General features: G+C 71.6%; 50 protein-coding genes and 1 tRNA gene (2 of these 51 only partly in view). 27 read left to right on the top strand and 24 right to left on the bottom strand.

Annotation, left to right across the window (positions count from 1 at the left end; genetic code table 11):
* A protein-coding gene (locus ACFWGP_RS02595) for a TOPRIM nucleotidyl transferase/hydrolase domain-containing protein (protein ID WP_376930067.1) crosses the window boundary here: on the bottom strand, nucleotides 1-485 show its 5' portion. 100 nt of this gene lie to the left of the window's left edge; 485 of the gene's 585 nt are visible here — the first part of the coding sequence; its start codon is at nucleotides 483-485; its stop codon lies off the left edge, out of view.
* Nucleotides 486-605: 120 nt separating this feature from the next.
* Here ACFWGP_RS02595 and ACFWGP_RS02590 point away from each other — a divergent pair, with 120 nt between their 5' ends.
* The 6 genes from ACFWGP_RS02590 (at nucleotide 606) to ACFWGP_RS02565 (ending at nucleotide 6,389) form a co-directional block, all read left to right on the top strand.
* Complete coding sequence (locus ACFWGP_RS02590; RefSeq protein ID WP_275507060.1) at nucleotides 606-1,280, top strand: SipW-dependent-type signal peptide-containing protein; 675 nt, start codon at nucleotides 606-608, stop codon at nucleotides 1,278-1,280.
* Between the two features lie 8 nt (nucleotides 1,281-1,288).
* A complete protein-coding gene (locus ACFWGP_RS02585) occupies nucleotides 1,289-1,930 on the top strand; it encodes a SipW-dependent-type signal peptide-containing protein (RefSeq protein WP_376930066.1) in 642 nt (213 codons plus the stop codon).
* 7 nt (nucleotides 1,931-1,937) lie between these two features.
* Complete coding sequence (locus ACFWGP_RS02580; protein WP_231429412.1) at nucleotides 1,938-3,203, top strand: hypothetical protein; 1,266 nt, start codon at nucleotides 1,938-1,940, stop codon at nucleotides 3,201-3,203.
* Nucleotides 3,200-3,649: a hypothetical protein gene (locus ACFWGP_RS02575; RefSeq protein WP_231429409.1), complete on the top strand. Its 450-nt coding sequence runs from the start codon at nucleotides 3,200-3,202 to the stop codon at nucleotides 3,647-3,649. The genes ACFWGP_RS02580 and ACFWGP_RS02575 overlap by 4 nt, the downstream gene beginning before the upstream one ends.
* A gap of 242 nt (nucleotides 3,650-3,891) precedes the next feature.
* Nucleotides 3,892-4,776, top strand: coding sequence for a serine protein kinase RIO (locus ACFWGP_RS02570; RefSeq protein WP_376930065.1), 885 nt, complete (start codon nucleotides 3,892-3,894; stop codon nucleotides 4,774-4,776).
* A gap of 167 nt (nucleotides 4,777-4,943) precedes the next feature.
* Nucleotides 4,944-6,389 carry an MFS transporter gene (locus ACFWGP_RS02565; protein ID WP_374201075.1) on the top strand — a complete coding sequence of 482 codons (1,446 nt, stop codon included), beginning with the start codon at nucleotides 4,944-4,946 and terminating at the stop codon, nucleotides 6,387-6,389.
* A gap of 18 nt (nucleotides 6,390-6,407) precedes the next feature.
* On the opposite strand, the gene ACFWGP_RS02560 is transcribed toward ACFWGP_RS02565, so the two are convergent.
* From ACFWGP_RS02560 to ACFWGP_RS02550, 3 genes are all read right to left on the bottom strand, one after another.
* On the bottom strand, nucleotides 6,408-7,007 hold the full coding sequence (locus ACFWGP_RS02560; RefSeq protein WP_231429406.1) for an RNA polymerase sigma factor: 600 nt from the start codon (nucleotides 7,005-7,007) through the stop codon (nucleotides 6,408-6,410).
* 319 nt (nucleotides 7,008-7,326) lie between these two features.
* Nucleotides 7,327-9,543 (bottom strand): AAA family ATPase, encoded by a 2,217-nt coding sequence (locus tag ACFWGP_RS02555; RefSeq protein ID WP_376930064.1) that lies wholly within the window; start codon nucleotides 9,541-9,543, stop codon nucleotides 7,327-7,329.
* A 72-nt stretch (nucleotides 9,544-9,615) separates the two neighbouring features.
* The gene (locus tag ACFWGP_RS02550; RefSeq protein WP_231429392.1) at nucleotides 9,616-10,245 is read right to left on the bottom strand and encodes a MarR family winged helix-turn-helix transcriptional regulator; all 630 of its coding nucleotides are present in this window, start codon (nucleotides 10,243-10,245) and stop codon (nucleotides 9,616-9,618) included.
* A gap of 74 nt (nucleotides 10,246-10,319) precedes the next feature.
* Here ACFWGP_RS02550 and ACFWGP_RS02545 point away from each other — a divergent pair, with 74 nt between their 5' ends.
* Both ACFWGP_RS02545 and ACFWGP_RS02540 read left to right on the top strand, forming a co-directional pair.
* Nucleotides 10,320-10,991, top strand: coding sequence for a hypothetical protein (locus tag ACFWGP_RS02545; protein WP_231429389.1), 672 nt, complete (start codon nucleotides 10,320-10,322; stop codon nucleotides 10,989-10,991).
* 214 nt (nucleotides 10,992-11,205) lie between these two features.
* Nucleotides 11,206-13,122, top strand: a complete 1,917-nt coding sequence (locus tag ACFWGP_RS02540) for a substrate-binding domain-containing protein (protein ID WP_376930063.1) — start codon at nucleotides 11,206-11,208, stop codon at nucleotides 13,120-13,122.
* A 25-nt stretch (nucleotides 13,123-13,147) separates the two neighbouring features.
* Here the strand turns inward: ACFWGP_RS02540 and ACFWGP_RS02535 are convergent, their stop codons facing one another.
* The 5 genes from ACFWGP_RS02535 to ACFWGP_RS02515 all read right to left on the bottom strand — a co-directional run bounded on the left by ACFWGP_RS02535 (nucleotide 13,148) and on the right by ACFWGP_RS02515 (nucleotide 18,035).
* Complete coding sequence (locus tag ACFWGP_RS02535; protein WP_376930062.1) at nucleotides 13,148-13,720, bottom strand: carboxymuconolactone decarboxylase family protein; 573 nt, start codon at nucleotides 13,718-13,720, stop codon at nucleotides 13,148-13,150.
* 227 nt (nucleotides 13,721-13,947) lie between these two features.
* Nucleotides 13,948-14,748, bottom strand: a complete 801-nt coding sequence (locus tag ACFWGP_RS02530) for an ABC transporter permease (RefSeq protein WP_231429383.1) — start codon at nucleotides 14,746-14,748, stop codon at nucleotides 13,948-13,950.
* Nucleotides 14,749-14,757: 9 nt separating this feature from the next.
* Complete coding sequence (locus ACFWGP_RS02525; protein ID WP_231429382.1) at nucleotides 14,758-15,660, bottom strand: ABC transporter permease; 903 nt, start codon at nucleotides 15,658-15,660, stop codon at nucleotides 14,758-14,760.
* Complete coding sequence (locus tag ACFWGP_RS02520; protein ID WP_231429379.1) at nucleotides 15,660-16,847, bottom strand: ABC transporter substrate-binding protein; 1,188 nt, start codon at nucleotides 16,845-16,847, stop codon at nucleotides 15,660-15,662. Before ACFWGP_RS02520 ends, ACFWGP_RS02525 begins: the two co-directional genes overlap by 1 nt.
* Nucleotides 16,848-16,940: 93 nt before the next feature.
* On the bottom strand, nucleotides 16,941-18,035 hold the full coding sequence (locus ACFWGP_RS02515) for an ABC transporter ATP-binding protein (RefSeq protein WP_231429378.1): 1,095 nt from the start codon (nucleotides 18,033-18,035) through the stop codon (nucleotides 16,941-16,943).
* Between the two features lie 154 nt (nucleotides 18,036-18,189).
* Here ACFWGP_RS02515 and ACFWGP_RS02510 point away from each other — a divergent pair, with 154 nt between their 5' ends.
* The 3 genes from ACFWGP_RS02510 to ACFWGP_RS02500 all read left to right on the top strand — a co-directional run bounded on the left by ACFWGP_RS02510 (nucleotide 18,190) and on the right by ACFWGP_RS02500 (nucleotide 20,899).
* The gene (locus ACFWGP_RS02510; RefSeq protein ID WP_376930061.1) at nucleotides 18,190-18,957 is read left to right on the top strand and encodes a FadR/GntR family transcriptional regulator; all 768 of its coding nucleotides are present in this window, start codon (nucleotides 18,190-18,192) and stop codon (nucleotides 18,955-18,957) included.
* 51 nt (nucleotides 18,958-19,008) lie between these two features.
* Nucleotides 19,009-19,794, top strand: a complete 786-nt coding sequence (locus ACFWGP_RS02505) for a cache domain-containing protein (RefSeq protein ID WP_376930060.1) — start codon at nucleotides 19,009-19,011, stop codon at nucleotides 19,792-19,794.
* Between the two features lie 370 nt (nucleotides 19,795-20,164).
* Nucleotides 20,165-20,899, top strand: coding sequence for a sirohydrochlorin chelatase (locus ACFWGP_RS02500; RefSeq protein WP_376930059.1), 735 nt, complete (start codon nucleotides 20,165-20,167; stop codon nucleotides 20,897-20,899).
* Nucleotides 20,900-20,947: 48 nt separating this feature from the next.
* Here the strand turns inward: ACFWGP_RS02500 and ACFWGP_RS02495 are convergent, their stop codons facing one another.
* The 5 genes from ACFWGP_RS02495 to ACFWGP_RS02475 form a co-directional block, all read right to left on the bottom strand.
* Nucleotides 20,948-21,472, bottom strand: a complete 525-nt coding sequence (locus tag ACFWGP_RS02495; RefSeq protein WP_376930058.1) for a hypothetical protein — start codon at nucleotides 21,470-21,472, stop codon at nucleotides 20,948-20,950.
* Nucleotides 21,473-21,567: 95 nt separating this feature from the next.
* Complete coding sequence (locus ACFWGP_RS02490; RefSeq protein WP_376930057.1) at nucleotides 21,568-22,155, bottom strand: hypothetical protein; 588 nt, start codon at nucleotides 22,153-22,155, stop codon at nucleotides 21,568-21,570.
* On the bottom strand, nucleotides 22,139-22,945 hold the full coding sequence (locus ACFWGP_RS02485) for a prolipoprotein diacylglyceryl transferase (RefSeq protein ID WP_376930056.1): 807 nt from the start codon (nucleotides 22,943-22,945) through the stop codon (nucleotides 22,139-22,141). Before ACFWGP_RS02485 ends, ACFWGP_RS02490 begins: the two co-directional genes overlap by 17 nt.
* A 4-nt stretch (nucleotides 22,946-22,949) precedes the next feature.
* Nucleotides 22,950-23,294 (bottom strand): hypothetical protein, encoded by a 345-nt coding sequence (locus ACFWGP_RS02480; RefSeq protein ID WP_376930055.1) that lies wholly within the window; start codon nucleotides 23,292-23,294, stop codon nucleotides 22,950-22,952.
* 39 nt (nucleotides 23,295-23,333) lie between these two features.
* Complete coding sequence (locus ACFWGP_RS02475) at nucleotides 23,334-24,983, bottom strand: radical SAM protein (RefSeq protein ID WP_376930054.1); 1,650 nt, start codon at nucleotides 24,981-24,983, stop codon at nucleotides 23,334-23,336.
* 209 nt (nucleotides 24,984-25,192) lie between these two features.
* Here ACFWGP_RS02475 and ACFWGP_RS02470 point away from each other — a divergent pair, with 209 nt between their 5' ends.
* The 10 genes from ACFWGP_RS02470 to fdxA all read left to right on the top strand — a co-directional run bounded on the left by ACFWGP_RS02470 (nucleotide 25,193) and on the right by fdxA (nucleotide 35,467).
* Nucleotides 25,193-26,935, top strand: coding sequence for a nitrite/sulfite reductase (locus ACFWGP_RS02470; RefSeq protein WP_376930053.1), 1,743 nt, complete (start codon nucleotides 25,193-25,195; stop codon nucleotides 26,933-26,935).
* Complete coding sequence (locus ACFWGP_RS02465) at nucleotides 26,932-27,675, top strand: phosphoadenylyl-sulfate reductase (RefSeq protein WP_275507079.1); 744 nt, start codon at nucleotides 26,932-26,934, stop codon at nucleotides 27,673-27,675. The genes ACFWGP_RS02470 and ACFWGP_RS02465 overlap by 4 nt, the downstream gene beginning before the upstream one ends.
* Nucleotides 27,672-28,607 carry a sulfate adenylyltransferase subunit CysD gene (gene cysD / locus ACFWGP_RS02460; protein ID WP_231429363.1) on the top strand — a complete coding sequence of 312 codons (936 nt, stop codon included), beginning with the start codon at nucleotides 27,672-27,674 and terminating at the stop codon, nucleotides 28,605-28,607. Before ACFWGP_RS02465 ends, cysD begins: the two co-directional genes overlap by 4 nt.
* A complete protein-coding gene (locus tag ACFWGP_RS02455) occupies nucleotides 28,607-29,941 on the top strand; it encodes a sulfate adenylyltransferase subunit 1 (RefSeq protein WP_376930052.1) in 1,335 nt (444 codons plus the stop codon). Before cysD ends, ACFWGP_RS02455 begins: the two co-directional genes overlap by 1 nt.
* A 136-nt stretch (nucleotides 29,942-30,077) precedes the next feature.
* Entirely contained in the window at nucleotides 30,078-31,109 is a 1,032-nt protein-coding gene (locus ACFWGP_RS02450) for an ABC transporter substrate-binding protein (protein WP_376930051.1), read from the top strand.
* Between the two features lie 4 nt (nucleotides 31,110-31,113).
* On the top strand, nucleotides 31,114-31,860 hold the full coding sequence (locus ACFWGP_RS02445) for an ABC transporter ATP-binding protein (protein ID WP_376930050.1): 747 nt from the start codon (nucleotides 31,114-31,116) through the stop codon (nucleotides 31,858-31,860).
* A 151-nt stretch (nucleotides 31,861-32,011) separates the two neighbouring features.
* Nucleotides 32,012-32,923 (top strand): ABC transporter permease, encoded by a 912-nt coding sequence (locus ACFWGP_RS02440; RefSeq protein WP_231429359.1) that lies wholly within the window; start codon nucleotides 32,012-32,014, stop codon nucleotides 32,921-32,923.
* Nucleotides 32,920-33,690 (top strand): uroporphyrinogen-III C-methyltransferase, encoded by a 771-nt coding sequence (cobA, locus tag ACFWGP_RS02435; protein WP_376930049.1) that lies wholly within the window; start codon nucleotides 32,920-32,922, stop codon nucleotides 33,688-33,690. Before ACFWGP_RS02440 ends, cobA begins: the two co-directional genes overlap by 4 nt.
* Entirely contained in the window at nucleotides 33,687-35,120 is a 1,434-nt protein-coding gene (locus tag ACFWGP_RS02430; protein ID WP_376930048.1) for an FAD-dependent oxidoreductase, read from the top strand. Before cobA ends, ACFWGP_RS02430 begins: the two co-directional genes overlap by 4 nt.
* Nucleotides 35,117-35,467 carry a ferredoxin gene (fdxA, locus tag ACFWGP_RS02425; protein ID WP_231429356.1) on the top strand — a complete coding sequence of 117 codons (351 nt, stop codon included), beginning with the start codon at nucleotides 35,117-35,119 and terminating at the stop codon, nucleotides 35,465-35,467. The genes ACFWGP_RS02430 and fdxA overlap by 4 nt, the downstream gene beginning before the upstream one ends.
* 11 nt (nucleotides 35,468-35,478) lie before the next feature.
* Here the strand turns inward: fdxA and ACFWGP_RS02420 are convergent, their stop codons facing one another.
* The gene (locus ACFWGP_RS02420; protein ID WP_376930047.1) at nucleotides 35,479-36,159 is read right to left on the bottom strand and encodes a TetR/AcrR family transcriptional regulator; all 681 of its coding nucleotides are present in this window, start codon (nucleotides 36,157-36,159) and stop codon (nucleotides 35,479-35,481) included.
* A gap of 115 nt (nucleotides 36,160-36,274) precedes the next feature.
* On the opposite strand from ACFWGP_RS02420, the gene ACFWGP_RS02415 reads away from it, so the two are divergent.
* The gene (locus ACFWGP_RS02415) at nucleotides 36,275-37,183 is read left to right on the top strand and encodes an alpha/beta hydrolase (protein ID WP_376930046.1); all 909 of its coding nucleotides are present in this window, start codon (nucleotides 36,275-36,277) and stop codon (nucleotides 37,181-37,183) included.
* 134 nt (nucleotides 37,184-37,317) lie between these two features.
* Here the strand turns inward: ACFWGP_RS02415 and ACFWGP_RS02410 are convergent, their stop codons facing one another.
* The 5 genes from ACFWGP_RS02410 to ACFWGP_RS02390 form a co-directional block, all read right to left on the bottom strand.
* Entirely contained in the window at nucleotides 37,318-38,811 is a 1,494-nt protein-coding gene (locus ACFWGP_RS02410; RefSeq protein WP_376930045.1) for a DUF222 domain-containing protein, read from the bottom strand.
* Between the two features lie 274 nt (nucleotides 38,812-39,085).
* Nucleotides 39,086-39,895, bottom strand: coding sequence for a hypothetical protein (locus ACFWGP_RS02405; RefSeq protein WP_376930044.1), 810 nt, complete (start codon nucleotides 39,893-39,895; stop codon nucleotides 39,086-39,088).
* 1 nt (nucleotide 39,896) lies between these two features.
* On the bottom strand, nucleotides 39,897-40,553 hold the full coding sequence (locus tag ACFWGP_RS02400; protein ID WP_376930043.1) for an RNA polymerase sigma factor: 657 nt from the start codon (nucleotides 40,551-40,553) through the stop codon (nucleotides 39,897-39,899).
* 105 nt (nucleotides 40,554-40,658) lie between these two features.
* The gene (dcd, locus tag ACFWGP_RS02395) at nucleotides 40,659-41,264 is read right to left on the bottom strand and encodes a dCTP deaminase (protein ID WP_231429351.1); all 606 of its coding nucleotides are present in this window, start codon (nucleotides 41,262-41,264) and stop codon (nucleotides 40,659-40,661) included.
* Between the two features lie 31 nt (nucleotides 41,265-41,295).
* Nucleotides 41,296-42,150, bottom strand: coding sequence for a hypothetical protein (locus tag ACFWGP_RS02390; protein ID WP_231429350.1), 855 nt, complete (start codon nucleotides 42,148-42,150; stop codon nucleotides 41,296-41,298).
* 119 nt (nucleotides 42,151-42,269) lie between these two features.
* Here ACFWGP_RS02390 and ACFWGP_RS02385 point away from each other — a divergent pair.
* Nucleotides 42,270-42,340: transfer RNA gene (locus ACFWGP_RS02385), tRNA-Gly, on the top strand.
* 31 nt (nucleotides 42,341-42,371) lie between these two features.
* Here ACFWGP_RS02385 and ACFWGP_RS02380 read toward each other — a convergent pair.
* The 3 genes from ACFWGP_RS02380 to ACFWGP_RS02370 form a co-directional block, all read right to left on the bottom strand.
* Nucleotides 42,372-42,767 (bottom strand): VOC family protein, encoded by a 396-nt coding sequence (locus ACFWGP_RS02380; protein WP_275507090.1) that lies wholly within the window; start codon nucleotides 42,765-42,767, stop codon nucleotides 42,372-42,374.
* Between the two features lie 122 nt (nucleotides 42,768-42,889).
* Complete coding sequence (locus ACFWGP_RS02375) at nucleotides 42,890-43,831, bottom strand: CorA family divalent cation transporter (protein ID WP_376930042.1); 942 nt, start codon at nucleotides 43,829-43,831, stop codon at nucleotides 42,890-42,892.
* Nucleotides 43,832-44,204: 373 nt separating this feature from the next.
* Nucleotides 44,205-44,705, bottom strand: a complete 501-nt coding sequence (locus ACFWGP_RS02370; RefSeq protein ID WP_376930041.1) for a DUF3237 domain-containing protein — start codon at nucleotides 44,703-44,705, stop codon at nucleotides 44,205-44,207.
* A gap of 274 nt (nucleotides 44,706-44,979) precedes the next feature.
* Between ACFWGP_RS02370 and ACFWGP_RS02365 the strand changes: the two genes are divergently transcribed.
* Both ACFWGP_RS02365 and ACFWGP_RS02360 read left to right on the top strand, forming a co-directional pair.
* Entirely contained in the window at nucleotides 44,980-46,260 is a 1,281-nt protein-coding gene (locus ACFWGP_RS02365; RefSeq protein WP_275507036.1) for a TrkH family potassium uptake protein, read from the top strand.
* Nucleotides 46,253-46,951, top strand: a complete 699-nt coding sequence (locus tag ACFWGP_RS02360; RefSeq protein ID WP_376930040.1) for a potassium channel family protein — start codon at nucleotides 46,253-46,255, stop codon at nucleotides 46,949-46,951. The genes ACFWGP_RS02365 and ACFWGP_RS02360 overlap by 8 nt, the downstream gene beginning before the upstream one ends.
* Before the next feature lie 71 nt (nucleotides 46,952-47,022).
* Here the strand turns inward: ACFWGP_RS02360 and ACFWGP_RS02355 are convergent, their stop codons facing one another.
* Nucleotides 47,023-55,212: an SdrD B-like domain-containing protein gene (locus ACFWGP_RS02355; RefSeq protein WP_376930425.1), complete on the bottom strand. Its 8,190-nt coding sequence runs from the start codon at nucleotides 55,210-55,212 to the stop codon at nucleotides 47,023-47,025.
* A 345-nt stretch (nucleotides 55,213-55,557) separates the two neighbouring features.
* On the opposite strand from ACFWGP_RS02355, the gene ACFWGP_RS02350 reads away from it, so the two are divergent.
* Nucleotides 55,558-55,896 (top strand): PadR family transcriptional regulator, encoded by a 339-nt coding sequence (locus ACFWGP_RS02350; RefSeq protein WP_231429345.1) that lies wholly within the window; start codon nucleotides 55,558-55,560, stop codon nucleotides 55,894-55,896.
* Between the two features lie 2 nt (nucleotides 55,897-55,898).
* Nucleotides 55,899-55,912, top strand: the 5' end (the start) of a protein-coding gene (locus tag ACFWGP_RS02345) for a DUF1048 domain-containing protein (RefSeq protein ID WP_231429344.1). It continues 352 nt past the right edge of the window; the window shows 14 of its 366 coding nt (coding positions 1-14); the start codon lies at nucleotides 55,899-55,901; its stop codon lies off the right edge, out of view.

The following is a 55,912-nucleotide window of genomic DNA, read 5'->3' as shown; positions in this document are numbered from 1 at the left end:
TTGCGCCCGGCGTGCGTGCCCATGAACCGGCGCAGCTGCGCTTCGACGGGCCGCTCCCGCTGGAAGGGCTGGTGCTGGAACGTGCGGAACCGCGCGAGCTCGCCATGCTCGGCGAGGAGCTCCTCGACGCGGGCGGCGCCGAGCGCGCGGATGAGCTCGCCCTCGAGGTCGGGCTCGCACGCGAAGAACCCCGTCGCCTCGAGCGGGTCGCCCGGCCTGCCGAGCCGGGCGTCGTCGACGGCGCGTCGCACGTAGGCGACCTCGCCCGCGTCGAAGAGCCCCAGCACGCGCCGCGGTTCGGCCTCGCGCGCGAGCGCCGTCAGGTGATGCCGCAGGTTCGTCACGCCGCCCATCGGCACGACCGCGGCGTCGGCCGCCGGCAGGTCGGCGTCGAGGCGCGCGGCGAGCGCCTCGAGGGCGAGCCGGTCGCTCTCGCCCTCGACGAGCACCAGGGTGGATGCCTCGACGAGCACCATGTCGCGCATGTGCCGACCCTACTCGCCCCTTCCGCGTCCCCACTCGCGCCGGTAGGCTCCAGAAGACCGGGTTGGGGGACCCGAATCGGGGGACATCCACGAGAGCCCGGGCGTCTGGGGGGACGACTCATGGCATCGACGACACGCGCGACGACCGGCGGGGGCACGGCGACGGGCGGTGCCCGGCCACCGGCCGACGGATCGACCGGGGCCCAGCCGGGCGACCGCCGCCGCAAGGTCCTCGCGATCCTGGCGGGAGGCCTCGTCCTCGGCGTCGGGGCTGCGGTGACGCTCGCGGTCTGGAACGACTCGGAGTTCGCGACGGGCACGTTCGGTGCCGGCGCGTTCGGCATCGAGGGCAGCGTGGACGGCACCGCATTCAGCAGCTCGGCGACCGCTCCGGGCAAGACGCTCACGTTCGCGCTCGACGCCGACGAGCTCAGCCCCGGCTCGACGGTGTACGCGCCGTTCGCCGTCCAGATGATCCCGACGTCGGACTACGAGGCCGCCGTCACCGTCGCCTCGACGACCGGCGGCACGATCGGGGCGAACCTCACCTACTCGCTGTACGCCGTCGACGCCTGGAACGAGGACTGCAGTGCGGCGACCCCGCCGCCGGGAACGGCGCTCGTCGCCGACCAGGCGGTGACCGACCCGGCAGCCGCGCCGGCGTTCGACCTGACGGCGGCCGGGGCGCCGAAGTTCCTCTGCTTCGCGGTGACCGCGGGCACCGGGCTCGAGTCTGGCCAATCGGGCACGGTGACGTGGGAGTTCGCCGCCGAGTCCGGCGACGTGCTGCCGTAGGCGTGCTCGTGTCACGGCATCGCGCGCCCCGTGATCGCCGGCGGCGCGCCCGCATCCTGCGAGCGGTGCTCGCCGGCGGCATCGTCTTCGGCGTCGGGGCGACGGCGACCATGGCGGCATGGAACGACTCCGAGGTCGCCACCGGCAGCTTCGCCGCGAGCGTGTTCGACACCGAGTCGCAGAGCGCGGGTTCGCCGACGTACGCGAGTCGCCCGACGGCGCCGGGGGCGACGCTGTCGTTCGCGGCGACCGGCATGTCGCCCGGGGTGTCGCACTACGCCTGGCTCAACGTGCGCACGACGACCGCGACGACGGTCGCGGGCGACGTGTCGCTGACGGGCGTGACGAACAACTCGGGTGGACTCGTCGCGGCGCTCGAATACCGCGCGGTGCGCATGACCGCGCCGAACCCGACGGCGACCTGCGCTGCGGCGGCCTTCACGGGCACGCCCGCGTACATCGCGGGCGGGGCCTCGAGCTGGCTTCCCGTCGCCTCGGTGCCGGGCACCCCGGTCGCGAGCCCGGTCGCCGCGGCCGGCGGCGCGATCGGGCTGTGCTTCGAGGTCCGCGTCGTGAACGGCGCCGCGAACAGCTACCAGGGGCAGTCGGCCACGGTCACGTGGCAGTTCACCGCCGCATCGTCGAATTGAGAGCCGGATGCCTCGAGCACGTCCCTCCCGCGGCCTCGCCGTCGCCGGCGATGCGCTGCTGACCGTCGCTGCGGCGGCGGGGGCGCTGTGCCTCGTGCTCGTCATCGCGGCGGTGAGCCTGGGCGTGGGAATCGTGCTGTTCCGCACGGGCTCGATGAGTCCGACGATCCCGGCCGGCTCCGCGGCCGTCGTGCGCGAGGTGCCCGCCTCGTCGCTCGCGGTCGGCGACGTCGTCACGGTCGATCGTCCCGGCCGGCTGCCGGTCACGCACCGCGTCGTCGCGATCGACGACGGCGTCCGGCCGTCGACCCGCTCGCTGACCCTTCGGGGCGATGCGAACCCCGTCGACGACCCGGCGCCGTACGACGTCGCGACCGCCCGCATCGTGCTGTTCTCGGTGCCCGGCGCCGCACCGGTGATCGCCGCCCTGGGCGACGCGCGCGTGCTCGGCGGGCTCACCCTGGGGGCGACGGCGCTCGTCGTGTGGGCGTTCTGGCCACGTCGCCCCCGAGGCCCCTCCGCGCCTTCACCCGGGGCATCGCGACCCGATGCCCTGCCCGGGGCAGCACCGCGCCACCGCCGCGGCACGGCGACGGGTGCGAGCGCCCTCGGACTCGGCCTCGTCGCCGTCTCGATCGGCACCGCTGTCTTCGGCTCCGCCGCCCCGGCTCGCGCGGGCGTCGGGGTCACCGCCGACGAGACGGTGGTGCAGGGCGAGGTGATCCGGCTCGTCTCGGTCGGCGACGCCCAGGCGATGGCCAGCATGGCGCCCGGCGAGACGGTGGTCTGGGAGGTCGGCGTGTCGGCGCAGGCGCCGGAGCGCGGCACGATCGCGGTGACCCTGAGCGGCACCGGATCGCCGTCCCTCGGACTCGTCGGCGACGTCGCCTGGTGCGCCGAGCGTTGGACCGCGGCGGGCTGCGGGGCACCGACGACCGTCGCCGACGGCCTCGAGCTGCCCGTCGACGGGCAGCGGCTGCCGCTTCTCACGATGTCGAGCGACGACGAGCGATGGCTGCGCTTCGAGGTGCGCATGGCGCCGTCGGCCGGTCCCCCGGCCGGGCTCGCCACGCTCGTCGTGCGTGCGACCGGCAGTGGCGACGAGGCGAGCATCGGCCCACCGGGCAGCGGGGCGCACGACGGCCTCGCCGGCACCGGCACGGTCGCGGCGCCGGTGATCGCCGTCGTCGCCGCGCTCGCGCTGGGCGGCGCCGCGCTCCTGGCCGGATCGCGCCGCCGTCGCCGATCCGCCGGACACGGGGCGACCCGATGAGGCGCGGACGGCTCCGCATCGTCGTGGCCGCGGCGGCGGTCGCGGCATCCGCCGCCCTGATCGGCACCGCGCAGCCGACCGAGGCCGCGTGGAACGACGGCGAGCGCGCGACGGGGACGTTCGCCTCGGGCAGCGTCGCCGCCGTCACGCAGATGACCTGCACGGCGGGACTCCTGCAGCCCGTGACGTTCAACTGGACCGCGCCGGCGGGCGGGCTCACCCGCACCGGGTACCGCTGGACGGTCACGGGCGGTCTCGCGGGCTCGGGCACGCTCGCCGCCGGCGCCACCTCGCTCCAGCTCACGAACGGCCTGCTCGGCATCGGCTCGGGCACCTTCTCGCTCTTCGCCGTTGGGCCCGGCGGGTGGGAGTCGGCGGCGAAGACCGGCTCGCTCTCGTTCACGACCGTCGTGGTCAACGTGAACTCGACCTGTTCGGTTCCGTAGGACGGAATGCTGGACGGGCGACCCGATCCGCCCTAGACTGCCGAAGCTGCGTCCATCACCGGGCGCCGGCCCCGGAGCATCCGGGTGAAGGAGAGGAGACGACCATGGCTGTCTTCGTCATGCACCTCGACATCCCTTCATCCTGCGAGGCCGCCCTCAGCCGCTGATCCGCGGCGGTGGCCTCCGCGTCCTTCGGAGAAACCACCTTGCATCTGACGTCGTCACTCGACGAGACCGCTGTCGTGCGTTCCATCGTGAACTCGCGCACGGACCTTCCCGCCTTCACGACCCCGCGCTTCGACGCGGGCGACCTCGCCTTCCAGGACATCGAGCCCGGCGAGGACCAGCGCTGGTCGACCTGGCCCGCGACCACCCCGTCGGAACGCGGCCCCGAGCCGCGACCCGACTGGCTCGTCACCTCCGCCGCCGCGATCGACACCGAGCTCGGCGTCGTCAAGAGCGGCAAGGAGGCCGACCTCTTCCTCATCGAACGCGCCGTGCCGGGTGCCGACGCCGCGGTCACCGGCAACGCCGTGCTGCTCGCGGCCAAGCGGTATCGCGGCGCGGAGCACAGCGACTTCCACCGGTCGCAGGTCTACACCGAGGGCCGCGGCACCCGCCGCAGCCGCGACGCCCGCGCCGTCGCGAAGGGCACCTCGTTCGGCCGCGAGGTCGCGAAGGTGCAGTGGGCCTACGCCGAGTTCGAGGCGCTCTCGCGGCTCACCGAACTCGGCGCGGCCGTTCCGTACCCCGTGCAGGTCGCGGGCACCGAGGTGCTCATGGAGTTCATCGGCGACGCGCACGGCGTCGCGGCGCCTCGGCTCGCCCAGGTGCGCGCGACGCCCGGCGAGCTCCGCGAGCTGTTCCACCAGATCGTCGACTTCATGCACACGCTCGCCGCCGGCGGGCTCGCGCACGGCGACCTCTCGCCCTACAACCTGCTCGTGCACGACGGCCGGATCGTGGTGATCGACCTGCCGCAGGTCGTCGACCTCGTGTCGAACCCGCAGGGCTTCGACCTGCTGCACCGCGACTGCGTCAACGTGTGCTCGTGGTTCACCCGCCAGCGCCTCGAGTGCGACCCCGAGGAGCTGTTCGGCGAACTCGTCGGCATGGTCGCGATGTGAGCGGGAGCGCGGTTCAGGATGCCTCGGCCGGGGCATCCTGAACGCGAGACGCGCCCGCAGCGTGCATCGGCGCCGCCTCGCGATACAGTGCACTCGATCGACGCGGATCGGCCCCGGCCGGCGCGCGCCGTCACCACCCGTTCACCGGACGCCGGGAGACTGCCCACATGACCGACCCGAACCACGACGCCCCCGCGTCGCCCGACGCCGCGCCGTCCCCGTCGTACGGTGCGCCGGCCGCCCCGCCGGCGACCGCGCAGAGCGGGGCGATCCGCGTGATGGGCCTGCAGATGCAGGAGGGGCGGCGCATCCCGCGCGGCCAGGTGTTCTCGTGGGCGCTGTGGGACTGGGCGACGCAGCCCTTCAACTCGGTCATCCTCACGTTCGTGTTCACCGCGCTCTACCTCACGAGCGACGTCTTCCTCGATCCCGCGGTCGCGGAACTCGGCGAAGGCGACCCGGCGTACGAGCGCGGGCTCGCCGACCTCGCCTCGGGCCTCGGCTGGGCGATCACGGTCGCCGGCGTCCTCATCGCGGTGCTCGCGCCGGTGCTCGGTCAGCGCGCCGATGTCGCGGGCCGTCGAAAGCTCTGGCTCGGCGGCGCCACCGCGCTGCTGGTGGCCTGCATGGTCGGGCTGTTCTTCGTGCAGGGCTCCCCCGCCTATTTCCTGCTCGGCGTCTCGCTCATCGCCGCGGGAACGGTGTTCAGCGAGATCGCGGGCGTCAACTACAACGCGATGCTCGTGCAGGTCTCGACGCCGAAGACGGTCGGCAAGGTCTCCGGGCTCGGCTGGGGTCTCGGCTACATCGGCGGCATCGTCGCGCTCGTACTCGTGGTCGTCGCGACGAGCTTCGACTGGTGGGGCATGCCGACCGACAACGGCCTCGCGTTCCGCGTGATCGCGCTCGGCTGCGCCGTGTGGACGCTGCTCTTCGCGTGGCCCGTGCTCGTCTACGTGCCGGAGGCGCCGCCCGCCCCGCGGGCCGAACGGGTGTCGTTCTGGCGCAGCTACGTGGTACTCGCGAAGGACATCGCAGCGCTGTGGCGCGACTCACGACCGACGTTCTGGTTCCTGCTCGCGAGCGCGGTGTTCCGCGACGGCCTGGCCGGGGTGTTCGCGTTCGGAGCCGTCATCGCCGCAGTGGCGTTCCACTTCTCGTCGAACGACGTCATGATCTTCGGCATCGCCGCGAACCTGCTCGCGGGCGTCTCGACCATCGTCGCGGGCCGATTCGACGACCGGTTCGGTCCCCGCGCGGTCATCCTCACCGCGCTCGGCGGGATCATCGTCGCCGGGTCGATGGTCTTCTTCCTGCACGACGCGGGCAAGCTCGTCTTCTGGATCTTCGGCCTCGCACTCACCCTCTTCGTGGGGCCCGCCCAGGCGGCGTCGCGGTCGTTCCTCGCGCGGGTCACCCCCGCCGGCCGCGAGAGCGAGATCTTCGGTCTCTACGCCACGACGGGGCGCGCGGCGAGCTTCCTCTCGCCGATGCTCTGGTCGGCGTTCATCCTGCTGTTCGGCGCGACGTACTGGGGCGTGCTCGGCATCATCCTCGTGGTCGTCGCCGGCTTCGTGCTCATGCTCTGGGTGAAGGTGCCGACGCAGCGCTGAGCGGGTCGGCGCCCGCAGCTACGCGACCCGACCGGCCGGCTCGGCCGTCGCCGCGTACGCCCGGCGGAACCCGTGCACCGCCCTGAAGCGGAGCGCGGAGACGGCGTTCGAGTTCATGCCGAGCGCCGTCGCGATCTCCCGCGGCGGGAGACCCTCGACGTCTCCGAGCCACAGCACGCGCTGCCAGGTGTCGGGAAGCGACTGGAAGACCCGCACGGCCGACGAGCGGTCGGCCGCGTCGTCGACGCCGGCGAAGAGGTCCTCGGCGACGAGGAGGTCGTCGTAGCCGTCCATCGTGACGACGGGCACGGCGCGACGGGCCCACTCCATCGAGAGGTTCCGCATGACGGCTCGGAGATATGCGCGCGCGGCCGTCTCCGGCCCCCGCCCGTTCCTGATCGCCTGCAACAGCCGGACGAACGCCTCGGACACCAGCTCATCGGCCTCGAACCGGGTCGTCATCGTGCGGGCCCATCGGCAGAGCGGCCCGTGGTGGCGGCGCCACAGCGCCGCGAAGGCCTCGTCGTCACCGCCCCGGGTCCGCTGCAGCAGTTCGCGGTCGGTCGGTTCGGTCGGTGCGGCGCCGGCGGCGCAGGCGGGTGGGAGTTGCGGCGACATTCGGGTTACCTCGGCATCCGTCTCGGGTAAGGCTCGACAGTGCCCTCGAAGCAACCTCCCGCCCCGAGGTACCGAGCAAGCTACCGAGCGGGCTGCGACGCGCCATCCCACATATCGTGCGAAGCCGGATTCCGCGGATCCTGCGTAAGGATCGCCGCGACCGCGACTCCTTAACCGATAGAACCGGATGCGTCGGGCATCGGGTTCCAGGTCTGGGTCGGGTAGCCCGGCCGACGGTCAGATCCCTGACCGTGAGGGGGTCGCTGCGATTCGGGTTCGCGGCGGCCCCCGTTCTTCAGCTCATGCCCGAGCCACCCGCTCAGGCCCCCAGCAGGCCGAGCGCCATCGCCCGGTCGACGGCGGCGCCCCGCGTCGTGACCTGCAGCTTGCGGTAGATCGAGGCCGTCTCGGAGCTCACGGTGTTCCGCGACAGGTACAGCCGCTGGCCGATCTCGGCGAGCGTCAGGTGCGTCTGCAGGTACGGGAGCAGCCTGAGCTCCGCGGGTGTGAGGGGCGTCAGCCGGCTGCCCGCCACTGAGGCCATGTCGAGCCGCTCTCGAAGCGAGCGCACCTGATCGCCCAGCCGCCCGAGGCGCGGCCGGTGGACCTCGATTCCGGAGATCTCCTCCACCGACTGCGCCGACCCGTCGCGATCGCCCGACGCGAGCAGCGCCTTCGCGATGTGCAGGCGCACGCGGACGGCGATGAACGGGAGCACGTAGGTGCTGAGCGCTCGCGTCCGCATCGCCTGCGCCAGGCGTTCCCGCGCCTTCGCTTCGTCGCCCTGGTGGAGGGCGACTCGAGCTCCGACGGCCCACGCGAGGGAGGCGATCGCGTAGTCCTCGATGTGTCCCTCCTCGACGGCTCGCAACGCGACGACGACGCGCGAGGCGGCATCGTCCCAGCGCCCGTCCTCGATCGCGATGCCGGCGCGCTCCGACTCGACGAGGGCGAGGCGCACGAAGTTCCGACGCCGGGTCGCGATCTCCGAAGCCTCCGCGAATGCTCGATCAGCTTCCTCGGTGCGCCCCTCGAGCAGGCACATCTCGCCGAACAGGCACAACGCGAGATCGCGCCAGGAACTCCACACCGGCACGGTCTGGAGGGCGGTCATCGCGTCCGACATCCCCGTGTCGGGACCGTCGCGGAGCATCGCCACCGCGAGCAGCGCACGGCCGCCGACGAACGGCAGGTCGACGCCGTCGGGATCCTCGCCCGGGTCGAGCCGCCCGAGGAGGTCGGCCCACCGCTCGGCCCCGGCCACGTCCCCGTTGAGCACCGCCGTCCAGGCGGCGAGGACGGCGAGCGGCGGGATGGTCTCGATCACCTCGTCGCCAACGAGGTCCATCCAACGGCTGACCGTCGAGAACCGCCCGCTCTGGTACCCGGGAAGTGCCGCCTGCGTCAGGAGCCGCGCCGAGCGGCCACGATCGCCGGCGGCGAGCGCGTGCTCGATCGCGCGCGCCGGGTCACCGCTCGCGCCGAACCAATCCGCGGCGCGGAGGTGGAGCGGGGCCACGAGCGCAGGGTCCCGCCGCCGGAGTTCGGCGAGCAGGAACTCCCGGAAGAGCTCGTGGTAGCGGAACCAGCCGGTGCGACGACGGTCCAGCGGGATCAGGAACGCGCTGCGCTCCTCCAGCGTGCGGAGCATGGCCTGCGAGTCCGACCGGCCGAGCAGCGCGTCGCAGAGGGGGCCCGACATCCTGGTCAGCACCGAGGTCCGGACGAGGAAGTCCTGCACCTCGACCGGGACCTTCTCGAGCAGCTCCCGGTAGAGGTAGTCGTGCACGAACCGGTCCTCGCCGGTGATCGCGAGCACGTCGCCCTCGTAGCGGGCGACGAGCGCGGCGAGGACGAGCCCGCTCGCCCAGCCCTCCGTTCGCGCGACGAGCTCGGCGAGCTCCTCGTCGCTCGCGTCGACCTGCTCGCGCCGGAAGATCACCGCAGCAGCGGCGACGTCGAGGCCGAGCTGCGCGGTCGTGATCTCGTGGAGCCGCCCGTCGACGCGCCGCCGGGCGGCGTACGGCTGTTCGTGCCGGCTCGTGACGACGCACTGGGAACCGGCTGGTACGCCGTCGAGCACCACATCGAGCACGTCGTGACAGGCAGGGGAGGACAGCACGTGCAGGTCGTCGATGACGAGCAGGAACGGGGCGTCCGCGCGGGCGAGCACGGAGGCGAGGAGCGGTGCCGAACGGCTGAGCGCCGAGCCCTCCTGCCAGCGCATCCGCCCGATCGCCTCCGAGCTCGACGGCGAGATCCGCTCGAACGCCGCCGCGATGAGCGCGAGGAGCGCTGCCGGGTCGTCGTCGAGGCTGTCGAGCGAGACCCACGCGACGCGCCGTTCCTCCGAATCGGCCCATTCGGCGACGAGCGTCGACTTCCCGTACCCGGCCGGGGCGGTCACCGCCACGTGCGTGCGGCCGCTCTCGCGCGCGGCGCGGATGAGCTCCCGCCGACTCGCCTGGCCCCGTCGCATCGGCGGTGGCGTCACCTTCGTGTCGTACAGGTACTCCAGAACGTCTGTCTGCTCCAACGGCTCCCCCGAACGGCGTTCTGCTCCGCCTAGCTCGAATGCTATTGGCCGGGGTCGCCTCGCCGTGCGGAATCAGGTCGTGCGACCGCCATCGGGCGTGTCGCGGGGCCAGGCTGCCACGAAGCGCGACAGCAGCCGGGCGAATTCGGCGGCCTCGGCGGGCGTGAAGCCCGCGAGCGCGGTCTCGACCGCGCCGCGGCGCGTGTCGCGTGCTCCCGCGAGCACGCGACGGCCTGCCGCGGTGAGCACGATCGCGCTGCGCCGCGCGTCCGACGGATCGACCTCGCGACGGGCGTGACCCGCCTCGACCGCGGCCTGCACGAGCCGGCTGGCGCGCGGCTGGTCGACCCCGATCGCGTCGGCGAGCTGGCCGACCGACGGCGGCTGCGGCGCCGCCTCGAGCGCATCGAGCAGCCGGAACCTCGCGGCCTGCGCGAGCCCCGGGCCGCCTCGCCCTCGGCGCGGTGCCTCCGCCGGGGCATCCCCGTGGTGGTGGCCGTGATGCCCGTGCCGGTCGGCCTGCAGGCCGTGACCGTGATGCGGGCCGCCGTGCTCGCCGCGGCGCTGGAGCCGGCCTCGACCCTGGTCGCGGCGCATCGCCACGAGCGCGGCCTCGACGGCCGCCACGGGGTCGGATGCCTCGGGCCCGCCGTCTCCCGCACCCGGACGGTCGCCGGGCGGGACTTGACGCGCATCATTCATGTATGTCATTGTACATATACATGTCATGAGACATGCAATCGAGCGACGCACCTGCGTCACGGAAGGAACCACCCTTGAACATCCCTGAGAACACCGAGACCCCCATCCCCGCCGAGCGGCCGATCGGGTACTGGCTGCGCGTCGTCGACCGCAAGCTCGACGACGCGATGCGAGACCTCTTCGCCGACGAGGGCATCACGCGCCGCGACTGGCGACGGCTCAACCTCATCGCCGGCACCGTCGACGATGCACGGCTGCGTCGCAAGATCACCGCCCACCCCGAACGGCTCGCACCGCTCGTCGCCCGCGGCTGGGTCACCGACGAGCCGGGCGCGCCGCGACTCACCGAGGAGGGCGAGGTCTCGTACGCCGCGCTCCGCGAGCGCGTCGCCGAACTGCGCTCGCGCGTCGCCGGCGCCGTCGCGCCCGACGACTACCGCACCACCCTCGCGACGCTCGAGGCGGTCGCCCGCGAGCTCGGCTGGCAGGAGGGCGAGCGGATGCCTCGCCGTCGTCATCACGGCGACGCCCGCCGCGGCCACTCGCACGGGCGCGCCGCGCACGATGACCGTGACCGGAGGCACCACGGGCACGCGCACCACGGGCACGGGCACGAAGGGCACGCGCACGGGCACGAGGGGCGCGCGCACCACGGACACGAGCACGGCCACCACCATGCTCACCACGGGAACGAACACCACGGGCATCGGGATCGCACGCGCGTCCACCAGCACCCCGGCCGGTGAACGAGCGGTACGGCGTCCGAGCCGTGGGGGTCGGGGGCGCGCCGTTGGCCGCGCGGCCGCCGCAGGATAGGATCGCCTGACCCCCTACCCACCCCCAGGACGCAACGATGCCCGACGAAGCCGTCACCTGCGCGCCGGAGCCGGCCCTCCACCGTGCCGCGCGAACCAGCCGAAGCACGCTCGCACCGCGACGAAGCGCGCGAGGTCGCCGCCGATGAGCAGCGACGACCCGACTCGCCGCGACCGCTCCGAGGTGCGGCATCGCCATCGCCTGCAGCGGCAGCGGCAGCGCCGCATGTGGGTGATCGCCGGCGCGAGCCTCGTGCTGGTCCTCCTCGGCGGCGGTGTCGCGACCGCCGTCGTGCTCACGGCCCAGGGCGCCGACCCGTCCGGTCCGACGCCGTTCGCGTCGACGACCGCCGAGCCCGGCGTCTTCCCGGCCGACCAGCCCTCCGCCGTCGACGGCAAGAAGCCGTGCATCGCGCTCACGGTGCTCTCGTCGAACGAGAACGCCGAGCTCATCGCCCGCCTCGTCGACGGCTACAACGCGCAGCCGCGCAGCGTCGACGGGCGCTGCGTCGACGCGACCGTGACGAAGCAGACCTCGAGCACCGCGGCGACCGCTGCGGCCGGCGGCTTCCCCGGCACCGCCGCCGACGACAAGCCGACCGTCTGGGTGCCCGACGCGAGCTCCTGGCTCGCCGTCGCCCAGGACTCGGGCGGCGCGGCGAACGTGCCGACCGAGGGCACGAGCATCGGCTCCTCCGCGATCGTGCTCGCGATGCCGCAGCCGCTCGCCGATGCGATCGGCTGGAGCGAGACGCGCCCGACGTGGAACGACGTCTTCAACGCCGCCCGTGACGACGCCACGTGGAGCTGGCTCAGCCACCCCGAGTGGGGCACCTTCAAGCTCGGCAAGACGAGCCCGCTGATGGCGAGCTCGGGCCAGGCGGCGATGCTCGCGGAGTTCGGCAGCGAGGCGGGCTCGGTCGCCGAGCTCACGACGAGCCAGATCCGCGACCCCGAGGTCATGGACGCCGTCCGGCAGGACGAACTCGCGACGAGCCACTACATGGCCACGCCCGAGCGCTTCCTCGCGCAGGCGCGGCTCTCCGAGAAGGAGGGCTCGATCGCCGACTTCCTCTCGGGTGTCATCGTCGATGAGAAGACCGTCTGGGACTACAACCGCGGCATCACGAGCCCCGACGGCGTGAGTCGCACCGAGTCGACGCCGCCCGGCGAGCGGCTGGTGCCGATCTACCCGAGCGACGGCTACTACGTCGCCGACAACCCCTTCACCGTGCTGGCCGGGCCCTGGGTCGACGCATCCGAGAAGGAGGCGGCCGCCGACCTGCTCCGGTTCGCGGGCACGAAGCAGGGGCAGCAGATCGTGCGCGCCTCGGGCTACCACGACCTCAACGGGGAGCTCGACCCCGTCGTCAGCGAGGTCGGGCTTCTCCCCGAGCGGCCGTCGGGCGCGCTCGCGTTCCCCGGCCGGGAGATGCTCGCCGCGATCGACAGCACCTTCCCCGACGTGCGCAAGCGCGCCGAGGTCCTGTTCCTGGTCGACGTGTCGGGCTCGATGGAGGAGAAGATCGCGACCGGCGACACCAAGCTCGCCGCCGCGAAGGCCGCCATCGAGAAGGCCCTCGGCCACTTCACCAAGGGCGACAACATCGGCCTCGCCGCGTTCAGCGCCGTCGACGACGGCCCGATCACGCCCGGCCTCGTGAGCCCCGTCGCCGACGCTCGCACCGAGCGGACGAAGTTCCTCGAGGCGCTCGGCGGGCTCAAGCCCATCGAGTTCACGCCGCTCTACGCCGCGGTCGACAGCTTCGCGAAGGAACGCGCCGAGGCGTGGGACCCCGAGCGCATCAACGCGATCGTGCTGCTCAGCGACGGCAAGAACGAGACGCTCGGTCCCGGCACGACGACGAAGAAGCAGATGCTCGCCGACCTCGAGCGCATGCACGACGACACGCCCGTGCTGGTCTTCACCCTCGCCTACGGCGCGAACGCCGACACTGCGAGCCTGCGCGAGATCTCGACCGCCACGGGCGCGCAGTTCTACGACGCCACCGACCCGACGAAGGTCGCCGACGTGCTCGGCGAGCTGGTCACGAGCTTCTGACCGTCGGGCGGGGCGTCGCCCCTCCTCAGCGCGGATCGAGCGCGGCCCGCACGGCCGGGCCGAGCATCGGCGGCGCGTCGATGTCGACGGCGAGCGCCTGCAGCGCGCTTCCGAAGTACACCCGCGCCGACGCGGCGATCGTGATGTCGACGATCTCGCGATCGCCGAAGCCGGCCTCGCGCAGCGCGAGCGCATCGGCCTCGGTCATCGCCGACGCGTCGCGGCCGACCTGCTCGGCGTACGCCATCATCGCGACCTCGTCGTCGGCGAGCCCCGCGTCGCGATAGTCGCGGGCGATCCGCTCGAGCTGCGCCTCGTCGAAGAGTCCCTTCGAGAGCACCTTCGCGCCGTGCGCGAGCCGGCAGTGTGCCGACCCGGTGCCGCGCGCCGCCGCGAGCGTGACGAGCTCGTACCGTCGAAGGCCGAGCGTCGGCACGACCGAGCGGATCAACTGCTCGAAGGCGTGCAGCGCCTCGGGGTTCATCGCCATCGCCGCGGTGTGCGGCGCGACGTAGCCGAGCTCGTCGACGTCGTCGGCGTAGATCGCGGCGACGGCGCCGGTCGCGTCGGCTTCGGGCACGGTGCGGATGATCGTCATCGATCGCCCCTCTCGGGTCACGAGTCGCCGGTCGCTCCGGCTGGCTCATGCTGGCATGCCCGCGGCGCCGCCGCCATCACCGCGGCGGAGCCGGTGGAGCGCATTGCGCGCCCGGCCGAGGCATCCACCCCCGTTCAGGAGATGGAGCGCTGCTCAGGACGCGTTCCCCCTGGTGGGTCCTGAGCAGCGTCCCATCTCCTGAACCGGCGAAGACGAACGGGTATGCCTCAGCGCCGGCGTTCCTCCGCGCCGGAGAGACGCTGGGCGATGTAGATCGGGATGATCGACACGACGACGAGCACCACGGCGATGACCGAGACGATCGGCGCCTGGGCCGGCCGGAACATGTTGTTGAGGATGAAGATCGGCAGCGTCGTCACGCCGGACCCCGCCGTGAACGTCGTCACGATGATCTCGTCGAAGCTCAGCGCGAAGGCGAGCAGGCCGCCGGCGAGCAGCGCCGAGCGCAGCTGCGGGAAGGTCACGAGCCGGAACGTCGTCCAGATGCCGGCGCCGAGGTCTGCCGAGGCCTCCTCGAAGCTCGTGCCGAGCCGGCGCAGCCGCGCGATCACGTTGTTGAACACCGTCACGATGCAGAACGTGGCATGGGCGATCACGACCGTCCAGATCGAGAGCGGAACGCCCATGATCGTGCGGAAGAAGTTGTTCAGCGCGATACCGGTGATGATGCCGGGCAGCGCGATCGGCAGGATCACGAGCAGGCTGATCGCCTCGCGCCCGAAGAACTCGAAGCGCTGCAGCGCGAGCGAGATCAGGGTGCCGAGCACCAGCGAGACCGCCGTCGCGACGAGCGCGATGCCGACGCTCGTGCCGACCGCCTCGAGCGCGCCCTCGCTCTGGAACGCCTTGCCCCACCACTCGAGCGTGAAGCCGGGAGGCGGCCAGTTCAGCGACGTCGAGGTCGAGAACGAGTTCACGAGCACGACGAAGAGCGGCACGTAGACGACCACGAGGATCAGCGCGGTGACGACGCCGAGCACCGTCCGAGACAGGCGAGACAGACGCATCCTGAGCCCCTAGAGGTTGTCGAGCGCGCCGGTGCGGCGCACGAGGAAGAGGTAGCCGAAGATGATCACGATCGGGATGAGCGCGATCGCGGCGGCGAGCGGCAGGTTGTTGGCGGCGCCGACGTTCGTGTACACGAGGTTTCCGAGCATCTGGCTGGTGCCGCCGACGATGTTGACCGTGATGTAGTCGCCGAGCGACAGCGAGAAGCTGAAGATCGTGCCGGCGATGATGGCCGGCAGCGCGAGCGGCAGCACGACGAGCCGCAGCGTCGGCCAGGTCCTGCCTCCGAGGTCGCCCGAGGCTTCGAGCAGCGAGTCTGGCACGCGCTCGAGCCCCGCGTAGATGGGCAGGATCACGTACGGCAGCCACAGGTAGCTCAGCGTGATGATCGTCGCGGGCAGGCCGTAGCCCGGCGTGTGACCGCCGAACGGCGAGACGAGCCACTCGAGGATGCCGTCCTGCGAGAGCACCGACCGCCAGGCGTACGCCTTCACGAGGTACGACGCCCAGAGCGGGGTGAGCACCATGATGAGCAGCACCCGCTGCATGCGCGGGGTCGCGACCTTCGCCATGAAGAACGCGATCGGCAGTGCGAGGGCGACGTCGATCACCGTCACCGCGAGCGCGACGCCGATCGTGCGCAGCGTCACGGTCTGATACAGCGAGCCGGTCACGACCTCGACGATGTTGTCGAGCGTGAACTCGGTGGTGATCTCGCCCGTGAAGCTGTCGACCGACCAGAACGCCGTGACGAGCAGCAGCACGAGCGCGACGATATAGACGACGCCGAGCCAGAACAGCGGGGCGCTGAGCAGCAGCGCGAGCCGCGCCCGGGGGTGCGCGCTGAGGAAGGCGGAGCCCGCCCGCGCCGCACTGCGACGCGGGGCGGGCACCGCACGGGTGGCCGTCATCAGCCCTTGATCTCCTGCCAGGCCGAGGTCCAGGCGGCGTAGTCGGTGCACTTCACATCGGTGCGGCCGTCGACGCAGTCCTCGATCGGGGTGGTCCAGTACCAGATCTGCGACGCGTAGTCGGCGTCACCGGCGTGGTACGCCTCGCAGTCCTCGCGGAACTCGCACGCGGCGTCGCTCGAGGGCGCCTCGCCGAAGTACGACGTGGCCGCGGCGTTCGCCTCGGGGCTGGAGATGTAGTCGAGCCACGCATACGCGCAGTTCGGGTTCTTCGCCTCCGACGAGATCATCCACGTGTCGGACCAGCCGGTCGCACCCTCTTCTGCGGGCAGCGTGACCGCGGTCTTGCCGCCCTCGCCCTCGAGCACGTTCTGGATGACCTGCCAGCTCGTGCCGACGACGGTGTCGCCGGTCTGGAACGACTGCACCTCCTTCAGGTAGTCGCTCCAGTACTCGCCGATGTTCTCGCGCTGCTGCTTGAGCAGGTCGACGGCGGCCGCGAGCTGCTCCTCGTCGAGGGCGTAGGGGTTCTCGATGCCGAGGTCGGGCTCGTGCGCCATGAGGTACAGGGCGGCGTCGGCGATGTAGATCGGCGAGTCGTAGGCCGTGACCTTGCCGGCGTAGTCGCCCGACTTGTCGAACACGACGTCCCACGAGGTGGGCTCCTCGGTGATCACGTCGGTGTTGTACATCAGCAGGTTCGCGCCGTACCCGTGCGGCACGCCGTAGTTGACCCCGTCGACGGTGTTCCACGCCTGGTCCTTCAGGAAGTCGTAGATGCCGTCGTAGTTCTCGAGCAGGTCGGTGTTGACCGGAGCCACGTCGCCGCCGGCGACGAGCCGCAGCGAGGCGTCGCCCGACGCCGAGACGACGTCGTACTCGCCGGTCTTCATGAGGTTGAGCGCCTCGTCGGAGGTGCCGAAGGTCTTCGTGGTGACCTCGCAGCCGGTCTGCTCCTCGAACGGCGTGACCCAGTCGACGGCCGGGTCGTTCGACCCGTCCTCGACGTAGCCCGGCCACGCGAGGATCGAGATCTGGCCCTCGGTCTCGCCGAGCTCGGTCGCGGCCTCGTTGTCACCGCCGCCGCCACCGCCGCCGCCCGACGTGCCGCAGGCGGTCAGCAGCGCGACCGAGGCGAGCGCGAGCCCGACGGTTGCGCCTCGTCGCGCATTCCGCATCCGCATCATGGTTCTCTCCTGTTTCTCTTGGTGGTTGTGTGTCAGTTGCCGTGCATTCCGTCGGTCGAGGAGCACGAAGCGCCGATCGAGACCACGGATGGCTCATCCGGAGATGCCCGGGAACACCGAGCCGACCGCGGCGGTCGGGGTCGGGTTCTGCGGACCGACGGCGGCTCCGTCGACTGCGACGACGTCGTCGTCGTGCCACGAGACGACGACCCGGTCGCCGTGCTCGTCGTCGCGCGCGCGACCCCGCACGTTCTGCTCGAGCACGCTCACCCGCGGACCCGCGTCGAGGTCGACGACGAGCCGTACGCCGCTGCCGAGGTAGATGGCCTCGACGACCGTGCCGGCGGCGTTGCGCACGCCCTCGCCCGACTGGCCGGCGGTCGAGACCGTCATCTTCTCGGGACGCACCGAGTGGTGGCCCTCGCGCTCGAGCAGCGCGAGCGAGTGCTCGGGGCCGAACAGGTTCGAGGTGCCGACGAAGTCGGCGACGAACCGCGAGACCGGCCGTTCGTAGAGCTCGGCGGGCGTGCCGAGCTGCTCGATGCGACCCGCGTTGAACACGGCGATGCGATCGGAGAGGGTCAGCGCCTCCTCCTGGTCGTGCGTCACGAAGATGAAGGTGATGCCGAGCTCGCGCTGGATCTGCTTGAGCTCGACCTGCATCTGCTCGCGGAGCTTGAGGTCGAGCGCCCCGAGCGGTTCGTCGAGCAGCAGCACCTTCGGCTCGACGACGGTGGCCCGTGCCAGGGCGACGCGCTGGCGCTGGCCGCCCGAGAGCTGGGACGGCTTGCGATCGGCCATCTGCTCGAGGCGTACGCTCGCGAGTGCGCGACGCGCCCGCTCGTTGCGCTCCTTCTTGCCGAGGCCCCGCACCCGGAGGCCGTAGGCGACGTTGTCGAGCACGCTCATGTGCGGGAACAGCGCGTAGTCCTGGAACACGGTGTTCACGTCGCGGTCGAACGGCGCGCGCTTCGTGACCTCCTCGCCGAAGAGCTCGATCGTGCCGTCGGTGGGTTGTTCGAACCCGGCGATGAGCCGCAGCACCGTGGTCTTGCCCGAGCCCGACGGGCCCAGCATCGAGAAGAACTCGCCCGCGGCGATCTCGAGGTCGACATGGTCGACCGCGGTGACGGCACCGAACTCCTTCGTGAGCCCGGTGAGCCGGATCGCCGGCTGTGCTTCGGTCATGACATCTCCTTCGATGCATTCCTGACGTGTCGCTGCCAAACATCTGGAACCAGATGTTCGTCGGTTTCAAATCATATGACTCCAGATGTAAATGTCCAGCCCCTCGTGTTACGGTCGTGTCACAGATCTGCACGAGGGCGAACGGGAGGGCCGGATGCCTCAGGCCACCGGCCGCGCCGATGCCACGCACGCGGTCGTCTTCTCGCCGCTCGACGGCGCCGGTCGCGCCGAGCTCGTCGAGCAGCGCCTCACCGACGCGATCGTCGCGGGCGTCCTGCGCGACGGAGAACGCCTGCCGAGCGAGTCGGAGCTCGCGAAGCGCCTCGGCGTCGCCGTCGTCACCGCCCGCGAAGCACTCGTCGCCCTCCGCGACAAGGGGCTCGTGCTCACCCGCCGCGGCCGCGACGGCGGCAGTTTCGTCACGCACGACCGCGACGCCGCCGCGCGCATGCTCGACGCCCGGGTGCGCGCGCTCAGCCGCATCGAACTGCGCGATCTCTCGCTGCACTACGCCGCGATCGCCGGCATGGCGGCCGAGGTCGCCGCCGACCGCGCGAGCGACGACGACCTGACGAGCCTCGCCGACATCGATGCGCGCGCCGACCTCACGAGCGCGGGCGGGGCACGCCGCGCGATCGGCCGCTTCCAGCTCGAGATCGCGGCGGTCAGCCAGTCGCCCCGCCTCGTGCACGAGGAGCTGCGACTGCAGGCCGAAGCGGGACCGCTGCTCTGGCTGTGCATGCGCGAACAGGCGTATCGTGACCGCAGCAGGCAGGCGCGCCTCGAGGTGATCGAGGCGATCCGCGCCGTCGACGCCACCGGCGCCCGCCGGGCGACGACCGACCACATCGCCACGGCCGTCGAATGGCTCATCGACGAGAAGGCCCGGCTCGAGGCATCCCCCCTCGAGGTGGCCGAGTAGCGCGAAGCGCGTATCGAGACCCCGCCCCCACCCACAGAAAGGACCGAGGCCATGACCGTCACCGTCGACGTCGCAGCCCTCCGCATCGCGGAGCGCATCGCCTCGACCATCGACCCCGTCTTCGCCATGATCGACGACTGGCGGACGCGACTCGAGGCGAGCCTCGCCGCGATGCCCGAACCGAGCGCCGCCTCCTTCGACCCCGTCGTCGCCGAGCTCGTGGGCGAGCCGCTCGAACGAGCGGGCAGTCTCATCACCGGCGCGGGCTTCGTCGCCGCGCCCGGCTACCTCGCCGATGCGCCTTGGCACCTCGAATGGTGGCTGAGCGGTGCGAACACGTTCGGCACGGGGGCGGGCCTGCGGCGCCTCGACGCGGTGAGCGACCCCGACTCCGAGCAGTTCCGCGACTACACGGGCCTCGAGTGGTGGCGCGTGCCGGCTCGCACGGGCACCCGGCACCTCACCGGCCCGTACGTCGACTACCTGTGCACCGACGACTACACGGTGACGATCACCGTGCCGGTCGCGGTCGGCGGCACCATGGTCGGCCTCGTGGGCACCGACCTCTACGTGGCGAGCCTCGAACGCGAACTCCTGCCCGTGCTGCGCGAGTCGGGGCATCCGTGCACGCTCGTGAACGCCTCGGGCCGCATCGTGACCTCGACCGACCCGCGCCGCGCGACCGGCGCCCTGCTACGGCTCGACGGCCTCGCCGAGGCGCTCGCGCCGCTCCGCGAACGCGAGGGCGCGGCGTCCGCCGAGAGTGCCGAGCTGCCCGACGGCGCGATCGTGGTGCCGTGCGGCGACACGTCGCTCGCGCTCGTGTTCGAGTCGTAGGCCACGGTGGCTGCGGCTGCGGCTGCGGCTGCGGCTGCGGCTGCGGCTGCGGCTGCGGCTGCGGCTGCGGCTGCGGCTGCGGCTGCGCGAATGTAGGAACTTCTCCCGACCCGCCGGTGGCGCAGCCGCCGGACGCGGCGTGTCGCGCAGAAGTTCCTACAGTTCGTCGTGGCCGCGATCGGCGCTCACGACGACGACGAACACCTTCCTCGAGTCGAGGGGCGCCGTCGACATCCCCGACCCGCTGGCAGACGAGCCGTCGCGGCCCGCGCCGACTCGCCGAGGCCCGCCTCGCCGACGGCCGTCTCGGAACTGGTCGCCCGGCGCAACACGAAACACGTGCGCAACCCCGGTCTGCGACGATGGCACGATGACGGCGTCCGCTCCCGCCCTCGTGGGCATCTCGCACGGCACCTCGTCGCCCGAAGGGCGGCGGGCGGTGCGCGCGCTGCACGACGCGGTCGCCGAGGCGCTCGGCACGAGGCATCCGGATGCTGCACCGTCGGCCCGCCTCGGACACGTCGACGTCGAGCAGCCCGACGTGCCCGCGACCCTCGCCTCGCTCGCGCCGGGCGAGCCCGCCGTCGTCGTGCCGCTCCTGCTGTCGGCGGGGTATCACGTGCACGTCGACCTGACCGAGGCGGTCGAGGCGGCCGCCGACCGGCGCGTCGCACTCGCGGGAGCCCTCGGGCCCGACGACCGGCTCGCGACCGTGCTCGCCCGCCGCCTCGCCGAGGCCGGCGTTCGCGACGACGACGCGGTCGTGCTCTCGGTCGCGGGCTCGAGCGATTGGCGCGCGGTGCGCGACTGCCACGACATGCGCGAGCGGCTCGCCGCGGCGACGGGGCGCGACATCGGGCTCGGGTTCCTCTCGGCGGCCGAACCGCTGCTGTCGGCGGCCGTCGAGCAGGCGAGGGCGGATGCCTCGGGCGCGCGCGTCGTCGTCGCGAGCTACCTGCTCGCGCCCGGCTACTTCCAGGACCTCGCCGAGACCGCCGGCGCCGACGTCGTCACCGACCCGCTGCTCGTGCCCGATGCGGCGCCGCCCGCCGAGCTCGTCGAGATCGTGCTCGACCGCTACGACGCCGCACTCGGCGCTCGCTGAGGTGGCTTCGAGAGGACCCGGAGCGCAGCGGGCGTCTCGAGACCCCGCTCAGCCCCCCTGTCCGGGAAGGGCGGAGATCGAGATCGTCGAGCCGGCGGCGTCGCAGGCCTCGGCCAGCTCGGCCATCGCCGTCTGGAACTCTCCGGCCGGGGAGTCGAGCCCACCGTCCGACACCACGCGCTGCACGTACTTCACCGCCGGGGTGACGTCGGTGTCGCCCGCGACGAGCAAGGTCCAGGCGTCGTGGAGTGCCGCGACGCGCGACTCGTACCCGGCGTCGTCGATGAGGCCCTCTCCGTGCTCCCATTCGGAGCGGTACCGGATGCCCTCGAACGCGCTCGCCTGACCGCAGAGCAGCGCGGCGTCGGGTGCAGCGGAGAGCGGGGGGTCGGCCGCCGGGGTCGTCTCGGGCGCTGCCGCAGCCGGTGGAGTCGTCGACGTCGTGCACGCGGTCGACGAGAGCGCGATGGCCACGAGCAGGGCGGCAGGCGCCGCCGTGCGACGGGCCGCGGCGCGGAGCGATCGGCGGGTCGGGCGGGCGGGTTCGGGTGCTGCGGTGTCGTTCGGGTGCATGTCGTCTCGTCTCGGGCGTCGTCGGCGGGCGGAACGGAAGTGCGGAACAGGGAGAGCGTAGCCGCACGCTGCACCTGCGGTGCTCGTCGGCGCGATCAGATGCCGACCATGCCGAGGCACGGGCCGAGCACGACGATCCACGCGGCCGCCGCGACGATGAGGATGCCGAGCGCGATGCCGCGCGTCTTCTTGAAGAAGAGCATCACGATCGCGGCGAGTGCGACGAGCACGAACGGCCAGGTGATTCCGAGGAACGTCGGGCCGCCCAGCGCGCTGCTGCCGACGAGCATCGTGGCGAGCATGAGCACGCCCGCGAGCACGTGCGCCCCGCAGCCGATGCCGACCCCGATGCCGATGCCGGCGCCCGTGCTGAGACCGGCCGGGGGCGGTGCGACCGACGGGTCGTAGGGCAGCGGCGTCGGTCCGCCTCCGGGCGGCGGGCCGTACGACGGCGGGGCCGTCGAGCCCGATGGCGGCGGGGGCGGCGGTGGCGGCGGCACCGGGCCGGATGCCGCGGGCGCCGTCGGTCCGCCGACCGCGGGTGCTTCGGCCGCAGGCGGTTCGACGGCCGGCTCTTCAGGCGCCGGCCCTTCAGGCGTGGGCTCTTCAGGCGCCGGCTCTTCAGGCGCCGGCCCTTCAGGCGTGGGCTCTTCAGGCGTGGGCTCTTCAGGATCGGGCACCATCGACGGCCATCCTCTCTCGGTTCGCGGCGAGCCGGCCGCGCGACGCCTTCCAGGCGAGGCGGGCCAGCAGCAGCGGGATCGTGACCAACAGGAACATCTGCGGACGGGTCAGCCCCATCCAGGCGACCTCGTTGCCGCGCACGAACTCCACGAAGAATCGGAAGATCGCGTACGCGGCGATGTAGATCGTGAGCGTCTCGCCCGCGGCGATCGGCTTGTGCCGGAGCCAGAACCACAGCACGACGAACGCGGCGGCCTGGAAGGCGATCTCGTAGACGAAGCTCGGATGCAGCGGCACGCCCGCCGGCCCGCCGACCCGAGCGGCGGCGGCCTCGTCGAGCACGATGCCCCAGCCGGAGCCGGTCGGGGTTCCGGGCAGCTCGGTGAAGAGGCATCCGAACCTGCCGATGGCCATGGCGAGCGCGACCGCGGGGGCGAAGAGGTCGCCGGTGCGCAACGGGTACTTCACGATGCGCTTCGCGACGTGCACGCCGAGCCAGGCGCCGACGAGCGCGCTCAGCACCGAGGCGTTGCCGCGCGTGAGCTGCGTGACGAGGTCGAGGTTCTGCGACGGGTCGAGATGCCGGGCCCACGTGCCGAGCCGCGAGAACAGCGCGGCCCCGGCGAGCGCTCCGAGCACGAGCGCCGCGACCCGCGCGTCGGTCTGCCCGCGGCGGCGGGACTCGATGACGAAGACGAGGCCGGCCGCGAGCATGGCGAGCGCGACGAACACCGAGTGGGTGTCGAGCGGCGGCCCCCAGCCGATCAGATCGGGCAGCGTCGGGAACATGCGCTCAGCTCCAGATCCGGGCCCAGAGCATGACCCAGAACGGCACCGCGGCGAGCGCGAGCACCTCGAGCACGACGAGGTAGGCGAGCACGTTGCGGGTGTCGCCGAGCTTGCACTTCGAGCGCAGGAGCCCCGCCCGGCGGGCCCTGGCGTATCCCGCGATCGCGATGCCCGCGAACACGGCGAGCGAGATCGGGCCGAAGACGCAGGTGATGAGGGCGATCGTCGCGAAGACGCACAGCCGCAACGGGTCGTACGGCGCCGCGGCCGCGGGCGCGCCGACCGTCTCGTCGAAGCGGTTCAGGCCCGAGGGGTCCCAGGTGCCGAAGTCGTCGCCCGTGCTGCTCATGCGCTCACTCCCTCGCCCGTCATGCCGTCGGCCGCCGGCTCACGCCACCGTCACCGGCAGTCGGCGGCGACCGCCTGCCGCACCGGCGCCGCCTGCCGCACCGTCACGAGCGGCGGACGCCCCGGCCGAGCCCGTCGCGGTCGAGATGCGCGTGCGCCCGAGCGGCGCCCACGCCTGCACCGCGCAGAACGGCGCGCACTGGTGCGCCGAGGTCTCTGCGTTCACCGTCGCGACGTGCACGCAGCACTGGGTGAGGCGCTCCTCGATCATCGTGTTGATGTCCATGAAGGGCTTCACCGTGATGCGCTTGACGCGTTCGCCGAGGAACCGCCGCAGCCGCTTGTGCTGCCCCGGAAGCGCCGAGCTCGCGAGCTGGGTGAGGGTGCCGATGCCGAGGTCGCAGCCCGTGCAGATGTCCTTCCACAGCGTCGCGATCGACGGGTGCGACAGCGACGACTGCTCGCTGAGCAGGTCGAGCAGCGACTGCTTCACGCTGTCCTTCAGGGCCTGGTTGATGTTGCTGTCGGCGATGCGGTTCGCGATGAGGTCGGGGTTGAGGTCGAGGAACTCCTTCAACCGGTCGTGGCCGACGAGGGCGGTGAGCGAGTTCCAGGTGCCCGAGTCATCCTTCAGCAGGTAGCCGACCGAGCAGCAGTGCGGATGGCTGCAGGGCAGCGCGGTGAGGTCGCGCCAGGTGACCTCGCCGCCCGTCTGCGCCTCGAGCCGGGCGAGCACGCCCGTGTGCGTGAGCCGGTCGTTCGGGTCGATGCCGGCCGAGCGCCCCGAGCCGAACACGGGCTGGATCGTCACTCCGCCGACGTACGGCGTCGTCATCGCCCGCCGGATCACCGCGCCGATCTCGCCGTCGTTCACGCCGAGCGCGGCGGTCATGGTGAGCGTCGTGAACACGCCCGCCTCCGACAGGCGCTCGAGCGCGCGGTCCTTGAAGCGGCGGATGTCGGCGCCGCGGTGATAGGCCGACGCCTCGGCGCTCTCGCCGTCGAACTGCAGGTACACCTCGACGCGCTCGCGGTGCTTCTTCAGCGTCTCGACGAGGGCGTCGTCCTGCGCGATGCGCAGTCCGTTCGAGTTCAGCAGGATGCGCACGACCGGTCGCGCGACGAGGTGCTCGAGCAGCTGCTCGAGCCATGGGTAGAGGGTCGGCTCGCCGCCCGAGAGCATGAGCACGTCGATGCGGTGGTTCTCGCGAGCGAGCTTCGCGTCGACCGAGGCGAGCACCTCGGCGAGCGGCGCGACCGCGGTCGCCGCCGGCCCCGACTCGGCGAAGCAGGTCGGGCAGCGCAGGTTGCAGTGGTCGGTGAGGTCCTCGAGCAGGATGCACGTGTGCTGCGTCTGCATCTCGGGCAGGCCGTCCTCGTACGCCGACGGCACGGGCTTGAAGTTGCCCGCGAGGTCTGGGGTGTGCACCTTCGTCGGGGCGGTCCACTGCTCGAGGTAGCTCAGGATCTCGGGCGACTCGTCGTACATCGTCGACACGAGCCCGTGCGTGGGGCAGCCGCGCTCGAGCCAGACGCGGTCGTCGCGGATCGCCAGCCAGCCCGAGAGCCGGGCGACGTCGGCGAGCGGTCGCTCGGGGTCCTCCTCGTGGCACCGCGGGCAGAACGCGTTGACGTATCGGTGGATGCGGTGGTCCCGCAGGGGCATTCCGGTACCAGCGGCGGTCGGCATGCGCTCACGATAGCGGGCGGGATGTGCCGGGCGGGAGCACCGCGCCCGCCCGCCATGTCAAGACTGTGACGCAATACGGCGCCGTGCGACGGGCCGTGACGCAACGTGACGGGCGCCGCCGTCACGAAGGTGCCGCCCGAGGATGCCTCGCCTAACGTCGGCTCAGCGGCGAGACATCCATCGTCGCTTCGACCCATCAGGAGGCTCTCGTGACGCTGAGCGAGACGGTGCGACCGGCACGGCCGGAGCGCGCCGCGCGCCCCGAAGGCCGCCCCGCCCGCCCCGGCGCCAACCGCCCCAACGGCCAGTGGAAGGTCGACGGCACCGAGCCCCTCAACGCCAACGAGCAGTGGAAGCAGGAGGACGGCGGCCTCGCCGTGCGCGAGCGCATCGAGACGATCTACGCCAAGGGCGGCTTCTCGTCGATCGACGGCACCGACCTGCACGGCCGCTTCCGCTGGTGGGGCCTGTACACGCAGCGCAAGCCCGGCATCGACGGCGGCAAGACCGCGACCCTCGAGCCGCACGAGCTCGAGGACGAGTTCTTCATGCTGCGCGTGCGCATCGACGGCGGCCAGCTCTCGACCGAGCAGCTGCGCGTCATCGGCGGCATCTCGACCGAGTTCGCACGCGACACGGCCGACCTGACCGACCGGCAAAACATCCAGCTGCACTGGATCCGAGTCGAGGACGTGCCCGAGATCTGGCGCCGGCTCGAAGGCGTCGGCCTGTCGACGACCGAGGCGTGCGGCGACGTGCCCCGCGTCATCCTCGGCTCGCCGGTCGCCGGCATCGCGGCCGACGAGCTCATCGACCCGACGCCGCAGATCTTCGAGATCCAGGAGCGCTACATCGGCGACCCCGAGCTCGCGAACCTGCCGCGCAAGTTCAAGTCGGCGATCACGGGCCACCCCAGCCAGGACGTCGTGCACGAGATCAACGACGTGGCGTTCGTCGCGGTCGAGCACCCCGAGCTCGGCATCGGCTACGACCTCTGGGTCGGCGGCGGCCTGTCGACGAACGCCCACCTCGCGGTGCGCCTGAACGCCTTCGTCGCGCCCGAGCGGGTCGCCGAGGTGTGGCTCGGGGTCACCTCGATCTTCCGCGACTACGGCTACCGGCGCCTGCGCAACCGCGCCCGACTCAAGTACCTCGTCGCCGACTGGGGCGCCGAGAAGTTCCGGCAGGTGCTCGAGACCGAGTACCTCGAGAACCCGCTGCCCGACGGCCCCGCCGCACCGAAGCCGCTCGCCCAGGGCGACCACGTCGGGGTGCACAAGCAGAAGGACGGCCGCTTCTACATCGGCGCGACGCCCTTCGTCGGCCGCATCTCGGGCACGACGCTCACCCGCCTCGCCGACCTGCTCGACTCGGTCGGTTCGGGCCGGCTGCGCACGACCCCGCACCAGAAGGTCGTGCTGCTCGACATCGACGAGGAGCACGTCGAGCGGGTCGTCGCCGGCCTCGACGAGCTCGGCCTGCAGGCGCGACCGAGCCTCATCCGCCGCGGCACGATCGCCTGCACGGGCATCGAGTTCTGCAAGCTCGCGATCGTCGAGACGAAGCAGACCGCGACCGACGCCGTGATCGCCCTCGAGGAGCGCCTCGCGGGCATCGAGCTGCCGCACCCGATCAGCCTGCACGTCAACGGCTGCCCGAACTCGTGCGCCCGCATCCAGACCGCCGACATCGGCCTCAAGGGGCAGCTGCTGCCCGACGGCGACGGCGGCCAGACCCCCGGCTTCCAGGTGCACCTCGGCGGCGGGCTCGCGTCGACGACGCGCGAGGAGGCCGGCACCGGCCGCACCGTGCGCGGCCTCAAGGTGACCGCCGACGGCCTCGCCGACTACGTCGAGAAGGTCGTGCGCCGGTTCCTCGAGCAGCGCGATACTGCAGTCGACGAGACCTTCGCCGAGTGGGCCCACCGCGCCGAAGAGGAAGAACTGCGATGAGCGTCTCGCTCGCCCCGCGCGCCACCACGAAGCGCGACGCCGCCGCGCTCCGCGCCCTCGCCGAGGCGGGGAACGCCGAGCTCCGGAGCCTCGCCGACGGCGAGGCATCCGCCTACGAAGTGATCGCCTGGGTGGCGCGCAACTTCGACGTGGATGCCGCGGCCGTCGCCTGCTCGATGGCCGACGCCGTGCTGCCGCACGTGGTCGCGCAGTCGCTGCCGGGCGTCGACGTGCTGTTCCTCGAGACCGGCTACCACTTCCAGAAGACGATCGAGACCCGCGACCGCGTCGCCGCGTCGCTCGACGTGCGCATCGTCGACGTGCTTCCCGAGCTCACCGTCGCCGAGCAGGACGCGAAGCACGGCAAGGACCTCTTCGCCCGCGATCCGGGCGCCTGCTGCGCGATGCGCAAGGTCGCCCCGCTGCAGGACGCCCTCGCGGGCTACGAACTCTGGTTCACGGGCGTGCGCCGCGACGAGGCGCCGACCCGCACCGACACGCCGCTCGTCGCATGGGACGAGCGCAACGGCCTCGTGAAGGTCAACCCGCTCGCCGCCTGGAGCTTCGACGACCTCATCGACCACGCCGCCGCGTTCGGGGTGACCGTGAACCCGCTGCTGACCGAGGGCTACCCCTCGATCGGCTGCGAGCCGTGCACGAAGCCCGTCGCCGCGGGCGAAGACCCCCGGTCGGGCCGCTGGGCCGGCCTCGACAAGACGGAATGCGGGTTGCACCTATGACCGACACGTTCTTGACCGGCACTGCCACCGCCCCGGCGAGGGGCCTCGACGCCCTCGACCTGCTCGAGGCCGAGGCGATCCACATCATCCGCGAGGTCGTCGCCGAGTTCGAGCGGCCCGTGCTGCTGTTCTCGGGCGGCAAGGACTCGGTCGTCGTGCTCCACCTCGCGACGAAGGCGTTCTGGCCGGGCCGCGTGCCGTTCCCCGTGCTGCACGTCGACACGGGGCACAACTTCCCCGAGGTGATCGCGTTCCGCGACCGCACGGTCGAGCGACTCGGCCTGCGACTCGAGGTCGCCGAGGTGCAGCGCTACATCGACGACGGCCGCCTGCACGAGCGCGCCGACGGCACCCGCAACCCCCTGCAGACGCAGCCGCTGCTCGACGCGATCGCCGCGGGCAGGCACGACGCGGTCTTCGGCGGCGCCCGCCGCGACGAGGACAAGGCGCGGGCCAAGGAGCGCATCATCTCGCTGCGCGACGAGTTCGGCCAGTGGGACCCGCGCAACCAGCGCCCTGAGCTCTGGAACCTCTACAACGGCCGGCACACCCCCGGCCAGCACGTGCGCGCCTTCCCGATCTCGAACTGGACCGAGCTCGACGTCTGGGCGTACATCGAGCGCGAGGGCATCGAGCTGCCGCCGCTGTACTTCGCGCACGAGCGCGAGGTGTTCCGCCGCGACGGCATGTGGCGCGGCGTCGGCGAGTTCTCGCAGCCCCGCCCCGACGAGCACGTCGAGCTCCGCACCGTGCGGTACCGCACGGTCGGCGACATGAGCTGCACGGGTGCGGTCGAGTCCGACGCCGTGGATGTCGCGGCCGTCGTTCGCGAGGTCGCCGAGTCGACGCTCACCGAGCGCGGGGCGACCCGCGCCGACGACCGCATCTCGGAGGCGGCGATGGAAGACCGCAAGAAGGACGGGTACTTCTGATGGGCGAGCACACCAGCAGCACCCTGCTGCGCTTCGCGACGGCCGGCTCGGTCGACGACGGCAAGTCGACGCTCGTCGGCCGCCTGCTGCACGACTCGAAGGCGATCCTCGCCGACCAGTTCGAGCAGGTCGCCCGCACGAGCCGCGAGCGCGGCTTCGGCGGCGACGCCGGCGGCTTCGACTTCGCGCTGCTCACCGACGGCCTGCGCGCCGAGCGCGAGCAGGGCATCACGATCGACGTGGCCTATCGCTACTTCTCGACGGGTCGCCGTTCGTTCATCCTCGCCGACTGCCCCGGGCACGTGCAGTACACCCGCAACATGGTCACCGGGGCGACGACGGCCGACGTCGTCGTGCTGCTCATCGACGCGCGAAAGGGCGTGCTCGAGCAGACCCGCCGTCACCTCTCGGTCGTGCAGCTGCTGCGCGTGCCGAACGTGATCGTCGCGGTCAACAAGATCGACCTGCAGGGCTACGACGCCGCAGCCTACGCGGCCGTGGCCGCCGAGGTGCTCGAGGTCACCCGCGAGCTCGGCCTGCCCGGGGTGCACGTCATCCCCGTCTCGGCGCTCGAGGGCGACAACGTCGTCGACCGCTCGCCGAACACGCCCTGGTACGACGGGCCGGCCCTGCTCGAACTGCTCGAGACGCTGCCGACCGTCGACGAGATCGAGAGCTCGCTCGAGGCGTTCCGGCTCGACGTGCAGCTCGTGCTGCGCCCGCAGGGCGCCCTCGCGCCCGACGTCGCGGCGCAGCCCGGGGCCGAAGACCGGTTCCGCGACTACCGTGCGTTCGCCGGGCAGGTGTCGAGCGGCACCGTGCGGGTCGGCGACGAGGTCGCCGTGTTCCCGGGCGGTGCGACCACGACGGTCGTCGCGATCGACACCGCCGACGGCCCGCTCGACGAGGCCCGTGCGCCGCAGTCGGTGTCGCTGCGCCTCGCCGACGAGCTCGACGCCGCGCGCGGCGCCGTGATCGCGGCATCCGGAACCCTGCCCGCCGGCCGCCGCGAGATCGACGCCGAGCTGTTCCAGCTCGACGCCCGCCCGCTCGCACCGGGCGCCCGCGTGCTCGTCAAGTTCGGCACCGCGACCGTGCAGGCGCTCGTCGCCGCGGTCGAGGGCCGCCGCAACCTCGACACCCTCGCGACCGAACCCGCCGACCGGCTCGACGCCAACGACATCGGCCGGGTCACCCTCCGCCTCGCGGCGGAGCTGCCCTTCGAGGACTACGCCGTGCACCGTCGCAGCGGCGCATTCCTCGTCATCCACCCGCAGGACGGAGCGACGCTCGCCGCCGGCACGCACAGCCCGGCGCGAGCTTCGGCCGCCTGACGGGGCGCCCCACGGGGCGCACCCGGCCCCGACCCCGGGGCCACCGCACCACCATCTGCACGAACCATACAAAGGAGGCGACACCGTGAAGACCCGCACCACTCTTGCTCTCACCGTTCTTGGATTGGCCGCGGTCATGATGACCGGCTGCGCCTCATCGGCCGCGGGAGCCCCGCCGGCCGAGTCCGACGAAGCCCTCGGCGGCACGCCCGCGGAGGAGCTGCGTCTCGGCTACTTCGCGAACGTCACCCACGCGCCCGCGCTGGTCGGGCTCCAGGAGGGCCTGCTGCAGGATGCGCTCGGCGACACGAAGCTCTCGACCGAGGTCTTCAACGCCGGCCCGGCCGCCGTCGAGGCGCTCTCGGCCGGCGCGATCGACGCCGCCTACATCGGCCCGAACCCGGCGATCAACACCTTCGTCAAGAGCGGCGGCGAGTCGGCCGTCGTCGTGTCGGGGGTCGCCTCGGGCGGCGCCGCACTCGTCGTCGCCGACGGCATCGACGACCCGGCCGACCTCGAGGGCACGACGCTCGCGAGCCCCCAGCTCGGCAACACGCAGGACGTCGCGCTGCGCACCTGGCTCGCCGACGAGGGCTACACGACCGACACGCAGGGCGGCGGCGACGTGCACGTCACGCCGACCGAGAACTCGCAGACGCTCACGCTCTTCCAGCAGGGCGACCTCGACGGTGCGTGGCTGCCCGAGCCGTGGGTCTCGCGCCTCATCATCGACGGCGGCGCGCACGTGCTCGTCGACGAGGCCGACCTGTGGGACGACGGCGACTTCCCGACGACGGTGCTGCTCGTCTCGAAGCAGTTCCTCGCCGACCACCCGGCGACGGTCGAGGCGCTCGTCGAGGGCCACGCCGATGCCGTGCAGTTCATCGAGGACGAGCCCGACCAGGCCGCGGAGGACATCAACGCCCAGCTCGAGGCCGACACCGGCAAGCCGCTCGGCGACGAGGTGCTCGCGCGCTCGCTCGAGCACGTCCGGTTCACGGTCGACCCCGTCGCTGACACCTTCGAGGAGGTGCTCGCGAACGGCGTCGCCGCGGGCACCGCGAAGGACGGCTCGATCGACGGGCTGTTCGACCTCGCGATCCTGAACCGCGTGCTCGAAGCGCGCGGCGAGGAGCCGGTCTCGGCCGCCGGGCTCGGCACGGAGTGAGCGCATGAGCAGGCAGACGGTCATCCGCATCGACGGGCTCGGCAAGCGCTTCGGCGAGCGCGCCCCGCTCGTGCTCGACGACGTGACGCTGCACGTCGCGGAGGGCGAGTTCGTCTGCCTGCTCGGCGCCTCGGGGTGCGGCAAGTCGACCCTGCTCAACCTCATCGCCGGTCTCGACCGCCCGTCGACGGGCACCATCGAGGTGCCCGCCGACGGCGCGGCCGTGATGTTCCAGGAGTCGGCGCTCATGCCGTGGCTGAGCGCCCGTCGCAACGTCGAGCTCGCGCTGAAGCTGCGCGGGGTGCCGCGGGCCGAACGCCGCGCGAAGGCGCTCGAGCTGCTCGACGTCGTCAACCTCGCCGACGCCGCCGAGAAGCGGCCCCACGAGCTCTCGGGCGGCATGCGCCAGCGCGTCGCCCTCGCCCGGGCGCTCGCGCAGGACCGCAAGGTGCTGCTCATGGACGAGCCGTTCGCCGCGCTCGACGCCATCACCCGCGACCTCCTGCACGAGGAGCTCGAGCGGGTCTGGCGCGAGACCGGCCGCACGATCGTGTTCGTCACCCACAACGTGCGCGAGGCGGCCCGCCTCGGCGAACGCGTCGTGCTGCTCTCGAGTCGCCCGGGCCGCGTTGCCGGGGAATGGCGGCTGGATGCCTCGGGCCCGCGCCGCATCGAGAGCCCCGAGGTCTCGGCGGTCTCGATCGAGATCACCGAGCGCCTGCGGAAGGAGATCGCCCGCAATGCCGCATGACATCCAGACCGCCGGTCGAGTAGCGCCGCCGGAGGCGACGCGTATCGAGACCACTCGTCCCGCGATCGACTCACCGGGTCTCGATACGCGTCCTCCTTCGTCGGGCGCTACTCGACCGGCGGGCGCGGGGTCAGACCTCCCCGCCGGCTCGATGCCGTTCCCCGAGCTCGTCGAGCGCGAGGCGTCCTCGTCGCCCGACGAAGCCGAACTGCGCGAGCTCGCTGCCGGCCTCGACCGCCTGCAGACCGACGAGACCCGCCGCGAGTCGCGCTGGCGCCGGTTCTGGTCGGGCGTGCTGCCGCCCGTCATCCTCATCGTCGTGCTGCTCGTCGTCTGGCAGGTCTACACGGTCGTCGCGCGCCCGCGCCCCGACCTCTACCCGGGCCCGGTCGAGGTGTTCACGGCGATCGGCGCCGCATGGGAGAGCGGCCGGCTGCAGCTCGCCGTGACGACGAGCCTCGAGCGCGGCGTCATCGGGTTCCTCATCGCGGTCGCGATCGGCACGCCCATCGGCCTGGCGCTCGCCGAGGTCGGCTGGCTGCGTCGCGCGTTCGGCCCCTTCGTGTCGGGGCTGCAGGTGCTGCCGTCGGTCGCGTGGGTGCCCGCCGCGATCATCTGGTTCGGCCTGTCCGACGCGACCGTCTACTTCGTCATCCTCATGGGTGCCGTTCCCTCGATCATCAACGGCCTCATCTCGGGCGTGAACCAGGTGCCGCCGCAGCTGCGTCGCGTCGGCCGGGTGCTCGGCGCGAACCGGTCGCAGCTCGCCACCCTCGTCGTGCTGCCGGCCGCGCTGCCGGGCTACGTCGGCGGGCTCAAGCAGGGCTGGGCGTTCTCGTGGCGCTCGCTCATGGCCGCCGAGATCATCGCGACCGGCGGCTCGATCGGGTTCGGCCTGGGCGCCCTGCTCGACCAGGGCCGGCAACTGGCCGACCTCTCGGCGGTGTTCGTCGCGATCCTCGTGATCCTCTTCGTCGGCATCCTCGTCGAACTGGCGATCTTCGCCCCGATCGAGCGTGCGCTGCTGCGCCGCCGGGGCCTGCTGCAGGAGGGCACGCGATGAGCGCCGGACACGTCACCCTCGTCGGCGCCGGACCGGGCGACGCGGGACTGCTCACCATCCGCGGCCTGCGCGCGCTCGAGCGGGCCGACGTGATCGTGGCCGACCGGCTCGGCGCCCGCGGCGTGCTCGACGGCCTCGCCGCCGAGGGCGTCGAACTTCGGGCAGAGGTCGTCGACGTCGGCAAGCTCCCCGGGCATCACGCCGTGCCGCAGGACGCGATCAACGCCCTGCTCGTCAACCTCGCCCGCGAGGGCAAGCAGGTCGTGCGGCTCAAGGGCGGCGACCCGTTCATCTTCGGCCGCGGCGGCGAGGAGCTCGCGTTCTGCCGCGACGCGGGCATCGACGTCGAGGTCGTGCCGGGCATCACGAGCGCGATCTCGGTGCCGGCGATCGCGGGCATCCCGCTCACCCACCGCGGCCTCGCGACGACGTTCACGGTCGTCACCGGACATGACCAGATCCGGGCGCTCGGCGGCGGCCGCGACCACACCGTCGTGCTCCTCATGGGCATCGGCACCCTCGCGAACTCGGCGATCACGCTCGCCCGCGGCGAGCGCGGCGGCGACTGCCCGGTCGCCATCGTGGAAGATGGGTACGGCCCGAGGCAGCGCGTCACCGTCGGAACGCTCGACTCGATCGCCCTGCAGGCGGCGCGCCGAGGCGTGCGGTCGCCCGCGGTGGTCGTGGTCGGCGACGTCGTGACGCTCAGCCCCTACGCACCCGAAGCGCTCTCCCCCAGCACAACCCGAAAGGCCTCGCAGCAATGACCCTCTCCCTCCGCGTCGCGATCGTGGGCGCCGGCCCCGCCGGCATCTACGCCGGCAACATCCTCCGCCGCCAGGTCGCCGAGCAGGGCGGCGAGGTCGCGATCGACCTGTTCGAGTCGCTGCCGGCACCCTACGGCCTCATCCGCTACGGGGTCGCGCCCGACCACCCGCGCATCAAGGGCATCGTGAACTCGCTGCACGAGATGCTCGATGCGGGCGACATCCGCCTCATCGGCAACGTCGAGGTGGGCCGCGACGTCGAGGTCGGCGAGCTCCAGGAGCGCTACGACGCGGTGATCTTCGCGACCGGGGCGCTGCGCGACGCCCCGCTCGAAATCCCCGGCATCGACCTGCCCGGCTCGTACGGCGCCGCCGACTTCGTGGCCTGGTACGACGGCCACCCCGACGTGCCGCGCAGCTGGCCGCTCGAGGCGCAGTCGATCGCGGTCATCGGCAACGGCAACGTCGCGCTCGACGTCGCCCGCGTGCTCGCGAAGCACCCGAAGGACATCCTCTCGACCGACATCCCCGCCAACGTGCTCGCCGGGCTCGAGGCATCCCCCGTCACCGACGTGCACGTGTTCGGCCGGCGCGGACCGGGCCACGTGAAGTTCACCCCGATCGAGCTGCGCGAGCTCGGCGAGGTGCCCGACGTCGACATCGTCGTGTACGACGACGACTTCGAGCGCGCCGAGGGCGACGCGCATGCCGAGGCGCTCCACGCCGCGAACAACCAGGTCAAGGTCATGACCCGCACCCTGAACGGCTGGCGCACGGGCCCCGGCTCGACCGGCGCCGGCACCGCGTCGCGCCGCCTGCACCTGCACTTCCTGCACTCGCCCGCCGAGATCACGGGCGACGGCAAGGTCGAGGCGATCCGGTTCGAGCGCACCCGACCGGTCGGCGACGGTTCGGTCGAGGGCACGGGCGAGTTCGTCGAATACCCGGTGCAGGCCGTGTACCGGGCCGTCGGCTACGCGAGCTCGCCGATCCGCGACGTGCCGTTCGACGAGCGGGCTGCGGTCATCCCCAACGAGGGCGGGCGGGTCGTGGATGCCTCGGGCGAGTCGATCCCGGGCGTCTACGCGACCGGATGGATCAAGCGCGGCCCGGTCGGACTCATCGGCCACACGAAGGGCGACGCGCTCGAGACGATCACCAACCTCGTCGCGGACGCGCAGGCCGGCGTGCTCGCCGCGCCCGCCATCGACGCGGCCGACGGCACCGAGATCCTCGACCTGCTCGACGCCCGCGGGGTCGAGCACACGAGCTGGCAGGGCTGGCTCGCCCTCGACGCGCACGAGCGCGGGCTCGGCGAGTCGTTCGAGGCGCCCGAGCGGTACGCCGGCGTCGTTCGCGAACGCGTGAAGGTCGTGCCCCGTGAGGAGCAGGTGGCGATCTCGCGCGACGACGTGCTGGCGCTGTCGTGACCTACGTCATCGCGCTGCCCTGCGTCGACGTCAAGGACAAGGCGTGCATCGACGAGTGCCCCGTCGACTGCATCTACGAGGGCGAACGATCCCTCTACATCCACCCCGACGAGTGCGTCGACTGCGGCGCCTGCGAGCCCGTCTGCCCGGTCGAGGCGATCTACTACGAAGACGACCTGCCCGACGAGTGGTCCGACTACTACAAGGCCAACGTCGAGTTCTTCGAGATCACGCCCGGTGGCGCGTCGGGCGGTGCGCCGCTCGGATCGCCGGGCGGCGCCGCCAAGACCGGCACGCTCGACTTCGATCACCCCATCGTCGCGGCGCTCGCCCCGCAGGGCGAGTAGTACCGCCACCGTCAGCGCATCGCGGCGCCCGGTTCGAGCACGAGATCGGCGACGGCCGGGTCGGCACCGATCGCGACGAGCCGGGCGCGGAACGCGCGCCTGGCACGAACGTACGGCTCGTCGGAGTCGCGGATCACGGCGAGCTGGTTCATCCACTCGAAGACGCCCTGCACCTCGAAGGCGAACTGGTCGGCATCGTCGGCCCCGACGATGCCGACAAGCTCGCCGGCCTCGGCCGCGTACCGCACCTGCACCGCGAGGTAGCCGAGCCAGTCGTCGAGCTGCGCGGTGATCGCGTCGCGCACGACGCCGGGCTTCGCGTGGAAGTCGGCCGCCGCGGCCGAGAAGAAGCACCCGCCCGGGAACACGCGGTCATGCGAGTACGCGACGACGCGATCGAGCAGTGCGACGACCCGCGTCAGCCCGCGCGGCTTCTCACGGGCGGGGGCGATGACGGTCGCGAAGTAGCGCTCGCGAGCCGCCTCGACGGCGGCGAGCTGCAGCTTCTCCTTGCTGCCGAAGAGCGTCGCGATGCTCGACTTGCTCACGCTCGCGGCGATCGCGATGCGACCGATCGACAGCTGGTCGAGCCCTTCGATCGAGGCGAGGTCGACGGCGTGGCCGAGCACCACCCGGCGCGAGGCATCCCCCCGCGCCCGGCGGCCGTCGACCGCGACATCCGTTCCGCTCATGCCCTCGATTTTACGCACGATCGTGCGTATAGTGGGCGTACGATCGTTCGTATTCATTGTTGGCGTCTGCTTCGAACGCGGCGGATGCCTCGCCGGAAGCCACTCGGAGGCCACCATGCCTGCAGCACTCACCGCCCATGCCGCCGCCATCCGCGCCGCCGATCGCATCTCGCCCGGGCTCGCCGCGCAGGTCGCGCTGCCGCTCTTCCGCCGGGTGCGGCCGGCGCTGTCCGTTCGCGAACACGACCGCGCCGTGCACGAGCGCGCCGAACGCGGTCGTCTTCGTGTTCGCGGCCGCGATGTCGTCGCGTACTCGTGGGGGCACGGCGCCGACACCGTGCTGCTCGTGCACGGCTGGCGCGGACGGGCATCGCAGTTCGCCCCGATCGTGCGCGAGCTGCGCGCCGAGGGCCTTCGACTCGTGGCGTTCGACGCACCCGCGAACGGCGACTCTGCCGGGCGTCACACCGACATCCGCGACTACCTCGCCGCGATCGAGGCGTTGCAGCAGCGCTACGGGCGATTCCACCTGATCGTCGGCCACTCGTTCGGCGCACTCGCCGCGATCACGGCGGTGCGCGAGGGCACGGCCGCCGGCGGCGTCGCGGCGATCGCCGGCATGGCCGACGCGCGCTTCCTCGTCGACGCGTTCTCGGGGCGGCTCGGGTTGCGTCCCGCCACGTCCGACGCGCTCGCGCGCGGATTCAGCCGGCGCGTGCTGCCCGAGGTCGACGACCCCTATCGGCGCTTCGACGCGGTCGGCTCACCGCTGCCCGACGGCGTGCCGTTGCTCGTCGCCCACGATCGCGGCGATCGCGAGGTCGCGTCGAGCGAGTCGGTGCGCCTGCACGCCGCGCACGGCGATCGCTCGCGCCTGCTCCTGACCGAGGGGTTCGGGCACGTCCGCGTACTCGGCGCCGACCCCGTGCTCGACGCGGTCGCGGCCTTCGCGACTGGCGGGCTCGCCGCCGTCGACACGGTCACGCACTCGAGCCCGGCCGGCACCCCCGCTGTGCGTCACTGAGCGAGGTACGTGATGACCCGTGGCCCGGGCGGGCCGGCGAGCTGGCGGGCAGCGGGCCGACACGCCGACACGCCGCATGCTCCACCGGGCGGCGCGTTCCTCGACGATTCCGAGGATCATCGGAATCGTCGCGGTCAGGCGGCGACGCTTGCGAGGTGGGCAGCGATGTCGGGGGGTGGTGGTGCGATCGATGGGAGTCGTCGGTTGCCGGGGCGTGGTCGGCGGTCGGGGTCGAGGTGCGCCGACGGCACGAACCAGGTGAATCCGTGCTCGATGAGGATGACCCAGCCGTCGTCGTGGATGCGGTGATGGTGATGTGCGCAGAGCATGATGCCGTTGTCGAGATCGGTGCGGCCCCGGTGGCGCTTCCACCACCGGATGTGGTGCGCTTGGGTGTGCGAGGGCGGTCGAGTGCAGCCCGGCCAAGCGCACCCGCCGTCGCGTTCGATGAGGACGAGTTTCTGCGCCTGGGAGAACAGGCGGCGCGACCGGCCGAGGCGGGTCGTCTCGCAGCCGTCGCCGTAGTAGAGGGGCGAGATGCCGGCCCACATCGCGAGCTCCTCGATCGAGGGGATCGACACGGGCTGGTCGATGCCGTCGATCGTGCCGTGCCCGCGCCCTAACTCGAGCGCGGCGGCGTCGACGCGGGCCACGACCATCGCCTGCCGCAACGCCACGGGCCCGTCGTTCGCGCTGAGCGAGTGACGGGCGATGTCGGCGAGCGCGTCGAGGTTCATCTGGGCGATCGTGCGCTGCTCGGCGACCACGTCGTCACAACCGGCGGGGTTTCGAGACGGTCGCTGCGCTCCAGCCTCGACCTGCTCACCCCGAGCCGGGCGCTTCGCGTCGCGCGCCCGGTGGAGCTCCGCGCCGACGAGGGTCTCGATCGCGAGCTTGATCGGAGCGCCGTTGACGGGGTCGGCAGCACCCTTGAACCGGATCATGCCGTGCTCGTCTTCCCAGATGCGGAACTCGCGCGCCGCCCGCAGTTCGTCTTCACGCGGCTTCACCCCATCGGGGTCGAGGCGCGCCTGCATGAGCTTCACCAGCCGGTGCAGCCCGTCGACCCCCACGACCGGAGCCCGATCGACGAGGAACGCCTCGGCCTCGGACAGCTCGACCCGGTCGGCGCGCGGCGCGATGCCGTCGAGGAACCGGCAGATCACATCTGCCGCGTCGACGCACGCGGCACCCGACGACACTGCCCGTGCGAGGTGCGGATGCCTCGGCGGCAGCACCTCACCCGTGAACGCGGCCCGGGGTGCGGTCGCCGCACCGACCGCGACGAGCTTGACCGCCTCTTGGAACCGGCCACCCGTCGCGGAAGCGATCAACCGTTCGGCCGAGGAGAACCCGTGCCGGCGGGCTACAACATCGTCGGCACCGGTGCGGGAGCGGGCCGCGAGCTCGGCCGCGACCGGCGCCTGCAATGCCTGCACACGCCGAGCGAGTTCACCCAGGGCTTCGGTCACCCGCACCAGGCCGTCGTCGCTCATCGACCGCGCATCGCCGACCGGGTCGACCGACCCGGCGGCACCAGCGGCCAATGCGCCCGACCACACCGCATCGACCCCGTCGAGCGCAGCTGAAACCCCGATCAGTGCGGGTATTGCATCAGCTGCGACCACACCCCGAGTCTACCCGGAAGTGGCTCGGGTTCGAAGAGATATTCGAAACTGTGGACAATGAATCGGGCGATGACCCCACCGACCGGCACGCACACGCCCGCTCGCCCCCGACCGACCCGTACTCATGCACGCGCGCCCGCAGGCACGCACCCGCCCGACCCGCACTCACTCACTCACTCGCCCACGCACCCAAACAAAGACACGAAACGGGCTCCCAGCCGGTCGGGAGCCCGTTTCGCGGTCGCGTCGTGACGGGTGCGAGAACGTCAGAGGTTCATCGCTCGGGGGTGGGGGCCCCGTCACGCGCGTCGTCAGCGGTCGACTGGCCGTCACCGCTGCGTTCTTCACCGGCCGAGGCCGCGTCGTCCGCGGTCTCCTGCCCGGTCTGGCTGTGCTCCTCGCCGTTCGCGGCGCCGTCTTCGGCGGCCTGCTGACCGGTCTCGGATGCCTCGTCGCCGGGCACGACCGGTGCGTCACCGTTCTGGCGGTGCTCGGCGGCCTTGTCGAGGCCAGCCCGGCGCTTCTCCTCGGCGTTCTCGTGGGCGGCGTCGCGCCGGTCGGCGCCCTTCTCGCGAGCATCCTCGGCGGTCTGCTGGCCGAACTCGCGGTGCTCGCGGCCGGTGTCGCTGATGTGCTCGCCGCCGGGCTCCTGCTGGCCGGTGACGCCGTCGAAGACCTCTTGCGCCGGTGCCGGCAGCACGCCGGCAGCGCCGGCAGCGCCCACGCCCGTGAGCCCTGCGGCGGTCGCCGCCGCCGCACCGATCGCGATCTTCGCTGCCAGGCCGAGCCCGGCGATTCCCGTGAATGCCACTCTTCTTCTCCGTATCTTCGGCGACGAGCCACTGGGGGTCTGGCTCGTCGCCGCAGTCGTTGCGTTCGGGTCGAACGAGATCGAGCCCGCCGCAACGCGGTCGGCGTCGAGTCGCGCCAGCAACTCGGCCGACGGCTGCGGCGCCGCCTGCCCGGCCGCGAGTCGGAAGGCGGCCACGGCGTCGGCGACGCCCGCGAGGTCGGCACGCCGCGGCGGCACATCGCCGCGCAGCAGGGCTGCGGCCTCGTCGTCGTGAATGCGGTGGTTGCTCATCTCACTCCCTGCTATCGCCGGAGGTCGCCGCAGGGGTACGCCCTGCGGGGAATTTCTTTCGAAGCGCCGTGAGCGCCCGGCGCTGCAGCGCCTTCACCGCACCCGCGCGCTTGCCCAGCACGGCGGCGACCTGCTCGACCGTGAGGTCGCCGATGATGCGCAGCACCATCACGTCGCGCTGGTCGGGCGGAAGCCCGTCGAGCATGGCCAGCGCCGCGGCATCCCCGATGCGACCCAGCGCCTCGTCCTCGGCGCTGGCCGCCCGCCGGGGGTCGAGCTCATCGGCCCACTCCTCGCTCGGCGCCTGCCGCGCGCGGCGGCGCAGCTCGTCGACGAGGCGCCGGTACGCGATCGTGAACACGAAGGCCCGGAACTCCGCCGCGCCGCCCTCGAATCGGTCGAGCCCGTCGAACACGGCCAGGAACACCTCGCTCGTGAGATCGTCGGGCTCGGCAGAGCCCCGCGCCCGCAGGAAGCCCGCGACGGCACCGGCGTGCGCGTTCCAGAGCTCGGCCGACGCCCACGGCGCCCCGGCCTTCGCCGCGAGCAGCACCGTCTCGAACCCGTCGGCCGCCGCCTCAGCGCCGCCGCTCGCGGCCTGCGGCATCGCCCAGCCCCGGGAGGCCGAGTGCGCGAGCACCCCGTCGAAATCGCCCATGGTCGCAAGAGTGTAGGGCAGCCGACTGCGTGCCGCACTCGGCGTGACGCGCGACGAAGGCACGAGGCATCCTCGCCCTGCGACGCACGGTCGGGTTCGGTGCCGTCACTCGCCCTTCGCGCCGGCGTCGGTGACGCCCACGTCGGTGCGGTGGAAGTTCTGGAACGACCGCGACGCGGTCGGCCCGCGCTGGCCGAGGTAGCGGCTCGCGTACTCGGCCGAACCGTAGGGTCGCTCGGCCGGCGACGACAGGCGGAAGAAGCAGAGTTGCCCGATCTTCATGCCCGGCCAGAGCTTGATCGGCAGGGTCGCGACGTTCGACAGCTCGAGCGTGACGTGCCCCGTGAACCCCGGGTCGATGAAGCCCGCGGTCGAGTGGGTGAGCAGGCCGAGCCGGCCGAGCGAGCTCTTGCCCTCGAGCCGCGCGGCGACGTCGTCGGGCAGGGTGACCTGCTCGTAGGTCGATCCCAGCACGAACTCGCCGGGGTGCAGGATGAACGGCTCGTCGGGCTTCACCTCGATCAGGTGGGTGAGCTCTGGCTGGTCTTCCGCCGGGTCGATGTACGGGTACTTGTGGTTGTCGAAGAGCCGGAAGTACCGGTCGAGCCGCACGTCGACCGACGACGGCTGCAGCATCGACGGATCGCTCGGCTCGAGCGCGATGCGGCCGAGTTCGAACTCTGAACGGATGTCGCGGTCGGAGAGCAGCACGCGCCCAGCCTACCGAGGCCCCGGCTCCGCCTCAGTGCGTGGTCGGGAACTGATCGTCGGCGAGCAGGGCCGTGTCAGCGCCGCAGCCGAGCTCGCCGTCCTGCAGCAGGACGTCGGACACGTGCAGGCGCTCGACCACGCCATCGGCCGAGCGCACGAGCAGGCAGTCGTCGGCGTCGCGCATGGCGAGCCCCAGGCGGTCGCCGTCCCGCAGCACCTCCACCGGCGCGAGCGCGCGACCGTCGGTCTCGCCCTCCAGCCGAGCGGTGATGGATGCCTCGAGCTCGTCGGCACTCGCATCGCCCGCGCCGGTCAGCACCTCGATCGCGACGGCCTCGGCCGCCTCGGGCACCACGGGCCGTTCGTCGGCGGGCGGTTCGACCTCGACGAGCGGGTCGGGGCACGACGTCTTCTCGACCCCGCCGTCGATGACGCCCCAGCGGTCGAACCGGAGGCGCACGCAGAAGTCGTGTTCGGGGTCGTCGTTCGCCGAGACCTCCGTGATGCGGCTCGCGAGCACGAGTGCGCCGACCGGCTCTTCCCACGCGGCATCCGATTCGGGCTCGATCGCGACGAGCCGGAACGGCGTCGCCGTATCGGGCACCGGGCCCCAGTCCGACGTATTCCCGCGATCGGGGACGCCCGTGGCCGGCAACTCCTGCGTCGCTCGGCGCGCGTACGCGGCGATGGCGTCCTCGGGCCGATCGAGTCCGATCGACTGCGAGACGAAGCCGACGTCCTGCGCAAGCGCCGCCGCCTGCTCCAGCAGTTCTGGCTCGGCGGCCCCGGCGCCGTCCGTCGCGCCCACGCCGGCCGTACAGCCGGCGAGCGCGACGACGAGCGCCGCCGCGATCCCCCCGATGATGACGTGCTTCGATGCGCGCATATCGCCATCCTGCTGCAGCGTGCATGCCTGGCGTGGCATTCGTGCCCGACCTCACCGAATGGATGCGGCGATTCACGTCGGCGTTGTTAGGATGAGTTCCACGTCGCCGAGCGGCGTGCGCCGATGTAGTTCAATGGTAGAACTTCTGCTTCCCAAGCAGACAGCGCGGGTTCGATTCCCGTCATCGGCTCTGGATCGGCCTGATCACCGGCCGCGTGACCTCAGCGCCCGCTCGCGGCGACTTCTTCGGCGCTGCGCTGCACGCAGAACTCGTTGCCGTCGACGTCGCTCATCGTGACGTAGCCGGAGCCGTTCTCACGGCGCCGGTCGGCGACGACGGTCGCGCCCAGCTCCATGAGTCGCTCGACCTCGGCATCCCGCGTGGTGCCGACCGGTGAGAGGTCGAGGTGCATCCGGGGCGCGAACTCCTTGCCGTCGTCGACGGGTTGGATGTAGACCCGGATGGTCACCGGCTCAGTGAGGTAGACCGTCACGGGGTCGCCGGGGTTGTTCGGATCGTTCGGGTCCTCCTTCAGGTCGAGCAGCGCCTGCCAGAAGGCGCCGAGCGACTCATGGTCGCGGGCGGTGAGGTTGATCGCGTCGATCTGCGAGGCCATTGCTCTCCTTCGTCGGTCGCCCCCGGCGTTCGGCGCGAGGTCACCCCGCCGACGTTACCCGCGGGGTGGGCCCGCTCACCAGCCATGCCGGCGCCGGAATGCACGACACGTGCACGTCGACCTCACCGCGCCGCCGGCCTCGGACGCTCGCCTCGGCGATCGCCCAGCCAGCCGCGGCGCCGGAACAGCACGTAGACGACGATGTCGATGGCGACCATCGCGATGCCCACCACGAGCCAGCCGAACTCCCACTGCACCAGCGGCAGGTTCTTGAAGTTCATCCCGTAGACGCCCGCGATCACCGTCGGGATCGCGAGGAGGGCGGCGAAGGCCGAGATCGTGCGCATGTCCTGGTTCTGCCGGGTGGAGACATTGCTCTCGTGACTCGAGACGACCGCGTCGAGGGCGGCGTGTTCGGCCGTGGCGAGCTTCGCCACCCCCGTCACGTCGTGCTCGAGGTGCGTGAAGAAGGCGCGCAGTGCGGGCTCGGACGCCATCATCGCCTCGAACTCGCCGCGATCGGCCGTGATCGCTTCGGCGAGCCCCGACACGGCCCGGTCGATCCGGCCGATGCGCTGCCGGAGGCGGTAGATGCGCCGATAGTCCTCGCGGATGCTGCTGTCGAACACCTCCTCCTCGACCTCTTCGAGCTCGCGTTCGACCCCGGCACCGAGCTCGACGAAGTCCTGCACGACGGCGTCGAGGATGCGGTAGACGCCCGAGATCGGCGAGGTCACCGGCACGAGGGCGTCGGCGAGCAGCAGCGCCTCGATATCGCGGAGCTCGTCCTCGGGTCCGTTCTGCACGACCAGGCACTCGTGGTCGTTGAAGATCAGCGCGATGTCGGTGTGCGTGGCCGGGTCGGCACCGCTCCGGTCCACGTCCCAGAGGTTGAGGTAGAGGTGGCCCGAGAGCCGCTCGAGCTTCGGAGCCTGACGCCCCTCGACCAGATCGGCGATGATCAGCGGGTGGATGCCGAACCGCTCCCTCAGCCGCTCGAGTTCGCCCGGATCCGGGTTGACGACCCGCACCCAGACGCCCGCGCCCGTGAGCATCTCAGGCATCATCGACCTCGTCTCTGCGTCCCGGTGCGCCGTCTCCGCGCCGGATTCGCCACCCTCACCGTAGGCGCGCGACGGTGTTCCGCACACGGGGTTGCCGTCGGCGCCCGAGCGGGCTAGCGATTTCCCACCGCCCTGTCGGCGGCGAACCGGTCGGTCGTCGCTCAGCTCGACAGCGCGGCACGCAAGGGGAGCGCGAGCGCCGACCTGGTCGAAGCGCTCGAGGCCCTCGCGGACACCTTCCGCTGACGGTCGCGACCGTCAGCGGGCGCGCCCGCGCGGGTCGGCGGGTTCGGTCGCGGCCGTCTCGATCTTCTGCACGAAGCGCCGCGGTGGGATGGCCCGGCCGAGGCACCCACGAGGTGGGCCCCCCAGCTCACACGAGACGGAACACGCGGATGATGACGAAGCCCGGCTCGGCCCGGGCGTACCCGACGAACTGGGACTCGGTGAGCCACTGCAGCTCGGGGTGGTCGGTGCGGAACTGGAACGCGGTGCGGTAGTAGAGGTCCTGCTCGGCCACGTCCTCGCCGGCCTCGATGCGCGCCCAGGTCGCCTCATCGGTGCGCCAGATGCCCCGGTTCACGACCTCGACGGCGGCCGGGCCCGAATCGAGCGAGGCCTCGATGACGTAGCGGGCGTCGAGCTCGACGACGAGCCCGCGACCGACCCACCAGTCGCCGCCGCTGTTCAGCACGACACCGCCCAGCCGGGGCCCGTCGAACGTGCCGCCCGAGACACGGGCGAAGTGCCGCCCCTCCCCCGGCGTCGACCCGCCGAGCGGCAGCTCCTCGTCGACCTGGCAGCGCAGCTCGAAGCAGTACTCGAAGGCGGGTTCCATCAGCGAGGTCGACATGGGTGGGGTGGCTCCGTTCATTTCGGGGAGGCTCTGTTCTCTCGCAATCATCGCGCTCGAGCGCGTCACCGTGGGCATCGACTGCGTACCACCCAGTCTGTGCCGTCGAATCGTCCCAACGCTTCCCTGCCGAGCGCTGCGATCAGAGCCGACGCCCCACGACCTCACCCGCAACGGCATCCGATCGCTCTAGAGTTGGCCCGTGGCACCATCCGCACCGTCGGCCCTGAAGCGTCGAGGGCGCCTTCGCTCCCTCCGCCTGCATCCGGCCCAGACCGTCGTGGCCGGCTTCGCGATGGCCGTGCTCGGCGGCACCGCACTGCTGATGCTGCCGATCTCGAAGGCCGGGCCGGGCGGCGCCTCGTTCGTCGAGGCGCTCTTCACCGCGACATCCGCCGTGTGCGTCACCGGGCTGACCGTCGTCGACACCGTGACGTACTGGTCGCCGTTCGGGCAGGTCGTGATCATGCTGCTGATCCAGCTCGGCGGCCTCGGCATCATGATCTTCGCCTCGCTCATCGGCCTCGTGCTCGCACGGAAGATCTCGGTGCGCTCCAGGCTCAACACCGCGGCCGAGGCGAAGGCGACCGGCCTCGCCGACGTGCGGGGGCTCGTGCGGGGCATCGTGAAGATCACGTTCACGATCGAGCTCGCGATCTTCCTGCTGCTCGGCCTGCGCTTCCTCTTCGGCTACGGGTACGGCCTCGGCGAGGCCGCCTGGCACGCCGGCTTCCTCGCGGTCTCCTCCTTCAACAACGCGGGCTTCGCGCTGTACAGCGACAACCTGATGGGCTTCGTCGCCGACCCCTGGATCTGCCTGCCGATCTCGGCGGCGATCATCCTCGGCGGCCTCGGCTTCCCGGTGATCATGCAGTTGCGCAAGGAATTCCGCCGGCCGCTGCACTGGACGATGAACACGAAGCTCGTGCTCTGGGGCACGGTCGTGCTGCTCGTGGCGGGCACCGCCTACCTCACTCTCATCGAGTGGGACAACCCCGAGACGCTCGGCGGCCTCGACCCGGCGGCACGCCTGCTCGCCGGCTTCTTCCAATCGGTGCAGACCCGCACGGCCGGCTTCAACTCGATCGACATCGGCGCGATGCACGACGCGAGCTGGCTCGGCATGGACGTGCTGATGTTCATCGGCGCCGGCCCAGCGGGCACCGCCGGCGGCATCAAGGTCACGACGTTCGCGGTGCTCTTCTTCATCATGATGACCGAGCTCCGGGGCGAGGCATCCGTGAACATCTTCGGCAAGCGGCTCAGCCGCGCCGTGCACCGGCAGGCGATCACCGTGGTGCTCATCGCCGTCGCCGCGGTCGTCACCGGCACCGCGGTGCTGCTGCTGATGACGGGCCTCGACCTCGACCGCGTGTTGTTCGAGGCGGTCTCGGCCTTCGGCACGGTCGGCCTGTCGACCGGCATCACGGCCGACCTGCCGGATGCCGCGAAGGTCGTGCTCGTCCTGCTCATGTTCCTGGGCCGGATCGGCCCGCTCACGCTCGGCAGCGCGATCGCGCTGCGCGATCGACGCCTCCTCTACGAACTCCCCAAGGAAAGGCCGGCCATTGGTTAGGTTCCCCATCTTCGGCGGCGACCCCGCTCGCCGCATCGCCGAGGCCGACTCGGTCGCCGTCATCGGGCTCGGCCGGTTCGGCAGCTCGCTCGCCATCGAGCTCATGGCGGGCGGCACCGAGGTGCTCGGCATCGACCTCGACGAAGAACTCGTCCAGGCCCACAACGGCGAGCTCACGCAGGTCGTGCGCGCCGACTCCACGAAGGAGGAGGCGCTGCGGCAACTCGCGATCGACGAGTTCGACCGCGTCGTCGTCGCGATCGGCGGGGATGTCTCGGCGTCGATCCTGACCTGCTCCGTGCTGCTGAGCATGAAGATCCCGGTGATCTGGGCGAAGGCCGTCGACGATCGGCACGGGCTCATCCTCGAGCAGCTCGGCATCCAGCACGTCATCTACCCGGAGAAGGACATGGGACGCCGCGTCGCCCACCTCGTGCGGGGCGCGGCGCTCGACTACATCGAGGTCGCGCCGGGGTACGCCCTCGTCAAGACCGCCGCGCCGTCGCTGCTGCACGGCAAGCGCCTCGGCGACACCGGCATCCGCGCGAGCCACGGCATCACGATCGCGGCGTTCCAGCACGGCGACGAGGCCTGGCGCAACGCCGACAACGCGACCGTGCTGCACGAGGGCGACACCATCCTCGTGGTCGGCCCGACCGCCAATGCCGAGGCGTTCGCGCAGCTGCGCTGAGCCGACGGGCGGACCACCCGGACGACCGCGCCCCGTTGAAGGGGTTGGGGGCGCGGTCGTCCGGGGGCGTCTCAGCGGGCGGGTGTCCCGTTCCGGTCCTTCCGGCGGCGTGTGATGACGAACAGGATGCCTCCGGCGATGACGAGTGCGCCCCCGAACGCCCAGGGCGCACCGGCTTCGAAGCCCGTGGCCGCCAGGCCGGCGGGCGGAGCGGGCGGCACGTCGACGTACTCGGTGACCGCGGGTGCGACGACCGGGTCGTCACCGTCGGGCGGGCTCGCGACGGCGAACGCGGTGTTCGCCACCTCCTGCGCCGCGACGTCGGCCGAGGTCACCGCATAGGTCGCCCTCGCCGTCACCGACTGACCCGGTTCGAGCACGCCCGGCTCGCCCGGCCAGTCGTAGGTCAGCTCCGAGAGCCCCTCCATCTGGTCGACGATCTCGGCGTCGGTCACGGTCACGTTGCCCTCGTTGGTGAGCGTGAACTCGTAGGTGATGACGTCGCCCTCGCCCGACACCTGATCGGGGTCGACCGCCTCCTTCGTCAGGTCGAGTGCGTCGACTGCGCCGAAGTAGTGCGACCAGTCCTCATCCGTGACCGGCGGTCCAGGCGGAACCTCCTCGCCGTCGACGCCCGTCGTCGGCGGGGGTGTGGCCGTCACCGACCCCAGGTTGGCGTACTGGCCGGCCGTCGCCACCCCGGTCGCCGTGCACTCGACGGATTCCCCGGCGGCGAGCGGGCCGGGGACCGCGTTGCTCCCCGTTCCGGCGCAGTCGATCTGGTCGGCGGCGACCTGGTCGTCGGTGACGACGACGTCCGTCAGCGGAGTGTTGCCGGTGTTCGTCACGACGTAGGTCCACGTCACGGCGTCGCCGATCGGGACGTACGGGCCGGTCGGCTCGTCGGCGTCGACGCCGTTCGTCGACTTCTCGATGTCGACCGCCGGCTCGGCGCCGAGGTAGTGCGACCAGTCCTCGTCGGTCACCTCCTTCGGCGGCAGGGGCTCGCCGTCGGGCCCGATCGTCTCCGGCCCGACCGCCGCGACCGTGCCGAGGTTCTCGTACTGGCCCGCCGTCGCCGTGCCGGTCGCCGTGCACTCGAACGTCTCGCCCGGAGCGAGCGGGCCGGCCACCACGTTCGTGCCGTCGCCGCAGTCGATCTCCGACGCCGCCACCTGGTCGTCGGTCACGGTGATGCCGGTCAGGTCGACGTTGCCCGTGTTCTCCACGAGGTACACCCAGCGGACCGGGCCGCCGACGGCCACGAGTGGGCCGGTCGGTTCGTCCGCGTCCTCCGTGTTGGTCGACTTCTCGATGTCGACCGCCGGCTCTGCGCCGAAGTAGTGGTCGAGATCCTCGTCGCCGACCTCCTTCGGCGGCAACGGGTCTCCGTCGGGCCCCGTCGTCTCGGGGCCGAGCGCCGCGACCGTGCCGGTGTTCTCGTACTGGCCGGCCGTCGCCGTGCCGGTCGCCGTGCACTCGAACGTCTCGCCCGGCGCCAGCGGACCGGCGACCACGTTCGTGCCGTCGCCGCAGTCGATATCTCCCGCATCGACCTGGTCGTCGGTCACGGTGACGTCGGTCAGGTCGACGTTGCCCGTGTTCTCCACGAGATACGTCCACACCACCTCGTCGCCAACGGTGATCGCCGGGCCGGTCGGCTCGTCGGCCTCCTGGCCGTTCGTGTGCTTCTCGATGTCGACCGCCGGCTCTGCGCCGAAGTAGTGGTCGAGATCCTCATCGCCGACCTCCTCCGGCGGCAGCGGGTCGCCATCCGGCCCCGTCGTCTCCGGCCCGAGCGCCGCGACGGTGCCGGTGTTCTCATACTGGCCGGCGGTCGCCGTGCCGGTCGCCGTGCACTCGAACGTCTCGCCCGGGGCGAGCGGACCGGCGATGACGTTGCCGCCGGTGCCGTCGCAGTCGATCTGCGCCGCATCATCGTCGAGCATGTCGTCGGTCACGGTGACGTCGGTCAGGTCGACGTTGCCCGTGTTCTCCACGAGGTACGTCCACACGACCTGATCACCCACGGTGATCGCCGGACCGGTGGGCTCGTCGGCCTCCTGGCCGTTCGTGTGCTTCTCGATGTCGACCGCCGGCTCTGCGCCGAAGTAGTGGTCGAGGTCCTCGTCGCCGACCTGCTTCGGTGGCAGCGGGTCTCCGTCGGGTCCCGTCGTCTCGGGGCCGAGCGCCGCGACGATGCCGGTGTTCTCGTACTGGCCGGCCGTCGCGGTGCCGGTCGCCGTGCACTCGAACGTCTCGCCCGGCGCCAGCGGACCGGCGACCACGTTCGTGCCGTCGCCGCAGTCGATATCTCCCGCATCGACCTGGTCATCGGTGACCGTCACCTCGGTCAGGTCGACGTTGCCCGTGTTCTCCACGAGATACGTCCACACCACCGGCCCGCCGACCTCGACCAGCGGGCCGGTCGGCTCGTCGGCCTCCTGGCCGTTCGTGTGCTTCTCGATGTCGACCGCCGGGTCCACACCGAAGTAGTGGTCGAGATCCTCATCGCCGACCTCCTCCGGCGGCAGCGGGTCGCCATCCGGTCCGGTCGTCTCGGGGCCGAGCGCCGCGACCGTGCCGAGGTTCTCGTACTGGCCGACCGTCGCGGTGCCCGTGGCCGTGCACTCGAACGTCTCCCCCGGGGCGAGGGGGCCGGCCACGACGTTCGTGCCGTCGCCGCAGTCGATGTCGGCCGCGTCGACCTGGTCGTCGGTCACGGTGACGTCGGTCAGGTCGACGTTGCCCGTGTTCTCCACGAGATACGTCCACACCACCTCATCACCGGCGTTGATCGACGGACCGGTCGGCTCATCGGCCTCCACACCGTTGGTGTGCTTCTCGATGTCGACCGCCGGCTCTGCGCCGAAGTAGTGGTCGAGATCCTCATCGCCCACCTCGGGCCCCGGAATCGGCTCGCCGTTCTCGTCGACCGTGTCGGGCCCTCGGCCGATGACGCTGCCGAGGTTCTCGTACTGACCGGCCGTCGCCGTGCCCGATGCCGTGCACTCGAACACCGCACCCGGCGCCAGCGGCCCCGCGACGACGTTGCTGCCGGTGCCGTCGCAGTCGATCTGCGCCGCGTCGTCGTCGAGCATGTCATCGGTGACGGTCACGTCGACGAGGTCGGTCGTGCCGGTGTTCGTCACCGTGTACGTCCAGTTCACCGTGCCGCCGACTGCGACGAACGGACCGGTCGGCTCGTTGTTGTCCGTCGTGTTCGTCCGCTTGACGATATCGACCGCCGGCACGTCGGCGAGCGCGAGGTCGATCGTGAAGTTCGTGAACTCCGGCGCCAGGAGCGGCGGCGCGAGATCCGCGACGTCGTCGTTGATCGGTCCGTTCGCGCCGATCAGACGCGGGTCTGCGCCGGTCGAGTACCGGTATGCGAGCGTGATCGGCGCACTCGTCAGGCCGGTCTCGGCCGGATCGCGGGTGTCGGTGTTGTTGTTCGACACGTTCTCGTTCTCGTCGTTCGAGTCGCTGTTGCGGGTCAGCGCGGGAACGTAGCCCTCGACCGGCCCGCCGGCACGGAACTCCGTCGCCGGGATCCGCGCCGAGTACGTTCCGGCGGGAATCGCGGAGACCGACCAGCGACCGTCGGCGTCGGTCCGCTCGGTCGCGACGACGTCACCGTTCTCGTCGAGCAGCTCCACCACGACGTCCACGACCGGGTCGTCGACGCCGTCGGTGTAGCGTCCGTCGCCGTCGCGATCGAACCAGACGAGGTCGCCGACCGAGAAGCCCGGCATCTGCACGTACGGCTCGTTCGACAGCAGCGGCTGGTTCGGGAAGGTGGCGGAGTAGATCTGCGCCCGGTTCACGTAGAGGTTGTCGAGGTCGTTGCTCGTCGACACCATCGGAATGAGCGCTCGCACGCGAGTTCCCGTGTCGAGCGCCGTCGACGAGACGAACCGCACCGCCGTCACGTCGTCGAAGTCGGTGATCTCCGCAGCCGTCTTCCACAGGCCGCCGGCAGTGGCCGGGTTCGCGTTCGCCGCGTTGCGCGGGTCGTGGTTGATCGTCGACGGGTCCGCGGTGGCGTAGTACCAGGTGCCCGGCACATCGCCCGTGAGCTTACGGACGTAGGTCGGCGGGTCGAGCGGGCCCGTCAGCTGCGCCAGTCCCTGGTAGGAGGAGGCGAACTGGTCGCGTGCGGATCCGACGCCGTCGGCCCCGTCGCCGTTCCACGGCAGCACGTCGATGACGTCCGTCGGCAGGAAGGAGATCACCGTCGACGAGTTGCCCCAGTCGAGCGACCACGTGTACTCCTCGCCGCTCGCCACGAACGGCTTGTCGACACCCTTGACCAGGCCCAGCTGACCCGACCCGGTCGCCATGGTGGTGGCGGTCGCCGTGGGCGCGTTCTCAGCGGTGTCCGACATCGCCTGCACCTGGTTGACGTACGTGTCGCCGGGCTGCGCGACCGTCTCGAGCGTCGCGCACAGCTGCAGCGCGGTCGCGCCGGTGCGGATCCAGTAGTTGGCCGCGATCGTCGTGATGTCCCCGAGCAGGAACGTCACCTCGCGGGTCGCCGCGTTGTAGCTGACGGTCACCCCGGCGGGCAGCCTGCTCTCGGTGCAGGCCTCGTTGTAGGTGAGGCCGGCCGGGACGGTGTCCACGAGCCGGAGGTCCTCCACCACGGCGCCCACGGCGGCGTCGTTGACGCCGACGCTGAGGTTCCAGATGGCGTCCTGACCCGGGAGGTACGTCGCCTGCCCGGCGGACTTCGCGACGATGAGGCGCAGTCCCTGGTATCGGACCTCCTGCTGCATCGTCGCCCAGTCCTCACCGCGAGGGCCGGTCGACCAGCCGCCGACGTTCGAGAGGCGGATGCCCGTCAGCAGCGGCTCCCCGTCGTTCGGGCCACCGTTGTAGGACCCGCGGGCCCGCAGGAACATCCGCAGGTCGAGCCGGAACGCCGAGTGCTCGACGTGGTCGGGCTCGACGGGACGGATCCGCACCATGTTGACCTGGTCGCGCCAGTCGGCGCCGAACTGCGCGGGGTCGGTGTGCCACGGGCCGGCGTCGTCACGGCATCCGGTGTTGTCGCCAATGAGCGACGTGCGGTCCACCGGGTAGAGCCCTCCGACCTGCGCGCCCGCCTGGGTGTCGACGGCATTGGTGCCGACGCCGTACTCGATGACGTACTCGGATGCGGTGGCGCGGCCCTGCGCCGTGAACGTGGCGGGGGCGTCGAGCTGGAACACCGACACGTCGAACGTGTCGCAGACCATGGGGTTGTCGATCGGGAACCCGATGGCGTCCGGCGCACCGGGCGCCTGGACACCGCGGGCCGTGCCGGTGTTGCGGATGCCGGACCAGTCGACCTCGAGGCCCGCCCACGACTGGACCCGCTGCCCCGAGGCGACCGTCGTGTTGTCGGCCCACGCGTTGCCGGCCTCGTTCGTGAAGTACTTGTAGCCCGTGATCGGGAGGTTCGCCGCGAGCTGCCGCGAGACGTCCTCGTAGACGATGCCGCCGTCCTGGTTGGTCTCGGGCCAGCTTCCGGAGTTGTTCAGCAGCACGCCCTGCGGGATGTCCTCGCCCGCGTTGGGCCCGCCGTTGTACTGCCAGCGCGACTGCAGCGGAACGTAGAGCCCGAGGGTGAAGGGGCCGACCTCGACGTGGCCGGCGTTCACCGGGCGGGCCCGCACCATGTTGACCTCGTCGCGCCAGTCGGCTCCGAAGGTCGCCGCGGGGTCCGTGGTCCACGGGCCGTCGTCATCGCGGCACCCCCGCACGTCGGTCACGTTCGCGGTGTTGTCGAGCCCGTTGCCCGTGCCCGTCTGCGTATCGACGGTGTTCGAGCCCACCGCGTACTCGATGACGTAGTCGTTGCGATCGAAGTTCGGGTTGGTCGGGTTCGCCTGCAGGTGCGGGTTCGGGTCAGTTCCCGTGACCGGGGTGAGCGGGTTGCCCGAGACGCGCCACACCGACACGTCGAACACGTCGCACACCACCGGGTCGGTGACCGAGATGCGGCTGGTCGTCGCCGTCGTCCAGACGTGCGAGTTGACGACGTCGCCGAGCGAGAACTGGTTCCAGTCGTTGAGGCCGCCGGCGATGCCCTCGTACTGCTTGTTGCCCTGCAACGTGCCGCAGTCGCTGACCGTGCTGCGCACGTTGAACGTGCGGGTCGAGACATTGTTGCCGGTCGCGGTCGTGTCGTCCCAGCCGGGCTCGAACCCGGTGTCGTTGATGGGCCAGTCGTCCGCCGTCCAGCCATCGGTCTCACGCGCCTCGTTGCGGAATGAGAGCGTGTCGTTCACGTTGGCCCGGCACGGGTCGGGCACGGTCGGCGTCGGGACGAAGAAGATCGCCTGCCACGTGTTGGTCTTGGTGTTGTTGCCGTTCGCGTTCGGCGTGAAGCTCATGTCCCAGCCGTCCGCGGGCTGCACCCCGGTCTCGCACGTCGGGGTGCCCGTGTTGAAGTTTCCGGAGTGGCCCACGCAGCCCGTGAGCACGGCACCGGGCCAGTCCGGCATCACATCCTTGAACGCGATCTGGTCGATGTTGGCGCTGAGGATGTTGCCGTTCGACTCGTTGACGCTGAACTGGTAGACGACTTGGAATCCGGGCACTGCGGGGGTGGCGGGGTTGTTGTCGAGGTCCCGTTCCTGGAACGAGACGTTCCCGGTGTTGGTCTTCGACAGGTCCCACCGGGGCTCGGTGATGTTGAACTGACGAGGCACCACGTTGTCGCCCGTCGCGGTCGTACCGTCCCAACCGGCCTCGAAGCCGGGGCCGACGCCACCCGGAGGGTTGTTCGGCTGTCCGCCGGTCATGTGCCAGCCGTCGGTGTCCTCGACGTGGTTCTCCCACGACACCGTTCCGGTGGGCGGCGTGTCGCCGTGCTGCCAGGTCGGGTCCACCGAGCGGTACGCGTCCTCGGTGGGCACGAAGACCTCCACCAGGATGCGCGTGCTGTCGTACGGCGAGTTCGACGGCTTGCTGGCCGTCATCGTCCAGCCGTCGGCGCCGGCCGCCTCGTCGATCGGACAGGTGATGGTCCAGCCGCTGCTGAGTCCGATGTTGTCGAGGCGGCGGGGCAGGCAGAAGGTCATGACCGCGTTCGGGAACTTCGTCATCCGGTCGGTGAACGTGATCGGCCACTGCAGGTCGGATCCACCGGCACCGCGGAGGTTGAGGAGGTCGATCCAGTACTGAACCCGGAATCCGGGCGTCACCACGCCGTTGATGGTGCGGGTCGTCGCGCCGGGCGCGGCCTGCAGCGACTTCTTCGCCTCCCACTCCGCGGTGCCGGTGACCTCGATGACCGGGCCCGAGACGGTGTTCGACGGAGCGGCGTCGTCCTGACCCGCGTAGGCGCTGGCCGTGACCGACGCGAAGCCCGGGATCGGCGTGTCGTCGGCGAACCGGTACGCGAGCTGCACGCTGCCGACGTTCGACGACATCGGCCCGAGGTTGCACACGACCGTGATCGACCCGTCGGCGTTCGTCGTCGCCGACGACGGCGGGTTCGCCCCGTTCGCCGCCGCGAGGCATCCCGCAGGCAGCCCGTTGGTGCCGGGGCCGGCCAGCTGGAGCCGGGAGTCCGCGACATCGCTCGGGTCGTCGGGGTTCGAGACCGGGTCGATCGTCATCTCGATGACGACGTTCGGCACGCTGACCCCGGTGGGGAGGCCCGTCAGCGACACCGAGTAGTTCTGCAGCACCGTGTCGCCGACGCGCACGATGCAGTTGCCGGGCCCCGTGTCCAGTCCGGGCCCGTCCGTCGCATCCCACGGCGGAGCACCCGTCGTCGCGTACCCCTCGCACGAGTTCGGAATCTGCAGGCGGTCGACCTCGAGCGTTGCGATCGGCTGCAGCCCGGCGTCGCGGTTCGGGGCCTGCGTCGCGCCGGTGATCGTGATCGGACCGGTGATGCCGCGCTCCGGATTGCCGGTGGTGGGCACCTCGGCTCGCGTGAACACGTTCTGCCCTGAGGCGGTGTCGGGGAAGCGGTGCGCACCGGGAGCGATGACGCGCACGTAGACCGCGCCGTCCGCGACGTTCGCGAAGCTGTAGGCGCCGTTCGCGGCGCTCGTGGTGGTGCCGACGATGGGACCCGTCGGCCCCGACAGCAGCTGGACGGTGACGCCGCCCTTGACGGACTCGTCAGCCGTCCGGAGGCCGTCGCGATTCGCATCGGCCCACACGGTGCCGCTGATCAGGCTGCCGGCGGCCGCGCGCGCGGCGTCGCCGGCGAACGGCAGGAAGAGGCTCGCCACCATCGCCAGTACCGCGATGAACACCGCCGCCAAGCGGGTCCCTCGACGAACCACTGAGACCTCGTCGGGGGTCGTGACCGCCGACCCCTTGCCCCCAACATCCATGCTGCAGCCCCCTCGCGCAGAACACCTGTCATAAGTGAGGAGTCGTCGCGACATGTTTCCTTACGCCGGCACGAGAATTCCTCGCGACGAGACGGCGGCTCGGCGAGGCATCCGGGCGGTGTCTCGAGAAGAATCTCGAGAAACTTGCTATTCGGTGTTGCTAAGTACCGGTACTCAGTGTTACTTTCTAGTGGTACTCAGCAACGCTGATTACCAGCGACACTGAATAGCTAGCACCGAGAGAACAGAGAAGGGGGTGGCCTGATGGGCAAGCAGATGACCGAGATGCTCAAGGGCACGCTCGAGGGCATCGTCCTGGCGATCCTCGCCACGGCGCCCGCCTACGGCTACGACATCACCGCACGGCTGCGCGAGCGCGGCTTCACCGACATCGCCGAGGGCACGATCTACGCCCTCCTCGTGCGGGTCGAGCAGCGCGGGCTCGTCGACGTCGAGAAGGTGCCCTCCGAGAAGGGCCCGCCGCGCAAGGTGTTCTCGCTCAACGAGCGCGGGCACAGCGAACTCGAAGAGTTCTGGAGGACGTGGAGCTTCCTGGCAGAACGCATCGAACAGCTCCACACGACCGACGAATTGGAGAAGTGACCATGGCTGCGAAGTG

Origin of the sequence: Agromyces sp. NPDC127015 (genome assembly GCF_042725165.1) — a bacterium.
Taxonomy (GTDB): Bacteria; Actinomycetota; Actinomycetes; order Actinomycetales; family Microbacteriaceae; genus Agromyces; species Agromyces chromiiresistens.
This window is presented reverse-complemented; position numbering and strand designations above follow the sequence as displayed.

What these genes read in the sequence shown, in the direction of transcription:
- ACFWGP_RS02590 (WP_275507060.1), top strand. Translation starts at nt 606, where the DNA reads ATGGCATCGACGACACGCGCGACGACCGGCGGGGGCACGGCGACGGGC.
- ACFWGP_RS02580 (WP_231429412.1), top strand. Translation starts at nt 1,938, where the DNA reads ATGCCTCGAGCACGTCCCTCCCGCGGCCTCGCCGTCGCCGGCGATGCG.
- ACFWGP_RS02575 (WP_231429409.1), top strand. Translation starts at nt 3,200, where the DNA reads ATGAGGCGCGGACGGCTCCGCATCGTCGTGGCCGCGGCGGCGGTCGCG.
- ACFWGP_RS02565 (WP_374201075.1), top strand. Translation starts at nt 4,944, where the DNA reads ATGACCGACCCGAACCACGACGCCCCCGCGTCGCCCGACGCCGCGCCG.
- ACFWGP_RS02560 (WP_231429406.1), bottom strand. Translation starts at nt 7,007, where the DNA reads ATGTCGCCGCAACTCCCACCCGCCTGCGCCGCCGGCGCCGCACCGACC.
- ACFWGP_RS02550 (WP_231429392.1), bottom strand. Translation starts at nt 10,245, where the DNA reads ATGAATGATGCGCGTCAAGTCCCGCCCGGCGACCGTCCGGGTGCGGGA.
- ACFWGP_RS02540 (WP_376930063.1), top strand. Translation starts at nt 11,206, where the DNA reads ATGAGCAGCGACGACCCGACTCGCCGCGACCGCTCCGAGGTGCGGCAT.
- ACFWGP_RS02535 (WP_376930062.1), bottom strand. Translation starts at nt 13,720, where the DNA reads ATGACGATCATCCGCACCGTGCCCGAAGCCGACGCGACCGGCGCCGTC.
- ACFWGP_RS02530 (WP_231429383.1), bottom strand. Translation starts at nt 14,748, where the DNA reads ATGCGTCTGTCTCGCCTGTCTCGGACGGTGCTCGGCGTCGTCACCGCG.
- ACFWGP_RS02525 (WP_231429382.1), bottom strand. Translation starts at nt 15,660, where the DNA reads ATGACGGCCACCCGTGCGGTGCCCGCCCCGCGTCGCAGTGCGGCGCGG.
- ACFWGP_RS02520 (WP_231429379.1), bottom strand. Translation starts at nt 16,847, where the DNA reads ATGATGCGGATGCGGAATGCGCGACGAGGCGCAACCGTCGGGCTCGCG.
- ACFWGP_RS02515 (WP_231429378.1), bottom strand. Translation starts at nt 18,035, where the DNA reads ATGACCGAAGCACAGCCGGCGATCCGGCTCACCGGGCTCACGAAGGAG.
- ACFWGP_RS02510 (WP_376930061.1), top strand. Translation starts at nt 18,190, where the DNA reads ATGCCTCAGGCCACCGGCCGCGCCGATGCCACGCACGCGGTCGTCTTC.
- ACFWGP_RS02505 (WP_376930060.1), top strand. Translation starts at nt 19,009, where the DNA reads ATGACCGTCACCGTCGACGTCGCAGCCCTCCGCATCGCGGAGCGCATC.
- ACFWGP_RS02500 (WP_376930059.1), top strand. Translation starts at nt 20,165, where the DNA reads ATGACGGCGTCCGCTCCCGCCCTCGTGGGCATCTCGCACGGCACCTCG.
- ACFWGP_RS02495 (WP_376930058.1), bottom strand. Translation starts at nt 21,472, where the DNA reads ATGCACCCGAACGACACCGCAGCACCCGAACCCGCCCGCCCGACCCGC.
- ACFWGP_RS02490 (WP_376930057.1), bottom strand. Translation starts at nt 22,155, where the DNA reads ATGGTGCCCGATCCTGAAGAGCCCACGCCTGAAGAGCCCACGCCTGAA.
- ACFWGP_RS02485 (WP_376930056.1), bottom strand. Translation starts at nt 22,945, where the DNA reads ATGTTCCCGACGCTGCCCGATCTGATCGGCTGGGGGCCGCCGCTCGAC.
- ACFWGP_RS02480 (WP_376930055.1), bottom strand. Translation starts at nt 23,294, where the DNA reads ATGAGCAGCACGGGCGACGACTTCGGCACCTGGGACCCCTCGGGCCTG.
- ACFWGP_RS02475 (WP_376930054.1), bottom strand. Translation starts at nt 24,983, where the DNA reads ATGCCGACCGCCGCTGGTACCGGAATGCCCCTGCGGGACCACCGCATC.
- ACFWGP_RS02465 (WP_275507079.1), top strand. Translation starts at nt 26,932, where the DNA reads ATGAGCGTCTCGCTCGCCCCGCGCGCCACCACGAAGCGCGACGCCGCC.
- cysD (WP_231429363.1), top strand. Translation starts at nt 27,672, where the DNA reads ATGACCGACACGTTCTTGACCGGCACTGCCACCGCCCCGGCGAGGGGC.
- ACFWGP_RS02455 (WP_376930052.1), top strand. Translation starts at nt 28,607, where the DNA reads ATGGGCGAGCACACCAGCAGCACCCTGCTGCGCTTCGCGACGGCCGGC.
- ACFWGP_RS02450 (WP_376930051.1), top strand. Translation starts at nt 30,078, where the DNA reads ATGATGACCGGCTGCGCCTCATCGGCCGCGGGAGCCCCGCCGGCCGAG.
- ACFWGP_RS02445 (WP_376930050.1), top strand. Translation starts at nt 31,114, where the DNA reads ATGAGCAGGCAGACGGTCATCCGCATCGACGGGCTCGGCAAGCGCTTC.
- ACFWGP_RS02440 (WP_231429359.1), top strand. Translation starts at nt 32,012, where the DNA reads ATGCCGTTCCCCGAGCTCGTCGAGCGCGAGGCGTCCTCGTCGCCCGAC.
- cobA (WP_376930049.1), top strand. Translation starts at nt 32,920, where the DNA reads ATGAGCGCCGGACACGTCACCCTCGTCGGCGCCGGACCGGGCGACGCG.
- ACFWGP_RS02430 (WP_376930048.1), top strand. Translation starts at nt 33,687, where the DNA reads ATGACCCTCTCCCTCCGCGTCGCGATCGTGGGCGCCGGCCCCGCCGGC.
- ACFWGP_RS02420 (WP_376930047.1), bottom strand. Translation starts at nt 36,159, where the DNA reads ATGAGCGGAACGGATGTCGCGGTCGACGGCCGCCGGGCGCGGGGGGAT.
- ACFWGP_RS02415 (WP_376930046.1), top strand. Translation starts at nt 36,275, where the DNA reads ATGCCTGCAGCACTCACCGCCCATGCCGCCGCCATCCGCGCCGCCGAT.
- ACFWGP_RS02405 (WP_376930044.1), bottom strand. Translation starts at nt 39,895, where the DNA reads ATGAGCAACCACCGCATTCACGACGACGAGGCCGCAGCCCTGCTGCGC.
- ACFWGP_RS02400 (WP_376930043.1), bottom strand. Translation starts at nt 40,553, where the DNA reads ATGGGCGATTTCGACGGGGTGCTCGCGCACTCGGCCTCCCGGGGCTGG.
- ACFWGP_RS02390 (WP_231429350.1), bottom strand. Translation starts at nt 42,150, where the DNA reads ATGCGCGCATCGAAGCACGTCATCATCGGGGGGATCGCGGCGGCGCTC.
- ACFWGP_RS02380 (WP_275507090.1), bottom strand. Translation starts at nt 42,767, where the DNA reads ATGGCCTCGCAGATCGACGCGATCAACCTCACCGCCCGCGACCATGAG.
- ACFWGP_RS02375 (WP_376930042.1), bottom strand. Translation starts at nt 43,831, where the DNA reads ATGCCTGAGATGCTCACGGGCGCGGGCGTCTGGGTGCGGGTCGTCAAC.
- ACFWGP_RS02370 (WP_376930041.1), bottom strand. Translation starts at nt 44,705, where the DNA reads ATGAACGGAGCCACCCCACCCATGTCGACCTCGCTGATGGAACCCGCC.
- ACFWGP_RS02365 (WP_275507036.1), top strand. Translation starts at nt 44,980, where the DNA reads ATGGCCGTGCTCGGCGGCACCGCACTGCTGATGCTGCCGATCTCGAAG.
- ACFWGP_RS02350 (WP_231429345.1), top strand. Translation starts at nt 55,558, where the DNA reads ATGGGCAAGCAGATGACCGAGATGCTCAAGGGCACGCTCGAGGGCATC.